Source organism: Collinsella aerofaciens, assembly GCF_032584215.1.
Taxonomy (GTDB): Bacteria; Actinomycetota; Coriobacteriia; order Coriobacteriales; family Coriobacteriaceae; genus Collinsella.
This window is the reverse complement of record NZ_JAWHPN010000018.1, coordinates 1-48,511: the sequence shown is the minus strand read 5'-3', so window position 1 is coordinate 48,511 and position 48,511 is coordinate 1. Positions and strand designations below refer to the sequence as shown.

Below are 48,511 nucleotides of genomic sequence, written 5' to 3'. Positions count from 1 at the left end.
CGGAGGGATTGTCGCCAAACAAAGATCCGGGTGGGCGCTCGGGCAAATTCTCTGTTTGGCTGGGAAGAGCATAGCATTCGGGGGCCTTGCGGTCCCCGAATCATCACCTGTTATCTAAACTGTTAGAATTAGCATTCATCGATGTTTCGTGACCAACAGCGAGCGGGCCGCAAGTGCCCCAGGTTGCCGTGAAAGAGGAGCGACGCGTACTTCGGTACGCGAGCGACGGTTTGAACGGCAAGATGGGGTGCTTGCGGCCCGCGCAGCGTCGAGTAGTTACGCGGTTTGGTAAAACCGCGTAACAAATTAGTCACGCGTCAGCTTGCGGTGAATACGATGCGGCTGGGCTGCGTCCTCGCCCAGGCGCTCGATACGATTGGCCTGATAGGCCTCAAAGTTGCCCTCAAACCAATACCAGTTGCCCGGGTTCTCGTCGGTGCCTTCCCACGCCAGGATGTGCGTGGCGACGCGGTCCAGAAACATACGGTCGTGACTAATGACCACCGAGCAGCCCGGGAACTCGAGCAGCGCCGCCTCGAGTGAGGACAGCGTCTCGACGTCGAGATCGTTCGTGGGCTCGTCGAGGAGCAGCAGGTTGCCGCCCTGCTTGAGCGTGAGCGCCAGGTTCAGACGATTGCGCTCACCACCGGAGAGTACGCCGGCGCGCTTCTGCTGGTCCTGGCCCTTAAAGCCAAAGCTCGCCACGTACGCGCGGCTGGGGACCTCGGTCTCGCCGACCATCATGTGGTCCAGGCCATCCGAGACGACCTCCCACAGGTTCTTGTCGGGATCGATGCCAGAACGGTTCTGATCGACATAGGAAATCTTGACGGTCTCGCCCACCTCGAGCTCGCCCGAAGTCAGCGGCTCCAGGCCCACGATGGTCTTGAAGAGCGTAGTCTTGCCCACACCGTTGGGGCCGATGACGCCCACGATGCCGTTACGCGGCAGGGTGAAAGAAAGGTCGTCGATGAGCACGCGACCATCGAATTCCTTGTGCAGGTGATGGGCCTCGAGCACCTTGTTACCCAAACGCGGTCCAACGGGAATGCGGATATCGGTCCAGTCGAGCTTCTGGCTTGCGCGGGCCTCGGCCTCCATCTCCTCATAGCGAGCCAGACGGGCCTTGTTCTTGGCCTGACGGGCCTTAGGGCTGGAGCGTACCCACTCGAGCTCGGCCTCCATGCGCTTGGCGAGTTTGGCGTCGCGGTTGCCCTGTGCCTCGATACGCGCGGCCTTGGTCTCCAGATACGTGGAGTAGTTGCCCTTGTAGGGATAGAGGTGGCCGCGGTCGACCTCGCAGATCCACTCGGCAACGTTGTCCAGGAAGTAGCGATCATGCGTGACAGCCAGAACGGCGCCCTGGTAGTTGTGCAGGAAGTGCTCGAGCCACAGGATCGACTCAGCGTCCAGGTGGTTCGTGGGCTCGTCGAGCAGCAGCAGGTCGGGAGCCTCGAGCAGCAGCTTGCACAGGGCCACGCGACGGCGCTCGCCGCCGGAAAGCACGTTGACCGGCATGTCGGAATCGGGCAGCTGCAGGGCGTCCATGGCCTGGCCGAGCTTGGAATCGATATCCCAGCCGTCGACGGCGTCAATCTCGTCCTGGAGCTTGCCCATCTCGGCCATGAGGGCGTCCATGTCGCAATCCGGGTCGCACATCTCCTCGCCGATCTTGTTGAAGCGATCGACCTTGGCGATCATGTCGCCAAATGCCATGCGCACGTTCTCGATGACGGTCTTGTCGTCGTCGAGCGGCGGCTCCTGCTGCAGGATGCCCACGGTGTAGCCGGGGGTAAGCCTAGCATCGCCGTTGGAGACCTCCTCGATGCCGGCCATGATCTTGAGCAGGGTCGACTTGCCCATACCGTTGGGGCCCACGACGCCGATCTTGGCACCGGGGTAGAAGCTCAGGGTCACGTCGTCAAGGATTACCTTGTCGCCATGGGCCTTGCGAGCCTGATACATCTGGTAGATAAACTCCGCCATTTGCCTGTTTTATCCTTTCTACCTGCTGTTTCCCTATTTTTGTTTCGCTTTAATGGAAACAAAATGAGGGAACCAGCTCTGAAACGTAACGAAAAAGGGGCATGGTTGCCCACACCCCCTAATACTACCTGGGAAAAGTCCCCCGGAACATACTATGAACTGCGTACGCTAGTTTTCCGCAACCTTAACGAGCGGCTCGCTGCGATTTGCGCCACAACAGATACGAGTAGAGGTAGACGGCTCCAACCGAACCAAACGCCAGAACCGCAATCACCGCGGCGACGACTTCACTCGAAAGCACGCTGCCTGCCACGCCCATCGCAATCAGGCCAACACCCAGCACCATAAAGCAGGCGCCGCCAAAACGCTGCGTACGGCGCCAGTTTTCGGGATCGGCAAGCGCCCAAGGTGTCTTGATACCGAGCGTATAGTTCTGCTTCACACGCGGCAAGTAGTTGCCTACGCCGATGAACAGCAAACCGACAACACCGGAAATCAGCACGTTGACCGAACCGACCGCCGGCACCACGCCCCAGACCGTAAGCTCTCCCAGCCAGCTTATGGCGCACATGAACAAGGTGAAGGCGATTACGAAGCCCTGATAGAACTTGCCCGAGGTTCGATATGCCTCACCTTTGGGGTCGATGCGCGGCACCACGCAGAACATTGCGAGAAGCGCCAGAGGCAGCACGCCGAGCGCGGAGGCCATCCAGCTAGGACCCCAACCGTCGACGGCGCCGTTCGCGCCCCAGTGCGTGGGAATCTGCGCAGGCAAGCTCGGCATCACCATGAGGTGCGCTACGACATTGGCGACGCACAGAGCGACCAGCGCAATCCACACGCGCGACGATACCCCCGTGGGGTGAATGCCCTTGTTTTCGTTATTCATCCTTATCACCTTCCGTGTTTGTAAAGCCCATAAACCAACCGATCAAGTCCTGCATGACGGTGGTGTTTAAGCTGTAAACGATGTTTTGGCCATGGCGCTCGTCGATCACCAACCCGGCGTTTTTGAGCGTCGCCAAGTGATGGCTCAGCGACGGCTTACTGATATCGAAATGCTCGGCAAGCTCCCCCGCCGTGCAATTGCCCTCGCGCAGCAACTCCAAAATGCGCCGTCGCGTTGGATCGGCAAGCGCCTTAAAACCCTCTCCCGGCATAAGACCTCCTCTCATCATCTCTCATGACGTGCACACTATACTCAATATTTAGATGTTTGTCTAACTATCTAATCGCAATGCTTCAAACCACATCAAAGCAAACGCCATCGCAACCTATGGGCGATTACCTATAATGGCGATAGCTAAAACACGACCTGCTTCCCCATCGGAGGATATTTATGACCGAAACCGCTGCCGCAGCCGCCATCGAGACACGCGACACCAAGCTCGAGATTATCATGGGCCGCGAGGCACTCGATAGGCTCGCCGATGCTACGGTGCTAGTGCTCGGCTGCGGAGGCGTGGGCTCCAACTGCTGCGAGGCACTCGCCCGCGGCGGCATCGGACATTTCGTCATTCTGGATAAGGACATCATCGCGCCCAGCAATATCAATCGCCAGGCCATCGCCTTTCACAGCACCGTCGGCAAGCGCAAGGTTGACGTGATGGAGGCCATGATCCACGATATCAATCCTGCCGCCACCGTCATCAAGCGAACTGAATACCTGTTGAGCGATAACATCGACGAGTTCTTTGCGAGCGTTTTGGAGCAGACGGACGGCAAGCTCGACTACGTCGTCGACGCCATCGACACCATCTCGGCCAAGCTCACCATTGCCAAATATGCTCAGGACCACGACATCCGTTTGGTTAGCTCCATGGGCGGGGCCAACAAGCTCCATCCCGAGTGTCTCCGCTTTGCCGACATTTTCGATACGGTACGTGACCCCATGAGCCGCATCATGCGCAAAGAATGCAAGAAGCGCGGAATCAAGAGCCTGCATGTACTGTTTAGCTGCGAGGAATCGGTTAAGACACAGCCCCGCGACCCTTCCAACATCCACGAGCGTACCGAACTGGGAACCGCCAGCTTTATGCCGCCCATCATGGGTCAGATGATTGCCGGCGAGGTTATCCGCCAGATCAGCGGGCGCGGCACCGAGCGCGTACGCGCCGATGGCCAGCGCTTGGACTAGCGGAGCGCGCCGAGATGGAGCCCCGGTTAATTGATGCACACTGCCATCTTGATTTGATGACTTACCCGAATGCTGTTGCCGACGAAACTGCTGCTAAAGGGCTGGTGGTCTTTGATTGCGGGGTCGACCCACGCGACTTCACGGCAGCAAAAAAGCGGGCCAGCCGCTACCCAAACATTATCGCGGGCGTCGGCCTCCACCCCTGGTGGATCGCCGATGGCCACTGTGGTTTTGCCGAAGTCAATCTGCTTTGCGAAGTTGCTGCCCAAGAGCGCTACATCGGCGAAGTCGGACTCGACTTTTCCGCGCGCTTTGCTGGAAGTAAGCCGCTACAAATACAGGCACTTAACCGGCTCTGCGATGCGCTCGTGCAGCATCCTCTTGCTGGGCGCGTGATATCAATTCACGCCGTCCGTTCGGCAGGAGCCGTACTGGACGTCCTCGAATCGCATGGACTACTCATCCCAAACCCCGACTCCCCCGCTATCATCTTCCACTGGTTTAGCGGTACTTCGGACGAACTCGTCCGCGCGCGTAATGCGGGCTGTTATTTTTCCGTCAACGAACGCATGCTCGCGTCCAAACGAGGACGCGAATACGCACGACAGATTCCACTCGACCGTTTACTGCTCGAGACCGATGCGCCGGCCGAGCCAAACACAGAAACAAGCGCGCAGTCGCTCATCAGATCGCTCACAAGGACCTCAGAACGCATTGCCTCACTCAAAAACTGCGACGCAGAGTGCATCGAGTCAGCAGTTTTAGCAAATGCGCGCTCTGTTTTTGACCTTCGCTAGCCCCGGTGGGCAAAAAATGCCAAATATGAGTACTGCCAGCGAAATAGATACATTACTTCGAGCTTTCCGACCACCAGAATAATCTACGATTGTCCATTAACTAACACTTTCACAGTCACTCATCCTGCATTTTCGCAATCTTAAACCCCTCCAAACGCTCAAATCACGTCTGAAGGGGTCGATTTTGCTGCGACTAAATTAGTCACAGTACTCATATTTGGCTTTTTTGACCACCGAGTCACGGGAAGGCACCAATACAGCTCCCCGGGACTGCTCACCTATTCGAAAATCGGCGCTCCGTGGCCCCAAGAGCCCTCCATACCGCACACGGTCGAGGCAAAACCCGCTGCAAAATCGAGCGCACACTCAATGGCCACAGGTCTGTCCTCGCCACGCTTGACAGAATCGAGATAGCACATCAAGAACGAAGTCAGGAACGAGTCGCCCGCACCCATGGTGTCCTTCATATCCGTTACCGGTTTAGCCAGTTGGCGGTAGTAACGCTCGCCGTCATAGGCAATGCAGCCCTCAGCGCCAGCCGTTGCCGATACGAAACGCGGACCTAGACCCCTCACCCATGCCAGACGCTCGCGAATCTCATCCTCGCTCGCGGCGTCTGCCGCGCTAAAGAATGCGAAGTCAACGTAGGGAGCAATCTGCTCGTAGTACTCGTCGGTCGAATCGTCCGAGAAGTCAAACGAAACCGTGATGCCCGCAGCGTTCAACTTGGGAAGTTCACGCTCGGTAAAGCAATAGTTGCCCGAGTGGACTACGTCGAACTGCTTCATGTACGCAAGGTCAAAGCGATCGAGCACATAGCGCGCATCACCACGGATGCCACCCTCATTGGAGCCAAGGAAAACACGGTCGCCGTTAACGACGGTCACGCGCGCAGCACCATTCTCACCGATGAGCTGCTTGCATTTGGCTAGTTCAACGTTCTCATCCTCAAGACTCGCAATCACGTGCTCGGCAGCAGCGTCATTACCAAAGATGCCCATATACGCGGAGCGCGCGGCTCCGCATTTCTTGGCATACACGGCAAAGTTCACCGCATTGCCACCCGGATACATTGTGTTGATATGCTCGTAGCGGTCGACGACGTTGTCGCCAAACCCAAGAGCGTTAACGTTGAATGTCATAGCGCCGTCCCTTTCTCGTCCTAACGAGATCGCCGTAATGGCCGCCGTGCCGCCCTGGCCCTACACAAGCTTCAGCAAATCGGGCAGCTGGTCGATAATCTTGTCCGCGGCATCCTGGCTAAAGCCAAAGCGTTCCTCGCGCTTGGCAATGACTGTCAGGCCGGCTCGCTTGCCGGCAGTGATGCCAGGCACCGAATCCTCAACGCAGCAGCAGCGATTCGCGGGCAGTTCCAGCAGGTCCAGCGCATGCAGGTAGATGTCGGGCTCGGGCTTGCTCTCCTTAAACTGCTCGCCGCTCACCACATACTCAAAGGCATCCGACAGCCCGCACGCATTGAGCACTTCATTGATGCTAACCATGGGAGACGAGCTGGCAAGCGCCACGCGAACGCCACGGCGCGGCAGCTCTCGAATCGTATCCACGGCGCCTGGGTTAATCAAAGCCTGATAGTCGCGCGGACGCTTATGCGCCCACTCGTCCCAACGGGCCAACGCTTCCTCGCCAGTGAAATGCCCCTTACCGGCGCGCTCAAACCAATCGACCAGCATATGCAGGAAGAACTGATGCGAAGTACCGACCTGCCCGTTCAATTCCTCTTGAGTCAGGTTCAACCCAAGCTCCTTGGCAAAAGCTGCGGTCTCGCCCAGGTAGTAATACTCGGTATCGACAATCACGCCGTCCATGTCAAAGATAACGGCGTCGAACGGAAATGCGGACACGGCACCCTCCCTAACAAAAGGGCGCCTGTAAGCAGGCGCCCGAACCATGCATTATCGGCGATTCTAACCCAGCAGCTTATCCAGCGCCACCGCAATACCGTCTTCGTTGTTATTGGCGGTCACCATCTGGGCTACAGCCTTAACCTCATCGACGGCATTGCCCATGGCAACACCAGTGCCGGCCCACTCAATCATGGACTTGTCGTTCTGGCCGTCGCCAAACGATACGACCTCGCTGGCATCGATGCCGAGCTTGGGCAGGGCGCCCTCGAGCGCACGAGCCTTGTCGATGCCGGGCGCCGTGTACTCAAAGTACCAGTCAGCCGTAAACATGCCCGAAAGCGTCTGCTTAAAGGGCGCATACATCTCCTCGTAATGCGCCTGCAGGTATGCCGGGTCGCCTGCCGTCAGCAGCTTGTCTACGGGATAAGTGTCCACGACCTCATGCAAGCTCTCGACCTCGCGGATCTTAAGGTCGCAGGCATCGCGCTCGTATTTGACGATGTTTTTCTGCGAGCCATCCGGCAGCGTAATCATGCAGTGATACGAGTCCTCGACATGCAAGTCGCGACCGAGCGAGATCATGGGAATCACATCATAGTTTTGCAGATGATCAATCAGACGGTGCAGCTCGTCGGCAGGCATAGCCTGATCGAACAGCACTTCGTCGGTCTGAGCGTCGACCACATGCGCGCCATTGAAAGCGACTAGCAGACCGTCATGGTTTTGAAGGTCGAGCTCCTGCGCCAAGGCGTGCAGCCCCCATGCGGGACGGCCCGAAGCCAAGATGAGCTTAATGCCCGACTCCTGCGCCGCGAGCAGCTTCTCGCGCGTACGCGGGCTAATCACTTTCTGGTCGTTGGTGAGCGTACCGTCGATATCCATTGCGATGGCTTTAATTGCCATATGTGCCTCCTTGCATCGTTTTTATCGCGCACTATCTTATCCGAGCCGGGGCACGTTCGCACAGCGCGCGTATGGCGGTTGCAAAACCACCCCATTTGAAACAAAGGCAAAAAAGTACTTGCAAAGACGCGTTCCGACATATAAGTTGAAAAAAGACCGCCGTTGCGGTTTTAAGTAGATCGAGCATATGAAGTTTGAGTTTTAGCGTGTAAGAGAAAGAAGATCGGCAAAGTACAACCCCAAACGCAATGACAACTTAATGAGGTAACTGCCACATGTGAGGCACCCAGGGCATTGCTGTCTCGATTTTGAGCACGATGTCTTCCGCCTTGCATGGGCCGTTCCATCCCGCCCCTGCAGCAACTGCCTCACGGGCTCATTGAAAACCGCATAGCACCCCAACGTCAGCACATCACCCACGGCAAGCACACCACTCACGACAACCAACACATCAACAAACAGCACGAACATCAACCGATTGGAGAAGCTATGACAAACCACCACGCTGAAGACGGCGATAAGAAAAGCATTCTGGATGCCCGCATTGAGCGAGCATATGCAAACGAATATGACGCCGCCTTTGCCGCCGCGACCATCAAGAACTACGCGTCGCTACCGCTCGCGACGATCTTGACCGACCACCCTCAACTGCTGAAGCGCTGCACAAAGATCATGGGCGACCCCGACATTCGCAAGCTGACAGACCCCTATGCCCCAAAACGCGACAACGATTCGTACGTTCTTACCGTAGGCTGCCTAGCCCATATGCTTACGGCGCTCGACACGAAACTCAAGCTCGAATGGGAACCCGACGAGCGTCATGAACTCGAAAGCAAGCGGAACGCCCTGCGCACCGCACTGTTCCTTCCGTTGGACGGCCTCAAGCGCTGCAACGTCGAGCTCAATACACAGGCGCGGCAAAAGCCCGGGACCACGGGGCAGAAAACTCCAAGACCCCATGCGGCCATCGTCGACCGCAACCGATATAACCGCATGACCGCGCACTTTTCCGCCGAGGGAGCAGCCATAAGGACGCTGATCGACCTGCTGTGCCTCTTGAGCATCAACGAGCTATTTGAGGGCTATCTCGCCCTTGTTCCCGCGACGGCACCCAAGTCGGTAGCAAAGATCATCGAGACCTGCAGACGCCAGTTTGAGCGTCATCGCAATGGCAGCGAGATGAACGCCAGCATCGCGCAGTACTACGCGGCTCATTACAAAAATGACGGATGTGCCCTTGTCGAGCATCAGCTGCGGCTCGCCTACACCACACCCGCCGCAACGCTCTATCGCTTTGGAGCCCTTGGCACTTGCGAGCCGCACGAACAGGCAGCCTGCCCCACAACCGAGCTCGATCTCAGGCTCGGACGAACCCTGTAGCCCGCCAGCCCCTCCGCGGGCAACAATCCTATTCCACAACACAACCAACAGAAAGGAGTCCTCATGGACACCAATCATTCCCCCATCATCAGCCCCCTCACCATGCGTGAATCCGCCCGAGGTATCACGCTCACCAGCATTTACGATGAGATGCTCGCCCGTCGCGAGCTCTCCGTCATGGGAAACATCGAAACCCCGATGGCCCACGACCTATGTCAGCAGATCCGCCTGCTCGATGCCACCGACCCCAGCCGCCCCATCACCATATTTGTCGCCAGCGCCGGCGGAAACGTGCGATCGGGTCTTGCGATCTATGACGCCATGCGCCTCGCATCGTGCCCCATCCGCACCGTCTGCCTGGAATTCGCCGCGTCCATGGGCGCCGTGATCTTTATGGGCGGCGACGATCGCCGTATGGCGCCCCATGCAGAGATCATGATTCACGACCCGCTGATCCCCCAGGGGGCAGGCGGCTCGGCACTTGCGCTGCAGGAAACCAGCCGGCGTCTCATGCAGACCCGCAAGACCCTCACGCAAATCCTCTCGGACCGCAGCGGCCTCACGCCCAAGCGCATCCAGTCCCTCACTGCAAAAGACACCTACCTTTCGGCCGAGCGCGCCGTCGAGCTCGGCTTTGCCCACGAAATCCTCTCGACCACCAATGAGGTCGCCCATGTCTAACCTCGCCAGCCGCCTCGCCGCATCTGAGTCCGCATCGTCCACCATCCTCGCCAAGGATCGAACGCTTTCCTGCGACACCCGCCAAACGGGACTCAACAACAACGCACTTGTGATCGGCCCCTCGGGAGCCGGCAAGACCCGAAACGTCCTCAAGCCCAACCTGCTGCAAATGAACGCAAGCTACATCGTGCTCGACACCAAAGGCACGCTCTGTCGCGAAGTGGGACCCGTGCTGGCAGTCCACGGTTACCGCGTGCAATGTCTCAACTTCGCCGACCTCAACACCGTCCCGGCCCTTGCGCCCGGCATCGAGCGCTGCGGCTACAACCCCCTGAGGCACATTCGCCGCAAGGCGGACGGCAGGCCCAACCAGCAGGACATTCTCTCAGTGGCAAAGGCCATCTGCCCCATCGAGGACAACAACCAGCCTTTTTGGGATCATGCGGCGGCAAACCTGCTGTCGTGTCTTATCGCCTACGTCACCGAACAGCTACCCGTCGACGAGCAGACGATCAGCTCGGTCATCAAGCTGATCGAGCACCTGCAGGACGGTGCCACGGGTCGATTGTTTGACGACCTGATCACGACCGACCCCCAAAGCTATGCCCTCTCGCTATGGCGGCGCTACGCCATTACGCAAAATGCCGAGCGCATGCACGCGAGCATCGTCGGCATCCTTGCCGAAAAGGTCATGTGTCTGGGATTCGACGGTGCGGCACAGCTCTATCGTGAATGCCATCAGGTGGACTTCGCTTCCATGGGACACACCCCCTGCGCCCTGTTTGTAACCGTAAGCGATATTGACCGCAATCTCGATCCACTGACCGGCCTCTTTATTACGCAGGCGTTTATGGGCCTCATTCGCGAAGCCGATAGGCAGCCCGACGGCAGCCTGCCCGTGCCCGTGCGCTTTATGCTCGATGACTTCGCAAATCTGCAAATCCCCCAGATCGACAACGTGCTCTCGATTATCCGAAGCCGCAACATCTGGGCAACGCTGCTATTGCAGTCGACCAATCAGCTCGATGCGCTCTATGGCGAGGCACGCGCACGCTCCATCATGGGCAACTGCGACACGCATCTGGTGCTGGCGTTCCAGGATCCCGAGAGTGCCCGGGTGTTTTCCGACCGCGCCGACGCGCTGCCCAGCACGCTCATGGCGACGCCGATTGATCGCTCGTGGCTCTTTGTACGCGGTCGCACCCCCGAACAGGTCGAGCGCTTTAGGCTCGAAGACCATCCGCTCTACGGGGAGCTGCCCGAGGCGCAGCGAGGCCATGCGGAGGCCGAGATCTAGGCGCAGGGCTCTCGCAGCGCGCGGCGCCCCGGCGATGTTCCACAAAGGCCGTGCGCCCCGGGACCACGGCAAAGCAAAGGGGCCCGCATCCGATAGGATACGGGCCCCTGACTATAAGGCGCGATGCGTTAACAGCAGCGACTACTTGCGATGCGCGCGATAGAACTCGATAAGCGCCTGGGTCGAAGCGTCCTGCTCGGCCTTGGCGGCATCGTCGTGGAAGGCCGGGGTGATCTGCTTGGCAAGCTGCTTGCCCAGCTCGACGCCCCACTGGTCGTAGGAGTCGATACCCCAGACCGTGCCCTCGACAAACGTAATGTGCTCGTACAGGGCGATGAGCTCGCCGAGCGCGAACGGAGTCAACGTGTCGCCGAAGATCGAGGTCGTCGGACGGTTGCCCTCAAAGCAGCGGGCCGGGACGATCTGCTCGGGCGTGCCCTCGGCGCGCACCTCATCGGCCGTCTTACCAAAGGCGAGTGCCTTGGTCTGGGCCAGGAAGTTGCCCAGGAACAGCTCGTGGACATCCTGGCCGCTGTCGGTTGCGGGGTTGGCGGTATTGGCGAAGGCAATGAAATCGGCCGGGACCACCACGGTGCCCTGATGCAGCAGCTGGTAGAAGGCGTGCTGACCATTGGTGCCGGGCTCGCCCCAGAAGATCTCACCGGTATCGGAGGTCACAGCGCTGCCGTCCCAGCGGACGTGCTTGCCGTTGGACTCCATGGTGAGCTGCTGCAGGTAGGCCGGGAAACGGTGCAGGTACTGGCAGTACGGAAGCACGGCGTGGCTCTTGGAACCGAAGAAGTTGACGTACCAGACGTTGAGCAGGCCCATCAGCGCGACGGCGTTGTTCTCGAGCGGCGTGTTGCAGAAGTACTCGTCGATGGCATGGAAGCCCTCGAGGAACTGCTGGAAGCGCTCGGGGCCGAGCACGACGATCAGCGACAGGCCCACGGCGGAGTCGACGGAGTAGCGGCCGCCGACCCAGTTCCAGAAGCCGAAAGCGTTAGCGGGGTCGATGCCGAAGGCCTCGACCTTCTCGAGTGCGGTGGAGACAGCGACGAAGTGCTTTGCCACGGCCTCAGCGTTCTGCTCATCGGAGCCATCGATGGCGCCCTGAGCCTTGAGCTGCTCGAGCATCCAGGCCTTGACCTCGCGAGCGTTGGTGAGGGTCTCAAGCGTGGTGAAGGTCTTGGAGACGATGATCACGAGCGTGGTCTCGGGATCCAGGCCGCGGAGCTTCTCGGCCTGATCGTTGGGGTCGATGTTGGAGATGTAGCGGCAGTCGATACCGGCGTCGGCGTAGGGACGCAGGGCCTCGTAGGCCATGACCGGGCCCAGATCGGAGCCACCGATGCCGATGGACACCAGGTGCTCGATCTTCTTGCCGGTAACGCCCTTCCACTCACCGGAGCGCACGCGCTCGGCGAAGGCGTACATGCGGTCGAGGACCTCGTGCACGTCGGCGACGACATCCTGGCCGTCAACGATGAGCTGGCCCTTCTCGCTTGCCGGACGGCGAAGCGCGGTGTGCAGGACGGCGCGGTCCTCGGTGGTGTTGATGTGCTCGCCGGAGAACATGGCGTCGCGGCGCTCCTCGAGCTTCACCTCGCGGGCAAGATTGCACAGCAGCTTGACGGTCTCATCGGTCACCAGGTTCTTGGACAGGTCGAAGTGCAGGTCACCGGCATCAAAGCTCAGCTTGTTCACGCGGTCAGCGTCAGCGGCGAACCAGGCCTTGAGGTCGATACCCTCGGCCTCGAGCTTCTCCTGATGGGCCTCGAGCGCCTTCCAAGCGGCGGTCGACGTAGCGTCGATAGGTGCGGCAACAGTTGCCATAAAGTCCTCCTCAGCATACGGGCACACACCTCCATGCGCCCGGATAATCAGATGCCCCTATTCTAGCGCAGGTCAAGACCGTAATCAGCGAGCGTTGCCAATCCGCCCCCAAACGGCGACCGACCAAAAAGGGACAGGTTTATTTTGGCAGGTCAAACGCTTTACCTACCAAAATTAACCTGTCCCTTCCTGGCAGGTACTAGGCCGCGGCGCATACGCTGCCGAGCAGCTCACGCAAGGGAGACCCAATGCCCTCAAGCAGTTCGGGAGCGATAATGGCAAAAACGGGAACCTCGCCGGCACCCACGACGGCAGGCACTTTTCCCTCGGAGACGATGCACCCGTAGGGAACAAAGCCGTCCTCGCCGGCATCGAGCACGGCCATGCGACGAGCGAGTTCGCGCGCAAAGCCCGCCGTATCGGCATCTCCGATCGCCAGGACAAAGTCCACGCCTTCGTCGGTCGCCAGGGCCACGGCTTCGTCGATCAGCTCGTCTCCCCCGTCGCTCTCAACCGAGTCGCAGCGAAAAAGCACGCGTTCGAGCAGGGCGCGATCGAGCGAGCCGAGTGCCGCCGAGACGAGCTCATCACGCGTATGCTTGTCACCGCCCAACACGACCAGCGCCTTGGTGCCACCGTAGTGAGCGACCAATCGTCCGCACCAGCGAGCCACGTCCCCATCCGCAACAAGGCGTGTCGGCATACCAAACCCATAATTGACCATCTTTCCCACAACCCTTCCGTGCGTATAGGCGGTATCAATCGTTAGGCTCATGCTAAGAAGCGAGGTTTTCCGAGCTGTTTCACGCTCTTTAGAGCTGCGTTAAAACCCGATCCAACCGCACGACCATACCTACCAAAACAAACCAGTCCCTTTTTGACAGGTTTTGACGATGTCCGGACGAGCGGGTATTATCGAACAGATATTCGATAAGAACATGTGTTTGATGAAAGGACACGGATGGCGCACGAGCAGCACACCTATATCTGCATCGACCTCAAGACGTTTTATGCCAGCGTCGAGTGCGTCGACCGTGGGCTCGATCCGCTCACCACCAACCTGGTCGTTGCCGACGAATCGCGCGGGCGCACGACCATCTGCCTCGCCATCACACAGGCTATGAAGGACTTAGGGATTCACAACCGCTGCCGCCTATTTGAGATTCCCGATGGCATCGACTACATCACGGCCGTACCGCGCATGCAGCATTACATGGAGGTGTCGGCGCAAATCTACGGCATCTATCTGGAATACGTGAGCCCGCAAGACATTCACGTCTATTCAATCGACGAATGCTTTATCGACGTGACGCCCTATCTAGACCTCTACCATACCAATGCCAAAGGCTTTGCCTGCATGTTGCGCGATGAGGTCCTCGCGCGCACCGGCATCACGGCGACGGTCGGCATCGGCCCCAACCTATTCCAGGCCAAGGTAGCGCTCGATATCACCGCCAAGCACGTACCCAGCCGCATCGGCATACTCGACGACGAGACCTTTCGCAAAGAGATCTGGCCCCATCGTCCCATCACCGATATCTGGGGCATCGGCCCCGGCGTGGCAGCACGACTCGAAAAGTATGGCGTCTACGACCTGATGGGTGTCGCCGCACTCGACGAGAACCTGCTCTACGACGAGCTCGGCGTCAATGCCGAATATCTCATCGACCACGCCTTTGGGCGCGAGCCGACAACCATCGCCGATATCCAAGCCTATCGCCCACAAGCAACTTCGACCACTACAGGACAGGTGCTCTCGAAGGGCTATGCCTACGAGCAGGCCTACACCGTCTTGCGCGAGATGGTCGACAGTGCCGTGCTGGACTTGGTCGATAAGCACGTGGTCTGCGACAGCATCTCGCTCTTTGTGGGCTACGCGAGCGAGCGCGCCGACATCCGCAGGCTTGATGCCAGCGGTACTGCACAATATGTGGACGGATGCGGACACCTGCGCTCGAGTACGTCGAGCATCGAACCCACCGCAACCGCCGGCCCCGAGCTCGCACCCCGTGCGCCCAAGCCCGTCCAGTGCGATGACGAAAGGCGTCGCCTGGTGCGCGAAGCGCAGGCAATCGATGGCATCTTTGCGGGAGAGCATGGCGGCAAACCGCGTGGTGGCTATGCCGCGCTCTTTGCGCACTCCAACGCCTCGCGCAAGCTGCCCGAGCGCACCAATTCGTTTAAGAAGATCATGGGCTATTTCGATGACCTTTGGGCGCAAACGGTCGACCCTAAACGACCGGTCAAGCGAATCAACCTGGGCTTTGGCAACCTCATGCCCGAGGAATTTGCCACTATCGATCTGTTTAGCGATGTCGAGGCCGATGAGCGCGAGCGCGACCTGGCGCGCGCCGTCCTGGCTGTGAAAGGCAAGTACGGCAAGAACGCGCTCGTCAAGGGATTAAGCTTTACCGCCGGCGCCACCGCGCGCGAACGCAACGACCAAGTTGGAGGACACCGTGCCTAAACCCAAACAACAGCCCGTGCGCCCGCCGACCGCCTTCGAGCGCCTGGCGGACCCCGAGGGCAGACGCCGCGCCGCCGACCCCAACCTCACAGCCAACGGTGCCGTGCGCGCCAACCGCGCCGCACAGTTTATGCCCTTTGCCGCCCTCACGGGATACTACGAACTCGTGCGCAAGCAGGAAATCACCGTCGAGCCAAAACGTGAACTCACGGAAGAAAAAGCCCTCGTGCTTTCTAAAAAGCTCGAGGGTCTCAAACGTGGCGACCTGGTCCGCGTCACCTATTACGATACGTACGGCTATCGCTCCCGCACCGGCATCCTTGACGAGGTACTCCCTGCCTTCAGGCTCCTCAAGCTCAAAGATATCGCCATCGACTTCGACGATATCCAAGACATCGAGCTGCGCGGACGAGCCTAGACAAGGAAATGCATCCAAGACGGCGCTTACAGCGTCATGACGTAGTAGCCTGCGTCTTTCACGGCCGTCTCGAGGACACCGCGATCAACCGGCTGCTTAGAGCGCACGTGTGCCGTGTGGTCCGCATACGTCACCGTTGCCCACACGCCATCCAGTGCATTGAGAGCATTGGCTACGTTCTGAGCGCAGCCGTCACAGCTCATGCCGCCGATGAGCAGCTCATCGCTATAGGGGTAGTGTGACGCATCGGTATCCACCACAACAACCTTTTTGGCCTTCTTACCGCTCGCGCCATCGCTGCAGCAACTCTTCCCGTGTGTCGAAGCGGCAATACGACGCAGTCCAAAAAACATGCCGACGGCAATGACGGCCAGCACGATGAGATTCGCAGGGTTGAGCAAGTCACTCATGCGTTCCCCTTTCAAGTAGCCCTATCTAGATACCCCCATGGGGTGTCCCCATCTTAACCCAAAATCATGTCCGTTCGGTCAATTAGTTTCCCGCTTCAAACTTTTTTGTTGACCATGGCTTACTTTCGTGTATAAGTTTTCCTAGGCTAACAAGTGAGGGCTCGAAAGGGGCAACGTGACTCGAACCATTGACATCCCAACATACCAAACGGCTGTCGTGCGCAACTGCTCCCCTACGCTCGCAGGTATCAAGCCGGCTTCGCTCTTTACCTATCCCGGCGTTTACGCCAACCAAAACGGAAAACTCGGCGTCGCTCAAATCGAAGAGCGACGCTCTCGCCTGCTCGCCGTCATAGCCCAATGCAACCGCGAGCTCCAGCCGCTCGGGATCCATATGAGCGTTTTGGTCTGGCGCCCCTGCGGAGCGCTCATCTATGTGTACCGCCCTGCGGACCTCATGCGATACCTCTCCGACCCCCGCGCCACGACGGCGCTTGTCGCCGAAGGTTACGATGTCCACAACCTGCCCGCATCCCTGGTGCATCTCGCCGCGCGCATCACGCTGGCAAGCAGCAATGCCGCAGAAAGCGCCTATGACGGCAGTGTCTGCGCACTCGCGCGAAATAGGCACTGCGATACGGGGTGCATGTGCGAGTTCCCCCACGAAATTGGCTATTTTTTGGGCTATCCCTACGAAGATGTCCATCAGTTTATCGTCCAGCACGGCGAAAACTATAAGGTCTTTGGCGCCTGGAAGGTATACACAAACGTCGAACAGGCGCTCACGACCTTCGATTCCTATCGTGCATGCACGCAATACCTTACCTACATCTATCAGCAGGGCTGCAGCTTGGCGCAACTTGCCCAGGCAACCCGATAGAACATAGAAGCCGCGGCAAGCTGCCGCACAACTGAAAGGACTCAACATGAGCAAGATCGCCGTCGTCTACTGGAGCGGCACGGGCAACACCGAGGCCATGGCAAACCTCGTCGCCGAAGGCGCCACGTCCGTGGGTGCCGAGGCAGAGGTCATCTCCTGCGCCGACTTCTCCGCAGACAAGGCCGAAGGCTATGACGCCATCGCCTTCGGCTGCCCCGCCATGGGCTCCGAGGAACTCGAGTACGATGAGTTCCAGCCGATGTGGGACGAGGTCAAGGAGACTCTCGGCGACAAGAAGGTCGTCCTCTTTGGCTCCTATTCATGGGCCGAGGGCGAGTGGATGGACAACTGGAAGGCCGACGCCGACGATGCCGGCGTCAACGTCGTGGACTCCACCATCTGCTACGACGCGCCCGACGACGAGGGCGAGACCGCTTGCAAGGCCCTCGGAGCCGAGCTCGCGTAACGAACCTAGGGCTTCCAAAAGAGCCTGCATCAAAGCACATCCCCATCCCTACAAAAGAGCGGGGGCTGGATTCAAGTCCAGCCCCCGCTCTTTTGTAACGGCAGTTACATCAACCGGCTACGAGATATTGCCCAAGAACGCCTTGGTGCGCTCGCTCTTAGGATGGTCGAAGACCTCGCTCGGCGTACCCTCTTCCACAATGACGCCACCGTCCATAAAGACGACGCGGTCGGCGACATCGCGGGCAAAGCCCATCTCGTGCGTCACGACGATCATGGTCATACCGTCGTGCGCCAGGTCGCGCATGACGCCCAGGACGTCGCGCACGAGCTCAGGGTCGAGCGCCGAGGTGGCCTCGTCAAAGAGCATGACGTGCGGGTTCATCGACAGGGCGCGGGCGATGGCAACGCGCTGCTGCTGGCCGCCCGAAAGCTGACTCGGCATAAAATCGATGCGCTCAGCAAGACCGACCTTGGTCAGCTCCTCGACGGCGATCTTCTCGGCCTCTTCCTTGCTGCGCTTGAGCACCTTTTGTTGCGCAAGCATGACGTTCTTTTTGACCGACAGGTGCGGGAACAAATTGAACTGCTGGAACACCATACCCAGATGCGTACGCACTTTGTTGAGGTCGACACCCTTGGCGCACACATCCACGCCCTCAACGATAATCGAGCCACTCGTGGGATGCTCCAGACGATTGATGCAGCGAAGCATCGTCGACTTGCCCGAGCCCGAGGGGCCCAAGACCACAACGACCTCACCCTTGTGCACATCCAGATCGATATCGCGCAGGACCACGTTGTCGCCAAAGGCCTTCTGGAGGTTCTTGATACTGACGACGACCTCGTTCGAGTTATTGGTTTCGCTCATGATAGGACCTCCTTACAGACCGGCGATGTGATCGGCAGGCGTCGCGACAACCTGTCCGGCGCTCTTGGCGGGACGCTTCTTCTTGGTCTCGGCCGTGCCCAAAAGCCTCGCCTCAAGACCGCTCACCAAGCGAGCGAGCGGCAGGGTGATGACCAGATAGAACAGGGCGGCAACCACATACGGCGTGATGGAGCCCGTCGTGGCCACGATGGTACGGGCGTTCATGACGATCTCGACCACACCCACGGCGGCAAGCAGCGACGTATCCTTGTAAAGCAAGATAAACTCGCTGGTCAGCGTAGGCAAAACATTGCGGAATGTCTGCGGAATCATAACGTAGAGCAGCGTCTGGAAGGCATTCATGCCCAGAGAGCGAGCAGCCTCGTTTTGGCCCTTGGGGATCGATTGAATACCGGCACGGAAGATCTCGCACAGGTACGCAGACGAGTTCATGGCCATGACGATAACGCCCAAGACATAGTCGTCCACTTTGACGCCGGCCAACGGCAGACCGAAGAACGCGATATAGATCTGCAGGAACGCCGGCGTACCGCGAATGATATTCACGTAGATGCCGGCGAGGCAACGCAGGATGCGCGACTTGGAGATGCGCATGAGCGACAGGGCAAAACCGAAGGGAATTGCCAGCGGAAACGCCACAAGCACGATCGAAAGCGACATAAGGAAGCCCTTAAAGACGATCGGCAGGCTTTGGACCAAAATGACCGGGTTCAAGAACAGGCGCAGGAACATATTGGAGTTCCAGGCCTCGACCCACGGCTGCTCCTTAAGATCGGCCAGGAAGTTATCGAATGCCGTCACGCCCTTAATCTCGACGGAAGGAATCTTGGAGATCTTCTTGGTCGAACCGTCGGCGAGCGTATAGGTGCCGCTAAAGGCCTCATCGCCGCCCTCAACGGGAAACGTCACGCCGTAAACCTCGACACGGAAAAAGCCGCCGGCAGGCGCCGTCTCGCCAAAGTCGATCTTGAGCGTCTGACCATCAGCCGTGCACGTGGGTTTCATGGGCGTACGATCCATGAGGTCCTCGCCCGAGAGCATCGTCAATCGCGTGTCATCGGTACCAAACGTCGTGCCGTCGACAAACGTCAAAGAAAGACCGCTCAGCTCCTCGTCGGCATCGGCCTGAACTTCCCAGGTAATGCGCGTCTCGGTGCCGCCGACCACATCGCTGCCCGAACCGGTGTTGGGTCGGGCGGTAATCTTTGCGGTCTCAAGCGCCTGGGCGGTCGTGGGCGCATATGCCCCCGCGCACACCAGCGCGAGCGCCACGGCCATGACGCAGACTAGCTTTTGGAGCAAGGCGGGCAGTGGAAAACGCTGCTCCGCGGCCCCTTTGTTCAGTCGAGACAAGGTGGCTCCTATCGTAGAAGTTGCCGACAAAACGAGACGGAAACGCTCTCCGTCAAGAGAAGCGCAAAGGCCCTCTCCGCAAAACGGAAAGGGCCCGCGCGCAATCAAGTAGTTATTTTACTTGATGTTGTACTTAGCCATGAGGGCGTCGACGGTACCGTCGTCGGTCAGGTCCTTGATGGCCTGGTTGATGTCATCCTTGAGCTTGGTGTTGCCCTGGTTGATGGCAATGGCGTACTCCTCGCCGGTGCTAATCTGCTTGATGGTCTGGCAGGTGTTGAACTGCTCGGCGGTCAGCTGGCTGGCAACGGAGCGGTTGGTGACTACAGCGTCGCCCTTATCGGACTGCAGGGCGCTGAAGCACTCGGTAGCGTCCTTGTAGGGGACAATCTTGGCCTTGGGGAAGTTCTCCTGGGCAAAGGCCTCGGCGGTCGAGCCAGACTGGACGATGATGGTAGTGTCAGCGTTGTTGAGCTTCTCGCTGTAGTTGTCGGCCGTGATGTCGGTGTTATCGACCTTGGTCACAATAGCCTGATCGTCCATGTAGTAGGAATCAGAGAAAGTGACTTCCTTCTCACGCTCGGGCGTGTCGGTGATAGCCGCAATGGAAACGTCATACTTGGCGCCCGAAGCGACACCCGGAACCAGCGTGTCAAAGTCATTGTTGACATACTCGACATCCAGGCCCAGCTTGTCGCCGATGGCCTTGATGAGCTCAAGGTCAAAGCCCTGATAATCGCCGTTGTCATCCTTATACTCAAACGGAGCGTACTCGGCAGAGGTGCCGACGGTCAGCGTACCGTCCTTGACGAGCGCGTACTCCTTGGAGCCGTCGACCTTCTCGACCTTAGCGTCGTCAGAGCTGCTGGAACCGGCATCAGAACCAGAGGTGGCGTTGGACGAGCCGCAGCCCGTCAGTGCGAGGGCGAGCGCCATGGCACCCGTGGCGGCAAATGCGCCAAGCTTCTTGAGCTTCATAATCAGTCTCCTTCCGGTGACCTCGTTTGATTCAGAGGCCTGCAAAAACTGTTGGCTATTATGCACCTGGAATTACGAATCTGCAATGAGAAAACTGATTGAAACAAACCCATAACGTGAATGGAATACTCTACTTTGTGACAGTCATTACTGCTGCAATGACCCTAATAATCTAATTTCAGCTGCATAACCTGCAAGTTCGTTCGGAGTCTCCAAAATAAACGGCAGCGAACACAAACGGCCATTCGATACAATATTCTGCATAACCTGCATACCGCCACCAAATTCCTCGCTGCCAAGGTATCCCTTGCCGATGCACTCGTGACGATCTTTATGGGCGCCGCAGGGGTTCTTCGAATCGTTGATGTGTACGGCATGCAAGCGATCGATACCCACCACGCGGTCGAACTCGTCGAGCACGCCGTCCAGATCATGGATGATGTCGTAGCCGGCATCGCTCACATGGCAGGTGTCCAAACAAACGCCCAGCTTATCGGACAGCTCTGGGCACTTGGCGGCAACGCCCTCGATAATGCACGCCAGTTCTTCAAAGCTACGGCCCACCTCGGTGCCCTTGCCGGCCATGGTCTCGAGCAATACCGTCGTCTGCTGTCCCTCGAACATCACCTGGCACAGCGTATCAACAATCATCTGAATGCCGACGTCTGCCCCCTGTCCTACATGCGCACCGGGATGAAAATTGTAGTAGTTGCCGGGCAGTGCTTCCATGCGCTGCAGATCCTCGGCCATGGCCTCCAGGGCAAACTCGCGCGCTCGCTCCTTAGCGGAGCAGGGGTTATAGGTATACGGGGCATGAGCCACGAGCGGGCCAAAGTCGTTTTGCTCCATAAGCTCGCGCAGGGCCGCCACATCATCCATGTCAAGGTCTTTCGCCTTGCCGCCGCGCGGGTTGCGCGTAAAGAACGCAAAGGTATTGGCGCCAATGGACAGCGCCGTCTCCCCCATCGCCCGATAGCCCTTCGTCGTCGAAAGATGACACCCGATCGTCAGCATCTCCAACTCCCCCTCATCAGTTGCGGTGAAATACGGTCTATTGGTGCCCTATTTTGGCGCAAACAGACCGTATTCCACCGCAAGTTATAAAAGGGGCATCAGGGGCGAAGGCCTCCAAGGCATTCCAGGCGCTGGCGCCATGCCCCCACGCCCTAAAGTTTCAAGCGAATCGCATCGATGATGTGTGCACAGCGCTGCGTGGCGGCAAGGGGCATGACGGGACTCTCGAGTTTCCCCGCCTGAATAAGCTGCGTCGCATGCTGGATTTCGCCGTAGAAATCATCGATCTCAAACGGGGCATTTATTTCTAGCGTTCGACCGTCGGAATACTTCACATGAGCGAGCTCGGGGCGATGGAGCCGCTCGATTTCCAACGAGCCCCGCTCACAGGCAATCGTTAAGCGGCTTTCATATGTTGCTTTGCCGTCGCACACCATATGAATGGGTATACCGCCGACGCTCATATGGATCTCGTCGGCCCAATCGACGCGGCCGCCCGATACGTCACGCCAGCGAACTTCACGGGAAGAAACCTCGCACGCGCCCGCGAGCAAATCCTCAAACCAACCGACTGCATAGCAGCCCATATCATATAGACAGCCGCCCTGCAACGGATCAAGCAGATAGCCCGAAGGAGGCTCGCCGTAATCGAGCTTTTGCACGCTTTCAATCGAGACAATACGGCCAAGCTCACCCGACGCAAGCAAGTCCTTCACGCGAGTGCGCATCGGGCAAAACCGATTCTTCATCGCCTCCATAAACAGCACGCCGCGCTCGCGAGAGGTGGAAGCAATCGAGAGAGCCTCTTCCTCACTCAAAACGGCCGGCTTTTCGCACAGCACGGCCTTTCCGGCGCGCAGCGCGCGACAGGCCCAACGCGTATGCATGCCATGCGGAAGAGCCAAGTAGATTGCGTCGACATCGGGGTCGGCAATCAGCGCGTCATAAGCCGCATCGCCGTTATCATCGGCCGAGGCATGGCTATGCGCAGCATCGATCGAAAACGCTCGGGAAAATTCCTCGACATGCGCAGGAGTGCGGCCGGCCGCAGCCACCAGCCGTGCCCCGTCGACCTTCTTGAGCGACGATGCAAATCGATGAGAAATGTGCCCAGCGCCCAAAATGCCCCAACGAACCTCACGCGAATCATTACGTAAACCTCGGTCACCCACGATAGCCTCCCATCAGTTGCGGCGAAATAGTTCCTGCTATCGCCCTATTCTGCCGCAAACAGGAACTATTCCATCACAAGATATAAAAGGGTCATGAGGAGCGTGTTTTGCCGAAGGCCTTAAGCACCGCCGTCACGGGACCAGGCTGGAAACGTCGGCGCACATCGTCGAGACACTCGGGAATATCGATGTGCTGTGGGCAGTGCCGCGCGCATTTGCCGCATTTGACGCAATTGCTCACCAACTTGGGCTCGCTTGTGCGCACCGCGCTCGCCGTAAAGTATTGAGACAGCCCCGTAAACCAGCTGTGCGCATAGCTTGCGTTGTAGGCGGCAAAACATCCAGGGATATTGATGCCTTTAGGGCACGGCATGCAATAGCCGCATCCCGTGCAGGGCACGCGATTCGATTTTTCAAACTCATCCAGCACGTGCGCGATCGTGTCGAGCTGGTTGGCAGTCATCGAATTCGGCAACGCGAGGTCTGCCAGTGACGAATTCTCATCCACCTGCGCGGTATCGGTCATACCCGAAAGCAGCATCGTCACCTGAGGATGATTCCACACCCACGAAAGACCCCAGGCGGCAGGAGTGAGCAAATGCGGGTCACGGGCACTATCGAGCACAGCGCGGGCCCGTGGCGGCAGCTTGCCCGCTAAACGCCCGCCCAGCAGCGGCTCCATCACAAACACCGCGAGGCCTCGCTCGGCGGCGGCCATGAGCCCCGCTGTTCCCGCCTGATATCGCTCTCCAGCGTAATTGTACTGGATCTGGCAAAAATCCCAGTCATATGCGTCAAGCATCGTCAGGAAATCCACCGCGCTGCCGTGGTACGAAAAACCAATCTGGCGAATGCGCCCCGCCGCCTTTTGACACGCGATCCAGTCCTCAATGCCCAACGCCACCACACGTTCCCACTGGGCGGGCGAGGTAATGTTATGCATGAGGTAATAGTCGATATGGTCGGTCCGCAGGCGGCGCAGTTGCTCGTCGAAGAACCGGTCGAAATCCTCCGCGCATTTGCACGAAGCATGCGGCAGCTTGGTTGCGAGCAAAACCTGGTCGCGCAAGCCCAGGCGCTCAAGCGACGCACCCACGCACGCCTCGTTGCCGGGATAGAGATAGGCCGTGTCCAGGTAGTTAATCCCCTGCTCCACCGCGCGGGAGATGATGGCATCGGCCGTCTTCGCATCGGGGTGTCCCGGCGCACCGGGAAACCTCATGCAGCCCAGACCCAGAGCGGATATTCGGTTACCACTTTTGGGGTCAACACGGTATTGCACGGCCCCTCCCTTCGCCATCAGCGCCCCGGCAAGGCGAAACACAATGGTCACGCAGCCGAAACATCGTGGAATCGCAATCGAGAACGTATCGTAACGCAGCAGAAATCGAGCCGTCACGGCACCGCTTTAACATCAGCAAAAAGCCCGATGAAAGGAGCCGGGCATGACCACGCGCATGTCTTTGCGGTCTGCCCTGCAGCGTAGCGTCCAGGCAAACGTTTCTTTTTTATAACAGCCGCCCCGCGCATCCACCAATCACCCTGGCAGCATACAATCCATCAGGCGCCCCTTACGCGGGCGCCTTTTACATGGGGAGATGATTCACATGCAGATCAACAAGGTCGCTTTTATCGGCAAGGGCGGCGTCGGCCTGCTCTACGGCAGCATGATTGCCAAGGCCCTCGGCAATGACGCCGTCGAATACGTTATGGATGACACCCGTTTTGAGCGTCACGCGGGCGATGCGCTCACTGTCAACGGCAAGCCCTGCGATCTCACGTCCGTCCGCGCCAGCGAGGCGACGCCCGCCGATCTGGTCATCCTGACAGTCAAGACCACCGGTCTCGACCAAGCACTCAAGACTATGGAGCGCGTCGTGGGACCCAACACGCTCATCGCCTCGCTATGCAACGGCATTACGAGCGAGCAAAAGATTGCCGAACGCTTTGGCTGGGAGCATACCGTTCTTGGTATCTGCCAGGGCATGGACGCCGTGTTCCTCAACGGCGCGCTCACCTTTACCAATGCGGGCGAGATCCGCTTTGGCGCGGCGGCCGGCACGGACCCCGCGACCGTCGCCGCTATCGACGGGCTCTACACGCGCTGCGGCATCGCCCATACCGTCGAGCGCGACATTGCGCACCGCATGTGGGCCAAACTCATGCTCAACGACGGCATCAACCAAACCTGCATGGCCTACGGCGGGACCTACGGAAGCGCCACGGAGCCGGGCTCCGAGCAGCGTCGCTGCTTTGTTTCCGCCATGCGCGAAACGCTTGCGGTCGCCAACGCCGAGGGCGTTGAGCTGACCGAGGCAGACCTGACGCAAATGGTGCACCTCATCGAGGGAATCGACCCCGCCGGTATGCCCTCGATGGCTCAAGACCGCATCGCAAGGCGCAAAACCGAGGTTGATGAGTTCGCGGGCACCATCTGCCGCCTCGCAGCCAAACACGATATCCAGGCACCGCAAAACGAATGGCTCTATCGACGCATTCGCGATATCGAGAAAAGCTGGTAGCGCCGACGCGCCGCATTCAACAGCCTTAACAGCAAAACCGCCGCAAGGGAACCTCCCCCCTGCGGCGGCCTTCATCTTCGTCTATGACCGGCGGCCGATCTCACAACAGTTAGCGTTGCGACCCCGACACCTCGTCCTCATCGTCGCGGCAAAGAACCACGCCCGCGCTTCCCAGCAGTGCGGCCGCGATCAGCGCGCCGACCACGATAGGAGCAGTCCCGCATGTCCCCTGCATGCCCGCGACGAGCACGACCGTGGGACCAAGGCAGCCGAGCATCAACGCGACGGCGGCAACGGCAATATCTCGAGCATTCACAAGACCACTTCTTCCAAGAGAAAGACCTTATTTCTCATGAACTAGTGTGCCCCGCATCCATACGCCCAGCGTACCGCCACGGTAAGGGCTCTGTTAACTCAAACGCGCATAAAGAACGGGCGGCTTTACGTTGCCTAAAAGCTCAGTAAAGACGTCCGCCCATCATGTGCCTATTTTGCTTATGGCAGATTACCAACCGGTGTAGTAGTCGGTGGTTCCGGCAGCGCAGCCGGAGTCATAGACCTTGCAATCACCCTTGGAGCCCGTAAAGGTCGAGCCCTGGGCCATATCGCCCGCGGCAACAACGTAATAGCCGTCGGAATCGCGCCAGAAGCCCTCAGAATCCTGAGTCCATTCGCCCGTGCGATAGTGATAAAGCACATTGCTGCTGTAATAGGTCTCGCGGCGCCCGTTGTAGTTATTGACACCCGCAGAGCGCGTCAGGCCCGATCCGTTCACGTAGGACGCGGCAGACGCGTAAGGCGGAGTGTAACCGGCGTTGTAGTACGAAGCCTGGGCGGCCTCGGCAGCCTCCGCCTCGGCGGCAGCCTCGAGCGCTTCGCACTTGGCATCCTCAAGCGCAGCGCGCAGCTCATCGAGCTCGGTCGACTTGGCGTCGACCTCCCCCATCGTCAACAGGCTACCCGCACCGTCGATGCAACCCTGCAGCACAGCGCGCTCGTCATCGGTGGCATAGTCGCCATACATATTCATGATGATCTGAGCGCGCATCTCCAGGGAATCGCGCTTGGCCTCCATCGAGGCGTTCCACTCCTGCATGGAACCATAACCATCGCCACGATAGTCAACGGGCTGCACCAGCGTCGTCTCGGACGGAGTAGATCCAACCGTATCGGACAGTGTTGCGGCGTGGGCATCAGTTGCACCGGCGCCCGCCAAAAGTGCCACGGTCAGAGCGGCGGAAAGGGCGGCGGTTTTCGGTTTTCGTGAATCAATCCTCATGTAGCTGGAAACCTCCGTAGTGCGTTTTTGCTGCGTTTGAGCTGCGTGTGATTCGATCGCGCTGCATAGTACCCCGAGCAAATCGCGACCTGCGGTTTTACTTAAAAGGCGCACGTCAATTGCGTAAAACTCACATCCTCTCAACAGGAGTTTTCCACAACTCGAATGCATAAAGCGTGTCAAAAACCCTGTTTTTGCACCCGCTCTATGCAAAAAAGGCGCCTGTGCAACCATTGTTCGCACAGGCGCCTTGAGCAGGCATTTTATGCAGTTATACCTATCGAGTCGCAAGGGGTCCTTGCACAAGTCGCCTTACTCGTCCAGCGCGGCGAAGGCCTGCTTCAGATCCCAAATGATATCCTCGGCGTTCTCGGTACCGATGGAAAGACGGATCGTGGAGGGCGTGATGCTCTGCTCGGCGAGCTCCTCGGCAGAGAGCTGGGAGTGCGTGGTGGTAGCCGGGTGCACGACGAGCGACTTGACGTCGGCCACGTTGGCGAGCAGCGAGAAGACCTGCAGATGATCGATGAACTTCCAAGCTGCCTCCTGGCCACCCTTAATCTCAAAGGTAAAGATCGAGGCACCGCCGTTGGGGAAGTACTTCTGATAGAGCTCGTGATCGGGGTGCTCAGACAGGCTCGGGTGGTTCACCTTGGCGACATGGCAATCACCAGCCAGGAACTCAACGACCTTCTTGGTGTTCTCGACATGACGGTCAACGCGCAGCGACAGAGTCTCGGTGCCCTGGAGCAGGATCCAAGCGTTGAACGGGCTGATGCAGGCGCCCTCGTCACGCAGCAGGATGGCGCGGACATAGGTTGCGAAGGCGGCGGGACCGGCAGCCTCGGCAAACGAGACGCCATGGTAGGAGGGGTTGGGCTCGGCGATCTGCGCATACTTGCCGCTCGCCTTCCAATCGAAGTTACCGCCGTCGACGATCACACCGCCCAGCGAGGTGCCGTGGCCGCCGATGAACTTGGTTGCGGAGTGGACGACGATGTTGGCACCATGCTCCAGCGGACGGAACAGATACGGGGTGCCGAAGGTGTTGTCGACGACAACCGGCAGACCGTGCTTCTTGGCGATCTCGGAGATGGCGTCGATATTGGGGATGTCAGAATTGGGGTTGCCGAGCGTCTCGAGGTAGATGACCGTGGTGTTGTCCTTGATGGCGCCCTCGACCTCGTCCAGGTTGTGGGCATCGACGAAGGTGGTCTCGACGCCAAACTGGGAGAGCGTGTGCTCCAGCAGGTTGTAGGAACCGCCGTAGATGGTCTTCTGAGCCACCACGTGGTCACCGGCCTGGGCAAGAGCCTGCAGGGTATAGGTGATGGCAGCAGCACCGGAGGCAACGGCAAGACCTGCCACACCACCCTCGAGTGCGGCGATACGGTCCTCGAAGACGCCCTGGGTGGAGTTGGTCAGACGGCCGTAGATGTTACCAGCATCGGCAAGACCAAAGCGGTCGGCGGCGTGCTGGGAGTTGCGGAACACATAGCTCGTGGTCTGGTAGATAGGCACGGCGCGGGAGTCGGATGCAGGATCGGCGCTCTCCTGGCCAACGTGAAGCTGCAGGGTATCGAAACCAAAGGTGTGCTCGGGGTTGTTGATGAACTGGCTCATGATGATCTCCTTGATCGAACAAAAGTAAATAAATTAGAGAGAAGTAAGTCGCTGTCTCCTGATCACGCCGACGGGCGCAAACAGGAGCCCGGCATTCGTCTTGGTAAGCAATTCATATGCGGGCCTCCTTTCGCATCCCGGTTCTGTGGTTGGTTTAATTACCTACCGCCTTTGTGTGTTTTGAATAGTACGAGCATTGTTTCGCTCGGTCAATCACTTAAAAGCGCTAACCTGTTATCGGTTTTATAGATAGCAATCGAAAGGATGGCGTCGATGACCCTTCAGCAGCTTCGTTTTCTGATTGCCGTGGCAGAGTCCGGCTCAATCAACGCCGCAGCTCAGCGCCTCTATACCGCTCAGTCCAACATCTCAAACGCCGTCAAAAGCCTGGAACAGGAGCTCCACCTGGAGATCTTTACGCGCTCCAGCCGCGGCGTCACGCTCACCAACGACGGCACCGAGCTTTTGGGCTATGCGCGCCAGGTCGTAGAGCAGGCCGACATGCTCGAGGCGCGCTACGAGGACGGCGGCACCCCGCAAGCCCGCCTCGCCATTTCCGCCCAGCACTACGCCTTTTCGGTCGAGGCCTTTGTCAACGTGGTCGAGCGCTGCCGCGACAGCAAGTTCGAGTTCATCATGCGCGAGACCACCACATCGCAGATCATCGATGACGTCCGCGCATTTCGCAGCGATATCGGCATCCTCTATCTGGACGACTTTAACGCCCGCGTTCTGCAGAGGGCCTTCGCCGATGCCCGCGCAAGCTTCCATCCCCTCTTCGACGCGACGGTCCACGTCTTCGTTAGCGAGCGCCACCCGCTTGCCCGCCGCCCGCAGCTGTCCCTTGCCGACCTTACACCCTATACGCGCTACAGCTTTGAGCAAGGCACCTCGAACTCCTTCTATTACGCCGAGGAACCTTTTAGCTATATCCCTTGCGACCGCAACATACGAATCTCGGACCGCGGAACACTTACTAACTTACTTATCACGTCGAACGGCTACACCCTGTCGACCGGTGTCCTCTCCAATGAAATGCAATGGGGTATGGCATCGATCCCGTTAGCAGACGCCCCAACGATGCACGTAGGCTATATCATGCACGACGAGCGCAAGCCCTCTCCCCTCTTGCAGCAATACCTCGACGAGCTCAACCGCATCATCCATGCCAACTAACTGTCGGAAGACGGGGTAGAAATCGTAGATTGCTAGCCCCCGGCGGGCATGGCGCTACAATGGTCACTCACACGAAACGTACCCAACGAAAGGAAGCCCGTGAAGGTCATCATCTATACCGACGGCTCGGCCCGATCAAATCCGGGACGCGGCGGCTACGGCGCCGTGCTCAAATACACCAACCCCGCCGGCAAGACCTTCACCTCCGAGCTTTCGCGCGGCTACGCCAAGACCACCAACAACCGCATGGAGCTCATGGCGGTCATCGTGGCGCTCGAGGCACTTAACCGCCCCTGCGAGGTCGAGGTCCATTCCGATTCGCAGTACGTCGTCAACGCCTTTAACAAGCACTGGATCGACGGCTGGAAAAAGCGCGGATGGAAAACCGCCAACAAGCAGCCCGTCAAGAACCGCGACCTGTGGGAGCGCCTACTCACCGCCAAAAGCAAGCACAAGGTTGAGTTCATCTGGGTTAAGGGTCACGCCGGCCACGAGCTCAACGAGCGCTGCGATGAGCTCGCCACCACGGCGGCCGACGGCAGCAACCTCGATATCGACACCGGCTTTAACGAGAGCGACCTGTAATAGCGTTTTCGCGCAGCTTTATATCCCCACGCGCTACACTCATCCTGTAGACCAAACAACGCAAGGGGGACGTATGCTGCGCATCGCGACCATCGGCACATCCATGATCACCGACGACTTTATCCAAGTCGTCAACGCCAACGACCAAGCCGCGTTTGTGGGCACGCTTTCGCGCGACGCCAATCGCGGTACTGCCTTTACCGCCGAACACGGCGGCGAGCGTAACTTCACCGCACTTGACGAGCTTGCGTCCGCCGTCGACGTCGACGCCGTCTATATCGGCAGCCCTAACGCACTTCACTACGAGCAGGCCCTTGCCTGCATCGCCGGTGGCAAGCACGTCATCGTCGAGAAACCCTTCTGCGCCACCGAAGCGCAGGCGCTGGAAGTCTTCCGCGCTGCCGAGGCAGCAGGTGTCGTGGCCCTCGAGGCCATGCGTCCCCTCCACGATCCCGCCTTCCACGTCATCGAGGACGCCCTGGGCGAGATCGCCCCCATCCGCCGCGCCTCATTGCGCTTTGGCAAGTATTCCTCGCGCTACAACGAGATTCTCGCGGGACGCGCCACCAATATCTTCGACTGCAATATGGCATCGGGTTCCCTCATGGACATTGGCGTCTACGCCGTCGAGCCCATGGTCGAGATTTTCGGCATGCCCTCCGGCCTTACGAGCATGACTACTCTGCTCGACCCCACCACGCGACAGCTCACGCACGGCCCCATCGACGGCTGCGGTTCCATCCTCGCCAGCTATGGCGGAGGCCGCATCTCCGTCGAGCTCGCGCACTCCAAAATTACGAATGACCTACTGCCCTCGCAGATCGAAGGCGAGCGTGGCACTATCCAGATTGACCATCTGTCAACGCCCCGCAACGTCCGCATCGACTATCGCGGCGACGTCGTACGCGGCTCGGCGACCGAGGCGCCGCGCGAACAGGGCGACAACGGCCGCGTGCTCGACCTGCCCAAATCGAGCAACACCATGGAATACGAACTCACAGACTTTATCACCGCCATCGGCGGCATCGATAACGTCAAGGAAGAGATTTGGGAGACCCCGGCAGGACGCCACGAGCTTGGCCACTACCGCGATGTCACGCTCGTCTCACTACGCATCATGGATGCCGTGCGTCAGCAGGCCGGCATAACCTTCCCGGCCGACGCAGGCAAGCAGGCATAGCGATGGGCCTCTTCGATACGTTCTTCTCCAGCGTCGCCGGCGGCAGTCGAGAGCCTCAAAAACCGTCAAACGTCGAGCTCGAGCTGCGCCGCAGGCTTACCGTGCTTGCAAGCGACGAGGCCACTCAAGACACTCCCCTGCGTTATTTCCTGCGCTGGGCGGGGCAAGTCCAAGGCGTTGGTTTTCGCTTTACCAACACCAACCTCGCGCAGGCACGCGCACTCACCGGCTGGGTGCGTAACATGGAAGACGGCTCAGTCGAGATGGAGATACAGGGAGCTCCGGCAGACATCCTATCTCATCTCGAGGCACTTCATGCCTCCTACGAGCGCATGGGAACGCGTTTTCGCCTTGTAGATGCCCAGGCCCGAGCCCCACTTGCCAATGAAGACGGTTTCAGTCCTCATTATTAGTATTGTGTGCTAAATACGGTATCATTTACCTACGACCGTTGATAGAAAAGAGGCGAGGCGCATGGCGGTGCAAAGAAGGAATACCAAGCAGCGAAAGCTGGTTCTTGACGCCGTGCGCCAAAGCTATAACCATCCCACCGCCGACGAAATCTACAACGTCGTGCGCGCGCAGGATGACAAAATCAGCCGCGGTACGGTCTACCGCAACCTCAATCTCTTGGCCGACGCCGGCGAGATCCTCTCCATCAAGACGCCGGGCGGCAGCCGCTTCGATCGCACGATCGAGCCGCACGCACATATCATCTGCACCTCATGCAGCCGCGTCATCGACGTACCGCTCCCCTTCGATGCCCAGCTCGACGCCAAAGCGTCCGAGCAAATCGGCTGGCACGTCACGTCGCACTACACCATCTTCGAGGGTCTCTGCCCCGACTGCCGGTAGATGTTTGGAACATGCCTTAAAATCCACCTTTCCGCACTTTGCAGCAAAAAGTAGATTCCTAGACATGTCCCAAATGTCTACTCAGCAAGTAGACGACGCAGCTCTTCTTCGACCGTGCGCACGTAGCGGACGCGGTCGTTAATGCCACGCATAGAGGGGTTGCAGCTCTCCATCAGATAGGGATGGCCCACGACGTTGAGCATGTCGCGATCGTTTTCGTTATCGCCAAACGCCATCATCTCATCGGGCGAAATACCCAGGGCACGACCGTAATCGGCAAGCGCGGAGCCCTTGCCCGAACCGAAACCGATAAAGTCCGTCCATTCGGTTCCCGACGTCATCACGTCAACACGGTCGCTAAAGAGGCGCTCAAAATACTCCAGGGCCGCCGGCTGATCCACCTCGGGCGTCTGGAAGGCAATCTTAATGACGTCCTCGTCGATGTCCTCGGGGCGGTCGACCACCGCCACATCGCAGTGGACCTCATAGCGCAAATGATCGACGAACGTATCGTTGCCGCTCATGGTGTAGAGGTGTCCCTCACACGAAAGGGTCACGTCGGCATGGGGATACGCAACCACGGCATTCGCGATATCCATAGCAAGGCTACGCTCCATGGAACGCTTGACAACAGCACGCCCCCCGCTCATCACCAGGGCACCGTTTTCGCATACATAGGCGAGCTCATCGGCCACCGGGGCAAACAGGTAGCGCAAGCTCGCATATTGACGGCCGCTCGCCGGCATAAACACGATACCGCGACGATGCAGTTCATCGATGAGTTCAAAGGCCTCGGAACGCGGCTCGCGCTCCCCCGGATGCAGCAACGTGCCGTCCAAATCGCATGCAATCAGCTTGATTCCTTCAAGACCCATATGCTTCCCCAAAGCCTCCTATCAACAGCAAGACGGACCTTGATTGGTCGCCCCTCAAAGCCCGCCTTGCGTATACACGCGCTTAGCCGCGCGTCTTTTTTACGATGGTAAAGTCGGGAGCCATGCTCACGACGGCCTCCGCCGCACTCGACGCAAAGCGCCGGTCCGAATCGAGTTCACGGGTAACCGTCGAGAGCCGAACGCCCTCGACGCCCCGGAGCATGCGGCCCAAAACAGGCTGCACCGGCGTATACATGCGCACGGTATACTCGTCCGAATCGCCTCGAAAAAGCGGCGCATGCATATTGCCGATCTCCCAGCACGCATGCGCGAGCGCAATCGGGTCCATGCGGTCAACTTCGACCAAATAAACCTCGGCGCTGCGCAGGCGCACGACAACCGCCACGGGCACCACGCCCGAACGGTCGACGGCGAGCACGTCGCCGTCGACAAAACGACCGCCGTCGGCAGTATCCAGCCGAACATCGACCGTGCGCCCCAGCTCCGTCACGCCCACAAACGCGCATACATCAGCCTGGTCCCAATCGAGCAGTAGCTCGTCAACTTCAAAGACGCCGCCCAGCTTCCGGCGAAGCAGAAGTTCATAGGACGGATCGTTGAGATTTCCCAAGCATGTCGTCGAAACCAAGCGCTCAGGCATGCTCTAACCCTCGACCTCGACGAGCTCGATATCAAAGTTGAGGTCCTTGCCGGCCAGCTCGTGGTTGGCATCGAGCGTCACGGCCTCGGGCGTCACGTCAATGACGACGGCGGGGACAGGCATGCCGCTCGGCGTGGACAGGAAGAGCTTCATGCCCTTCTCGATCTGCTCGATGTTGGGAACCTGCTCGGCCGGGAAGGTAATAACCATCTCGGGATTGTGCTCGCCGTAGGCATCGGCAGCAGGAATGTGCACGGTCTTCTTCTCGCCCACCTGCATGTCGACAACAGCGGCGTCGAAGCCCTTGATCATCTGACCGGCGCCGCAGGTGAACTCCAGCGGCTCGCCGCGATCGTAGGAGCTATCGAACTGCGTGCCGTCATCGAGCGTGCCGCGATAATGGGTCTTAACCTTCTTGCCCTGGTTGGACATGGTAACCTCCGTGATAAGGGCGGCGCACAACGCGGGCCGCCGTGAACATATGGCGCTAACTATACCCTAGTCATACAATTCAAGGACAGTTTGCAAAGAAACGCTGCAACCGGAGGAACCATGGCATATCCCGTATTTGACCTACACTGCGACACCGCCGACCGAATCGGCTGGGCCACGCTCGATCTCGACCTGCGCTTTACCGCCGGCACCGACGGTTATTTCCCCGGCGACGAAACGCATCCGCAAGATTTCGACCTCATCGAGGGTAACGCCTGTGCCATCTCGCTCGCAAAGATCGGCAACACGCCGTGGGCACAGTGCTTCGCCACGTTTGTCCCCGACGAGATTCCCACCGCCCACGCCGCGCGCTTCCAGGCGCAAATCATGGCGCATATGAGCGGCCAGGCAATGCTCAACCACGACCGCATGGTCAACGTGCGCAGCGCCACAGACATTCGCCCCGCGCTCAAGGACGGCAAGGTCGCTTGCATCCACACCATCGAAAACGCCACGTTCTTTGCCGAGGACCCCGCGCTGATCGAGGTGCTCAAGAGCTTGGGCGTACTCATGTCATCACTCAGCTGGAACGCGCAGGGACCGCTCGCGAGCGGCCACGACACCCACGCCGGCCTCACCGCCGCCGGCATCGAGGCGCTTACGCAGATGGAGCACGCCGGCATGGTGCTCGACGTCTCCCACCTCAACGATGAGTGCTTTGACGAGGTCGCCGCCCGCGCCACGCGTCCCTTCGTCGCCAGCCACTCCAACTCCCGTGCGGTTTGCGGCGCCAAACGCAACCTTACCGACGACCAGTTCCGCACCATCCGCGACATGGGTGGCATCGTCGGCCTCAACTACTGCAGCGAGTTCCTTTCCAACGACGCAACCGACAAGACCGCCGCAGACGTCACCTTCGACCAGCTGGCGGCACATATCGAGCACTGGCTCGACCTGGGCGGCGAGGACGTCATCGCGCTCGGCGGCGACTGGGACGGCGCCACGGTGCCCGCTTTCCTCTCCGATGCCAGCAAGATGCCCGAGTTCCAGAACATGCTTTCCAAGCATTTTGGCAAGACCGTGATGCAAAAGCTCTGCAGCGACAACGCGCTTGCCTTCTTTGAGCGTTATTAATTTCACATCCCTTAAGCGGGCCGGCATGCCGAACGGTCGACATGCCGGCCCGTCCCCAATCTGAAGGACCGCTTTTGACGCAGCAATTTACGATTACCGTATCCCGACCGGATGGCACATCCATCCCCGTCGTCGTTACCAAAAAGCGCGTCAAGAACTTCAACCTACGCGTCACATCGAGCGGTGAGGTCCACGCCAGCGCACCGCTCGGCGCCAGCCGCGAGCGTATCGAAGCGTTTGTGAAGCGCAACAGCGCCTGGATTATCAGCCGGCTTGCCCAGCGCGAGCAACGTCAGGCGACGGCGCGAGAGCCGCTCAGCCCCTCGTCCATCATTGCACTTTGGGGCAAGCCCATCACGGTACAAGATGCGCTCGATCACAACTTTAAGTCACCCGCACCGCGGCCCAAGCAGGCCACCTTCGCAAGTTTTATAGGTGCCGACAAATCGAACGAACGCCCACAGGCCAAGCGGCGCGCAACCCTCGACGGCCTGACGTCCGATGAGCTCCAGACCCGCATCGACCAACTCTATGCATCCGAGGTCACCACGGCGCTGCGCAATATGGTACGCGCGTACGAAATCGCAATGGGTGTCGCCGTTTCCCGCGTTTCCGTACGTAGCATGAAAACGCGTTGGGGCTCATGCACGCCCAAATCCGGTGCCGTTCGCATCGCACGCGAACTTGCCGCCTATCCCATCGAGTGTCTCGGCATGGTTGTCGCCCACGAGCTCGTCCACCTGCTCGAGCCAAGCCACAATCAGCGGTTTCACGCCCTGCTCGACACGTACTGTCCCAACAATAGAGCTCTATCGCAGCGGCTCAAGCAGCCGCCCATAGAGACGTATTAGAACCGGTTAGCGCACGCGCTCGATCTCGACGCCGCAGCTTGCCAGGGGAAGACCGACGGGAGCCCAAGGCTTATCGAGCTTAACACGCACGCCAAGCAGCAAGGGGTAACGACGCAGCAGCATCTGGGCCACACCCTCGGCTGCCGCCTCGATGAGTTTAAACGTATGCTCGCGCAGATAGCCATCGACATCGTGGCACACCGAGCCGTAGTCAATCGAAGCGTCCAGGTTATCGTGCTCCCCCGCTGCACGCAGGTCGGCATAGAGCACCAAGGACACGATGAACTTCTGGCCCAGCGCGTTCTCTTCGGGATACACGCCGTGGTTGGCAAAGACCTCGAGACCGTCGATAGTAATGCGGTCAGCATGGCGCAGATCGTCATAACTCACGTGGGGCACCGCCGTTGCGGTGGATATTTCGCCCCTTCCACGGCGGGCGAGCTCGGCGCCTTCAGTCTTGGTTGCATTCTCGGGCAGTTTCTTGTTGCTCATCGCGATCGTCCCCTTCGTTTAGAACCCCGACCGCGCAAACTAACTACACGCGAATCGACAGGTTCTTTTTATCATCGCTCCAGTTGCAAGCATTGCGCGCGGGGCATGCAAAGCAGGCGCGCGACGCTTTGTCGGCTGCATAGAGCAGACGCTCAAGCGGTTGGCTGTTCACACGCAGCTTTCGATGGCCCAGAATGGCCGTCTTAATGGCTGCGGCATCGGCCGGCTCAAACGCTACGTCATCGGGCATGCCGCCGAGAATCGCATCAGCGACGCGTTCGCTTGCAACATCATGGGATATACCCGATTCATACTGTTCATCTTTGCCGATATCGTGAAGAAGTGCCGTGGCGTAGATGACCTCACGGTCAAATTCGAGCTGTTCCTCGAGATTCTTGATCCACATAATGCGAGCGACATCGAGAAGATGGTCAATACCGTGGCGGCAGAAGATGCGCCCCGATTCCAACTGTGCAATGTTACCCAGGTGCCGCCGGAACAGCCCGTTGGCGCAAATGTAATCAATGCGAGGCATGGCACCAAAGGGAGCCAAGCCCGAAGCCATAAAGCCGCGACGCGACGTCCCCTCATCGGTCTTCGATGTAAAGTCGTTGACGACCCTCATGCTAACGGCCCAGCATCCTAAAGAACCGATCCTCGAGCGCGGGATCAGTCTCAAAGACGCCGCGGCGAGCGAGCGTCACGGTCTTGGTGCCGGGCTTTTGCACGCCGCGCATCGTCATGCACATGTGCTCGGCTTCCATCAGCACAATCGCTCCCTGGGGAGCGAGATATTCCATGAGGGCATCGGCAACCTGTGCACACAACTGCTCCTGCAGCTGCAGACGACGGGCGTAGACCTCAACCGTGCGGGCGAGCTTGGAAAGCCCGGCCACCCGACCGTTAGGGATATAACCAATGGCGGCCTTGCCATAAAACGGCAGCAGATGGTGCTCGCACAGCGAGTAAAACGTAATGTCGCGCTCAATAACCAAGTCGTTCGAAGCGACGGCAAAGGTTTTGGACAGGTGCTCCTCGGCACTCTGATCCATACCGCCGGCGATCTCACCATACATACGGGCAACGCGCGCCGGGGTCTCCAGCAGGCCCTCACGAGTTGGGTCCTCGCCTATGCCCTCAAGCAACAGCTTAATGGCGGCCTCGACTTTTTCCTGATCGACCATCTGGGCCTCACTTTTCCGATTTTGCGTTCGCGCTATGGTACCACGCCCTTTGGCATCGGCCACAAGCTACATAGTATGGGTCGAATAGACCGGATCGTCCCGCCAAAGCTCCACAGCGTCGCAAAGCGCAACGCCCTCGCGCACAGCACGGGCGCGCGTGGCGCTCATATCAATCACGCGCTGATTGCTCGAGCCCCTAAAGCGCAATGAGATATCGTACAGATCCTGAACAAACGGGCCGTCCACCAACATGTCGAGGCAGGCCAGGATACGGTTCGTCACCTCGGTATGATGACGGCCACCCGGCATAAGCTCCTCGAGCACGTCGCCGGTAAAGCACCAAATGGTCTTGCCCGACCCCGCGGGATAGGCCGCACGCACGCGTTCGATAAAGTCAACAAGCCCCACCTGATTCTCGGGCTCCATAGGCTCGCCGCCCAGAATCGTCAGGCCATCAATAAAGGGATGGTCGAGACTCTCGATAATCTTGTCCTCGACGGCACGGTCGAACGGCTCACCCGCAGCAAAGTCCCACGCGACAGAGTTAAAGCAGTTCTTGCACCCACGACGGCACCCGCTCACAAACAGAGAAGTACGAACGCCTTCCCCATCAGCAATGTCGAAATACTTAATGTTCGCGTAATTCATAGGTAACTCTCCCGGGAGGCCGGGACATATCATCCCGTCCTCAAACATTCTCGGCCTGCGGCCTGCGAAACTGCGGGCGGGACGATATGTCCCGGCCTCATGCAAAAGGCAACTCAATGAACGAAACGAACATCGAGTATAGGGTTCGAGGTCCAATAAAAACTTTGTTGCAGCTCAACCGTCATCGCAAGTAAATCGCTGCTGCAGCTCGAATTATTTCCGCTAAGAACTTCGAGGAGTGAGCAGACTGCGAGCTGCATCTCCGCTACGTCAACTTGGCCACCCCGTAGCGAGGCCCCGGACCTTTGCTCGATATGAGTTCCGCACGAACAGGAGGCGCCAGTGGCGCCTCCGTCGTGAGCCAGGACTGTCCGAAATAGCGAGTAAAGGTCCAGGGCCTCGCTACGGGGCGGCCTGGGATGGTTATTAGAGATGCAGCACGCGGTCGCGGATCTCCTCGGTTCGACCCTGGTTCCAGAATTGGGTACCGATGTAGCCGCACGTACGACGGGCGACGTTCATCTTCTCCTGATCGCGGTTGCCGCAGTTGGGGCACTCCCACACCAGCTTGCCGTCATCCTCGACAATCTTGATCTCACCGTCGTAGCCGCACACCTGGCAGTAGTCGCTCTTGGTGTTGAGCTCGGCGTACATGATGTTGTCGTAGATGTACTGCATCACGCGAATGACAGCCTTGAGGTTGTCCTGCATGTTGGGAACCTCGACGTAGGAGATGGCACCGCCCGGCGAAAGCTGCTGGAACATGCCCTCAAACTTAAGCTTATCGAATGCGTCGATCTCCTCGGACACGTGGACGTGGTAGCTGTTGGTGATGTAGCCCTTGTCCGTCACGCCCGGAATGATGCCAAAACGACGCTGCAGGCACTTGGCGAACTTGTAGGTCGTCGACTCCAACGGCGTGCCGTACAGCGAGAAATCGATGTCGCTCGCAGCCTTCCACTCGGCGCACTTGTCGTTCATGCGCTGCATGACGGCCATGGCAAAGGGCGTGCCTTCCTTCTCGGTGTGACTGTGGCCCGTCATGTACTTGACGCACTCATACAGGCCGGCATAACCCAGACTAATGGTGGAGTAACCGCCCACGAGCAGCTTGTCGATCGTCTCGCCCTTCTTCAGACGGGCGAGGGCACCGTACTGCCAAAGAATCGGTGCGGCGTCAGAAAGCGTACCCATCAGACGCTCATGACGGCACAGCAAGGCGCGGTGGCACAGCTCAAGGCGCTCGTCGAAGATCTTCCAGAACTTGTCCATGTCCTGGTGCGAGCTCAGCGCGACATCAGGCAGGTTAATGGTCACAACGCCCTGGTTAAAGCGGCCATAGTACTTAGGCTTGGTCGGGTCATAGTTCAGCGCGTTGGCGACATTGTTAAAGCCGTTGCCCGAACGGTCGGGCGTCAGGAAACTACGGCAACCCATGCAGGTGTAGCAATCGCCATTGCCGGCGGTCTCGCCCTTCGACAGCTTCAGCTCGCGCATCTTCTTCTCGGAGATGTAGTCGGGCACCATGCGCTTGGCGGTGCACTTCGCAGCCAGCTGAGTCAGGTAGAAGTACGGGGAATCCTCGTAAACGTTATCGTCCTCGAGCACATAGATAAGCTTGGGGAACGCCGGGGTGATCCACACGCCGGCCTCGTTCTTAACGCCCTCATAGCGCTGACGGAGCGTCTCCTCCACGATCATGGCAAGGTCATGCTTCTCCTGGGGCGTACGGGCCTCATTGAGATACATAAAGACCGTCACGAACGGCGCCTGGCCGTTGGTAGTCATAAGGGTCACGACCTGATACTGAATCGTCTGAACGCCGCGACGGATCTCGTCACGCAGACGGTCCTCAACAACCTCGCGGACCTTTTCGGGAGATGCGGAAACGCCGAGCTCCTCAAGCTCGCGAGCGACCTCGCCGCGAATCTTTTGACGGCTCACTTCAACGAACGGGGCGAGATGGGTCAGCGAAATAGACTGGCCGCCGTACTGGGAGGAAGCAACCTGGGCGATGATCTGCGTCGCGATGTTGCAGGCGGTCGAGAAGCTGTGCGGCTTCTCGATCAGCGTGCCCGAGATAACCGTGCCGTTCTGGAGCATGTCCTCCAGGTTCACCAGATCGCAGTTGTGCATGTGCTGGGCAAAGTAATCCGAATCGTGGAAATGGATCAGGCCCTCATTATGGGCATCCACAATCTCCTGGGGCAGCAGCACGCGCTGGGTCAGGTCCTTGGAAATCTCGCCGGCCATATAATCGCGCTGAACGGAGTTGACAGTCGGGTTCTTGTTGGAGTTCTCCTGCTTGACCTCTTCGTTATTGCACTCGATGAGCGACAGGATCTTGTCATCGGTCGTGTTCTTCTGGCGCTTCAGGCTCTGAACATAGCGATAGATGATGTAGTGGCGGGCAACCTCGTAGCAGTCGAGACGCATGATCTCGTCCTCGACCAAATCCTGGATCTCCTCGACCGAAACGGTGTGGCCCGCGTTCTCGCATGCCTCGGCGACGTTTTGCGCCGCATAAACCACCTGGCGGTCGGTTAGACGAGAGCTCTCCTCGACCTCCAAGTTGGCGGCGCGGATGGCATTGACGATCTTATCGATGTCAAAGACAACCTCGGTGCCGCTGCGCTTGATGATCTTCATCCTCTTGCCTCTTTCGCGTCGTAGCCTCATTGCGCTTCAGAGCCAAACGATGCCCGGCAGGGCTTGCCCCTGTCTTGCGGCACCGTCGCGCAATCTGTGTTCTCGATAAACCATAAGTCCTCATGCGGACAATCCTCGCGGCCGATCAAGCGGCTCAAAGGCGTGTCCAAATGGGACGAATAAGGTCTTCGTTCTCTGTCCGCCATCTATCATACGACAAAGACGCATCTATATCCTGTATTCTTTTTTTAGTTCAAACACAACATATAGTGTTTCAGCAGGTCAAAGCAATTAGTCATTTTGCAGACGCATTAATTATGAGGGGTTCTTGGCAAGTCGGTAAAACGTTACCAACACGGCTACCTGCATGGCAGTTATAAAACCCCCTTAGTCAAGCCGCTGACAAATCCTACCAAAACCAAGCCGCTCACGCCAAAAGAATCCAAAAGATTGTGCTTGACCAACATGTTGCGGTCACGATCGGCCAGGACGTATGCAATCTGCCGGCACCCCTACGGGATGCGAAGACCATCGCGTACAGACCTTGGATCAATATTTGGTGGTTATTTGGCGGCGTGCTTGGCGGCATAAAACAAAACAGCCCAGAGACATAACCTCTGAGCTGCGAACATTTGGTGGGCGTTAGAAGATTTGAACTTCTGACCTCTTCCGTGTCAGGGAAGCGCTCTCCCCCTGAGCTAAACGCCCAAATGGAGCGGACAACGGGGCTCGAACCCGCGACCCCAACCTTGGCAAGGTTGTGCTCTACCAACTGAGCCATGTCCGCCTGCGAGGATTTAATATACGGGATGATCCACCCAAATGCAAGAACTTTTTTTAAAAAGTTTTGCGACGCTCTCGCGAGGGCATCAGTCGTCACGAAAGGCACGGACAAACGCAGGCTCGCAGCGAGATGCCCCTACATCTCACCGAGCATGATCCAGGCAGAGCTGTCCTGCGTGAGCCTGCCGTCTGCAAGCGGTGATGAGGTGAGCAGGACCCTGCCCGCCGGCAGCTCCACGGGTGCTGCACCGAAGTTCGTCACACACGTCCAGCCGTTATCGCGGCGATAGGCGATGACGCCGCCCTCAGCGCCCTCGGCACCATCCGCAAGACCGGTGCGCCCGTCAAGATCGAGCCACGCAAGATCGTTGGCGCACCCGCGCAGCTTGCGCCGCAGCCAGAGGGCGTCACGATAGAGCGCAAGCATCGATGTCGGGTCCACTTCTTCCCTATCGGCAGCATAATCGGAAAACCATGCAGGCTGCGGCAGATGGGGCGCCGCATCGGCGTCTGCCGGCGAAAACCCAAACGATCCGCCATGCGCGGGATCGTCCGCCGCCACCCACGGCAGGGGCACACGACAGCCGTCGCGCCCCTTCTCACGCTTCGGTCCGTGCGTATTGGTCGCAGTAGGGTCTTCGAGTGCAGCCCACGGGATATCAGCCACCTCAAAAAGGCCGAGCTCCTCGCCCTGATACACGTATGCCGAGCCCGGAAGCGCCAGTTCAAGCAAAAGGGCCGCCCGCGCGCGGCGCTCGCCGAGTTCACGGTCCTCGTCATAAGACGACCCGTCACGTAAGAGCCAGTCGAGCGCAATCTGGTGGTAGCGCGTCGCCTTGATTTGCGGCAGGGCATAGCGTGTCGCCACGCGCGGCACGTCGTGGTTGGAGAGTACCCAGGTCGAGGCGGAATCGGATTCGACGGCTGCCTTCAAGCCCTTCTCGATTGCAGTGTGCATGTCATCATAGGTCCAAGTGGCCTTGGCAAACTCAAAGTTGAATGTCTGGCCAAGCTCGCTGGGACGCGCGTAGAGATACTGGCGCTCGGGCAGCACCCACGCCTCGGCAACGGCGCTGCGTGGCGGATTATAGCGGTCGAACACGCGGCGCCACTCTCGATAGATCTCGTGGACCTCGTTGCGGTCCCACAGCGGATGGGTGCCGTCGTCAACCATGTCATCGCCCTCGGCGAGATGCCACCGGTCGAGGTCATCGCGGTCGAGATCCTTGGCGAGACCCTGCGCCACATCAATGCGAAAGCCGTCGACGCCTCGATCGCCCCAAAACGCCAGGACGTCGCAAAAGAGCGCGTGAACCTCAGGGCATGACCAGTCAAAGTCCGGCTGCTCGGGCGTAAACATGTGCAGATACCACTGACCGTCCGCAACACGCGTCCATGCGGGGCCGCCAAAGTTGGCATTCCAATTGGTGGGAGGCAGCTCGCCATGCTCGCCGCGACCATCGCGGAAGATATAACGGGCGCGCTCGGGCGATCCGGGGCCGGCGGCAAGAGCGGCTTTGAACCAGGGGTGCTGGCTGGATGAATGGTTGGGCACGATGTCGACGATGACCTTGATGCCGCGCGCGTGAGCCGCAGCGATCATATCATCGAAGTCGTCAAGCGAGCCGAGACGTGGATCGACATCGCAGTAGTCCGCCACATCATAGCCACCATCGACAAGAGGCGATGGGTAAAACGGGCTCAGCCAGATGGCCTCGATACCCAGCCGCTCAAGATAGTCCATCTTCTGGGTAATGCCCGCGATATCGCCCAGACCCGAACCAGTCGAATCCTTAAACGAGCGCGGGTAGATCTGATAGATCGCGGCATCGGACATCCATGAGCGCGAAGAGGACTTTTCTGTAGCCATGGGATAAGTCTCCCTTGCAACGAGGTTTTGCGAGATGCCCACGATGATACGCCCAAAGCTGACGTTCGCGACAAACAACGCCACAGCCACGACCCAAAACGCTCGCTCCCTCTCGGGTTCGAACCTCCCGGGACGAATCGACCGATTAGTGAAAAGAACGGAAGACCCACTCCCCCGGCCACGACAGCGAGCGGGCTCCGGGTGCCCCAGGTTGCCGCGAAAGAGGAGGGAAGCGTACTTTATGTACGCGACCGACGATTGAGGGGCAAGATGGGGTGCCCGGGGCTCGCGCAGCGTCAACAAAAAACGCGGTTCGTTAGAACCGCGTAAGATAGTTGGAGCGGACAACGGGGCTCGAACCCGCGACCCCAACCTTGGCAAGGTTGTGCTCTACCAACTGAGCCATGTCCGCATATGTAAAACAAAACGGGCGCCGGAGCGCCCGGATGTTGCCTGGAGGCGAAGCCCGGATTCGAACCGGGGGTAAAGGCTTTGCAGGCCTCTGCCTTACCACTTGGCCACTTCGCCGAAAAAGGACCGCCTAAATGGTCCGGAAATGCAATGGAGCGGACAACGGGGCTCGAACCCGCGACCCCAACCTTGGCAAGGTTGTGCTCTACCAACTGAGCCATGTCCGCTTGCGGGTTATTAATTTACGCGAGTTGTCCAAAAGACGCAAGTACTTTTTTCAAAAAACTTGTCTGCCGCATGTTCTTAGTAGCTAAACGCGCTAAAGCGATTGGCTAGGCACACGATTCCAGTGCTCCGCTAAACAGCTTCACCATCTGCACGCGCGTGCCGGCGCCGTCCGTACGACGAGCAACCTCCACGTTATCGACGAGCATACGCATAAGCTTGATGCCACGGCCGCGTTCCTCGGATGCGACCGGTTCGCTCGTTTCATCGATAGAATAGCCGGCACCTCGATCAAGCACCTCAACCACAACGCGATCGCCATAGGCCTGAACCGTCAGGACGCACCCGATACCGCCCGCATGGTCATAGGCATTACCCAGCGCCTCCCCCGACGCCAATGCGACATCGTAGCGCTCGTCACGGCGCAACGGGAGCGATTCAAGGAGTTCGGCGATGCGATGTCGGTAGTATGGAAGATTCTCGATACCCTGACGGACCTCGACGCTCTTACTCCAGCGAGGCAGCTCCCCCACCGGAATGGCGGGAATAGACTCCCGTGCCGGCCCCGCGACATGAAGGATATCGACAAGACGAGCAATCTCCAAAAAGCGAACAACTTCACCTGATGCATTGACGAGCGAAAGCAGGCCTTCTCGCCTCATGAGCTCACGAGCGCGCGTAAGCAGGAATGCCAAGCCCGTCGAATCGATAAAGCTAACAGCCTGACAGTTGATGACGACACGACGCACGCCGCGGCCAATCAAAGCATCCAACCGCCGACGCAGCGCAGGCACCGTGGCGATGTCGATATCGCCTGGTGGCGTCAAAACCGCTATGTCATTCCACTCATTCATACGACCATGGTTCCCCAAAAGAGCTTGTTCGATGCATGCGTTTCCGCAACCGTGCGGATTCGACGCGCCCAGCGTCGCTGTTTAGGACCGGCCCCGTAAAAACTCAAGGGACACCAATGCAATGTCATCGTCCAGCGCCGATTCGGTAAATCGGTCAAGCTCGCCCAAGACCTTGCCGCAAATGCCCGACACGCCCTCCCCCGAAACAGAAAGCAGAAGATCGCGCAAGCGCTGCTCGCCAAAGAACGCTCCGGTGCGGTCGCGGGCCTCAATCGTTCCATCCGTATACATGAAGAGCATGTCGCCAGGAGCGAACGTAAACACGCCTGTCTCGTACACCATGCTCTCAAAGGCACCGATTACACCCGATTGGCATCCAAGTAGCTCGACCTCTCCCCCACGTGCCTCGCCGCCACCCAGCGGCATCGACTCTGGCCTGATGACCATGGTCGGAGGATGGCCCGCCGAACAATACGTTGCGCGTCCGGCCTTAAGGTCAATCTTGGCGATAAAGGCCGTCACGAACGTCTCGACCCTCGAAAAGCCCATGAGCATGCTGTTAAGGGAGCGTGCCATGCGGGCCGGTCCAGCACCCTCCCAGGCATATGCCGTCAGGGCCGTCTTGACGAGCGCGGACATCGATGCGGCCTCAATGCCTTTGCCAGACACATCACCCAGAATCATGACGGCGCAGTCGTCGGGAAGACGGATGAGCGTATAGAAATCGCCGCCGACCAACGCCGAGTTCGTGGCCGACAGGTACACCGAATCGGTTGCGATACCCGGAACATCCCCCAGGGAATTTCTCATGCCGATCTGAAGGGTCTGAGCGATATGGCGCTCCTCGCGCTTTTGAGATTCGCCTTCGTAGATCAGTTCAAAGTCATGCGCCAAGTGCACCAAGTAGTCATATTCAAGGTCATCAATCGGCTCTTGGCTACCATCACGAAGCAGCAGCGCGCGCGTCGTCGGGCTCTTCGCAACAGAAGCAGGAACAATCGCGTCGTTACTGTGCTTGCCATCACCCTCAGAGCGCGGGCGCCCCGCCTCGATGCCGGAGTCGACGTAGAGACCTTGACAAGGCAGACCATGCGCCCTAAGCCAGCCTCCCATAGGCATCGATTCGTCAACGCGAGTTATACGGACGTGTTTAAGGTCCTCGGCACTCGTGCCGCCCAAAACAGATGCCTCAAAGCCATCAGGGCCAGCCCCCAGACGTGCCGCCGGCGCCGTCGTGGAAAAGAAAAGCTTCTCGGGATCGTCCGGCAAAGCAACGCGACTGCCGCCTTCAAAATCTATGACGTAGGAATCCAGACTAGCGTCATACTCAACAGGGCAAAAATGGCAGTTAAGCATATTGCAGATCTCGGACGATACCGCCTGGGTAGCCGCGGCGGAATCGTCTAGAAAGGTAAACAACTCATCACGCAAGACATTGAGCGAGCGGCCAAGCTCGGCCGTGCGACGGGAGCGAAGGCTCGATGCCATGCCGACCAGCTGGATAGATAGGTAATCGCAAATGACCTCGAGCACATTAACGTCATAGGCGAGCGGTGCCTGGGGGCGTTTCCAACCAACTTCCAGCACGCCAAGAATCTGCGTACCGTAAAAAACGGGAAGACAGATCTCGCTGCGGTACGGAGGCATATCCTGCATGCGCAACAGGTGCTTAGAACGATTGTCCAAGTCCATAAACATACCGGAGGCGGCCTTATCACCCTTAAGGTCCTGTTGAATCGACAAGCGACAGGCACGCGACTCACGAAGAACATACGTCGGAATGCCAGCGCCATACGGCAAAAACTCAGGCAGGTAGCTGTCGTACAGCTCCTTGGAAACACCGCGAAGTTTAAAACCGCCGCTCTCAGAAAAATAGATAGCGGCACCCGAAGCATCGAGCGTTCCTACAAGCTGGTTCAAAACGGTATCAAGTAGGCTGGGCAGCTCATCGGAGCCCACGGTACTCATAATGACCGAGAGCGTGCCAGAGAGGCGCTTGTTAGCCACTCTAAGCTCCGATAACGCACGCTTGAGTTGACGGTCGTGAGAATACTGTTCTTCGATGCTATGGAGCGCCACCAGGACACGTGGCGCACGGCGCCCAAAGATGCGTGGAGGCGTTACGGAGCCCGCACGAACCAAGACGGGGATAAAGGAGCCGTCACTCAGCTTGAGCATCAGTTCGTTCTCGGAGCCATCAGTTTCAAATGGCAGACGATGTTCCGTCGCACGTTCAAAAGCGGACGAGTACAGGACGTCTTTAACATCTCCACCGATGACGTCGGCGCGTTCCTCGCACATCAAACCAAGTAAGCGATTATTAACATGCAGAATGGTTCCGTCGAGCTCGCAGATGATGACAGCATCGCTCGTGATCTCGACTAGTTGGGCAACGTCTGCCCACTCGTTGCGTTCAAGCGTTTCCATCGTGGACCCCACCGTCTATCGGTAACAAAAAAGCCTCCGAAGAGGCTTCTCAAATGCGATGGTGTCGGAGGCGGGACTTGAACCCGCATGACCAAAAAGCGGTCACTAGCACCTCAAGCTAGCGCGTCTGCCAATTCCGCCACTCCGACATGCTATGTTGTTGATTCACGGTTCGTTTTGTTGGACCCGCGCGTTCAACGAGGAAGATAATAACCTATGATTCGAGAACTGTGCAAGCATTTTTTTCAAAAAAGTTTACGAATTTGTAAATGCGCAGTAGATCCGTATGTCCGGGTCGGAACGGGGGCAACTTCCCAACGCGTCCTCGGGCATGCGGTACATTTTGATTCGCGCTTCGCGCTACAAAATGTACCGCCCCCTGCGGAATGCGTTGGGAAGTTGCCCCCATTCCGACCCTGCGTTAACGCACTTCAAGCACAGTTCTCAAACATGTTCTGGGGCTGATAAGAATTTAGTGGCTCGGCTTTGCCGAGCCCTTATACTTTGCCGAGCCCTTATATAAGGAGGCCGGAGCCAAAGCTCCGGCCTCACTCAATTTCTTATTAAATTAAGTGAGCGATCAGGAAATCGCACTCCCCCTGCCGAGTTACCGCAGGGCCCGCCCTGAAGTTACTTTTCAGAACACTCCGCACTGATATCTTCTGTATTGAAGACGTCGATGATGCACCCGTATACCATTGACGTCGACACCATCAGATGCGGACCGCGCGGTGACCCCACATTCCGCTGGCGCCCACAGGGCTGCCCTCGTTTCCTGACATGTCCCGCGCGGGCCGCGGCGAGCCGAGACCGCCGCATGACCTAATAGGAGCATGGAGCGATACCGCGGACCCGAACAACCGC

At 58.7% G+C, this 48,511-nt stretch carries 46 protein-coding genes and 6 tRNA genes; 17 read left to right on the top strand and 35 right to left on the bottom strand.

Annotated elements, in window-relative coordinates; translation table 11 throughout:
• Positions 1 to 306: 306 nt before the first annotated feature.
• From ettA to RX395_RS06590, 3 genes are all read right to left on the bottom strand, one after another.
• On the bottom strand, positions 307 to 1,986 hold the full coding sequence (gene ettA, locus RX395_RS06600; RefSeq protein ID WP_316366388.1) for an energy-dependent translational throttle protein EttA: 1,680 nt from the start codon (positions 1,984 to 1,986) through the stop codon (positions 307 to 309).
• 184 nt (positions 1,987 to 2,170) lie between these two features.
• On the bottom strand, positions 2,171 to 2,875 hold the full coding sequence (locus RX395_RS06595) for an SdpI family protein (protein ID WP_316366387.1): 705 nt from the start codon (positions 2,873 to 2,875) through the stop codon (positions 2,171 to 2,173).
• Complete coding sequence (locus tag RX395_RS06590; protein WP_147333359.1) at positions 2,868 to 3,146, bottom strand: autorepressor SdpR family transcription factor; 279 nt, start codon at positions 3,144 to 3,146, stop codon at positions 2,868 to 2,870. The genes RX395_RS06595 and RX395_RS06590 overlap by 8 nt, the downstream gene beginning before the upstream one ends.
• Positions 3,147 to 3,325: 179 nt before the next feature.
• Here RX395_RS06590 and RX395_RS06585 point away from each other — a divergent pair, with 179 nt between their 5' ends.
• On the top strand, positions 3,326 to 4,123 hold the full coding sequence (locus RX395_RS06585; protein ID WP_316366384.1) for a tRNA threonylcarbamoyladenosine dehydratase: 798 nt from the start codon (positions 3,326 to 3,328) through the stop codon (positions 4,121 to 4,123).
• A 14-nt stretch (positions 4,124 to 4,137) separates the two neighbouring features.
• Complete coding sequence (locus RX395_RS06580) at positions 4,138 to 4,920, top strand: TatD family hydrolase (protein ID WP_316366382.1); 783 nt, start codon at positions 4,138 to 4,140, stop codon at positions 4,918 to 4,920.
• Positions 4,921 to 5,198: 278 nt separating this feature from the next.
• Here RX395_RS06580 and RX395_RS06575 read toward each other — a convergent pair whose 3' ends face one another.
• The 3 genes from RX395_RS06575 to RX395_RS06565 all read right to left on the bottom strand — a co-directional run bounded on the left by RX395_RS06575 (position 5,199) and on the right by RX395_RS06565 (position 7,688).
• Positions 5,199 to 6,062: a PfkB family carbohydrate kinase gene (locus tag RX395_RS06575; RefSeq protein ID WP_316366380.1), complete on the bottom strand. Its 864-nt coding sequence runs from the start codon at positions 6,060 to 6,062 to the stop codon at positions 5,199 to 5,201.
• A 60-nt stretch (positions 6,063 to 6,122) separates the two neighbouring features.
• Positions 6,123 to 6,782 (bottom strand): HAD family hydrolase, encoded by a 660-nt coding sequence (locus RX395_RS06570; protein WP_316366379.1) that lies wholly within the window; start codon positions 6,780 to 6,782, stop codon positions 6,123 to 6,125.
• Between the two features lie 63 nt (positions 6,783 to 6,845).
• Positions 6,846 to 7,688 carry a Cof-type HAD-IIB family hydrolase gene (locus RX395_RS06565; protein ID WP_040358373.1) on the bottom strand — a complete coding sequence of 281 codons (843 nt, stop codon included), beginning with the start codon at positions 7,686 to 7,688 and terminating at the stop codon, positions 6,846 to 6,848.
• Positions 7,689 to 8,177: 489 nt separating this feature from the next.
• Here RX395_RS06565 and RX395_RS06560 point away from each other — a divergent pair, with 489 nt between their 5' ends.
• The 3 genes from RX395_RS06560 to RX395_RS06550 all read left to right on the top strand — a co-directional run bounded on the left by RX395_RS06560 (position 8,178) and on the right by RX395_RS06550 (position 11,046).
• Complete coding sequence (locus RX395_RS06560; protein ID WP_316366376.1) at positions 8,178 to 9,068, top strand: hypothetical protein; 891 nt, start codon at positions 8,178 to 8,180, stop codon at positions 9,066 to 9,068.
• A gap of 63 nt (positions 9,069 to 9,131) precedes the next feature.
• Positions 9,132 to 9,749 carry an ATP-dependent Clp protease proteolytic subunit gene (locus tag RX395_RS06555; RefSeq protein ID WP_316366374.1) on the top strand — a complete coding sequence of 206 codons (618 nt, stop codon included), beginning with the start codon at positions 9,132 to 9,134 and terminating at the stop codon, positions 9,747 to 9,749.
• Positions 9,742 to 11,046, top strand: coding sequence for a VirD4-like conjugal transfer protein, CD1115 family (locus tag RX395_RS06550; RefSeq protein WP_316366372.1), 1,305 nt, complete (start codon positions 9,742 to 9,744; stop codon positions 11,044 to 11,046). Before RX395_RS06555 ends, RX395_RS06550 begins: the two co-directional genes overlap by 8 nt.
• A gap of 141 nt (positions 11,047 to 11,187) precedes the next feature.
• On the opposite strand, the gene pgi is transcribed toward RX395_RS06550, so the two are convergent.
• A complete protein-coding gene (pgi, locus tag RX395_RS06545; protein ID WP_316366371.1) occupies positions 11,188 to 12,882 on the bottom strand; it encodes a glucose-6-phosphate isomerase in 1,695 nt (564 codons plus the stop codon).
• A 199-nt stretch (positions 12,883 to 13,081) separates the two neighbouring features.
• On the bottom strand, positions 13,082 to 13,585 hold the full coding sequence (locus tag RX395_RS06540; RefSeq protein WP_316366369.1) for an iron-containing alcohol dehydrogenase: 504 nt from the start codon (positions 13,583 to 13,585) through the stop codon (positions 13,082 to 13,084).
• A 258-nt stretch (positions 13,586 to 13,843) separates the two neighbouring features.
• Here RX395_RS06540 and RX395_RS06535 point away from each other — a divergent pair, with 258 nt between their 5' ends.
• The gene (locus RX395_RS06535) at positions 13,844 to 15,349 is read left to right on the top strand and encodes a Y-family DNA polymerase (RefSeq protein ID WP_316366368.1); all 1,506 of its coding nucleotides are present in this window, start codon (positions 13,844 to 13,846) and stop codon (positions 15,347 to 15,349) included.
• Positions 15,342 to 15,767 carry a hypothetical protein gene (locus RX395_RS06530; RefSeq protein WP_316366367.1) on the top strand — a complete coding sequence of 142 codons (426 nt, stop codon included), beginning with the start codon at positions 15,342 to 15,344 and terminating at the stop codon, positions 15,765 to 15,767. Before RX395_RS06535 ends, RX395_RS06530 begins: the two co-directional genes overlap by 8 nt.
• A 26-nt stretch (positions 15,768 to 15,793) precedes the next feature.
• Here RX395_RS06530 and RX395_RS06525 read toward each other — a convergent pair whose 3' ends face one another.
• Complete coding sequence (locus RX395_RS06525; protein ID WP_316366366.1) at positions 15,794 to 16,177, bottom strand: heavy-metal-associated domain-containing protein; 384 nt, start codon at positions 16,175 to 16,177, stop codon at positions 15,794 to 15,796.
• A 175-nt stretch (positions 16,178 to 16,352) separates the two neighbouring features.
• Here RX395_RS06525 and RX395_RS06520 point away from each other — a divergent pair, with 175 nt between their 5' ends.
• Positions 16,353 to 17,057, top strand: coding sequence for a DUF3793 family protein (locus RX395_RS06520; RefSeq protein WP_316366364.1), 705 nt, complete (start codon positions 16,353 to 16,355; stop codon positions 17,055 to 17,057).
• A 46-nt stretch (positions 17,058 to 17,103) separates the two neighbouring features.
• Positions 17,104 to 17,523, top strand: coding sequence for a flavodoxin (locus RX395_RS06515; protein WP_316366362.1), 420 nt, complete (start codon positions 17,104 to 17,106; stop codon positions 17,521 to 17,523).
• Positions 17,524 to 17,640: 117 nt separating this feature from the next.
• Here RX395_RS06515 and RX395_RS06510 read toward each other — a convergent pair whose 3' ends face one another.
• The 6 genes from RX395_RS06510 to RX395_RS06485 all read right to left on the bottom strand — a co-directional run bounded on the left by RX395_RS06510 (position 17,641) and on the right by RX395_RS06485 (position 24,213).
• Positions 17,641 to 18,393 (bottom strand): amino acid ABC transporter ATP-binding protein, encoded by a 753-nt coding sequence (locus RX395_RS06510; RefSeq protein WP_117770154.1) that lies wholly within the window; start codon positions 18,391 to 18,393, stop codon positions 17,641 to 17,643.
• Between the two features lie 12 nt (positions 18,394 to 18,405).
• Positions 18,406 to 19,767, bottom strand: coding sequence for an ABC transporter permease subunit (locus RX395_RS06505; RefSeq protein ID WP_316366359.1), 1,362 nt, complete (start codon positions 19,765 to 19,767; stop codon positions 18,406 to 18,408).
• 117 nt (positions 19,768 to 19,884) lie between these two features.
• Positions 19,885 to 20,745 (bottom strand): ABC transporter substrate-binding protein, encoded by an 861-nt coding sequence (locus RX395_RS06500; RefSeq protein WP_316366357.1) that lies wholly within the window; start codon positions 20,743 to 20,745, stop codon positions 19,885 to 19,887.
• Between the two features lie 147 nt (positions 20,746 to 20,892).
• Positions 20,893 to 21,759 carry a deoxyribonuclease IV gene (locus tag RX395_RS06495; protein ID WP_316366355.1) on the bottom strand — a complete coding sequence of 289 codons (867 nt, stop codon included), beginning with the start codon at positions 21,757 to 21,759 and terminating at the stop codon, positions 20,893 to 20,895.
• A gap of 152 nt (positions 21,760 to 21,911) precedes the next feature.
• Complete coding sequence (locus RX395_RS06490; RefSeq protein ID WP_316366354.1) at positions 21,912 to 22,931, bottom strand: Gfo/Idh/MocA family protein; 1,020 nt, start codon at positions 22,929 to 22,931, stop codon at positions 21,912 to 21,914.
• Between the two features lie 91 nt (positions 22,932 to 23,022).
• Positions 23,023 to 24,213 (bottom strand): aldo/keto reductase, encoded by a 1,191-nt coding sequence (locus RX395_RS06485; protein WP_195503329.1) that lies wholly within the window; start codon positions 24,211 to 24,213, stop codon positions 23,023 to 23,025.
• A 325-nt stretch (positions 24,214 to 24,538) separates the two neighbouring features.
• Between RX395_RS06485 and RX395_RS06480 the strand changes: the two genes are divergently transcribed.
• Positions 24,539 to 25,453: a ketopantoate reductase family protein gene (locus RX395_RS06480; RefSeq protein WP_316366352.1), complete on the top strand. Its 915-nt coding sequence runs from the start codon at positions 24,539 to 24,541 to the stop codon at positions 25,451 to 25,453.
• 109 nt (positions 25,454 to 25,562) lie between these two features.
• Here the strand turns inward: RX395_RS06480 and RX395_RS06475 are convergent, their stop codons facing one another.
• The 3 genes from RX395_RS06475 to RX395_RS06465 all read right to left on the bottom strand — a co-directional run bounded on the left by RX395_RS06475 (position 25,563) and on the right by RX395_RS06465 (position 28,355).
• Positions 25,563 to 25,769, bottom strand: coding sequence for a hypothetical protein (locus tag RX395_RS06475; protein ID WP_316366350.1), 207 nt, complete (start codon positions 25,767 to 25,769; stop codon positions 25,563 to 25,565).
• Positions 25,770 to 25,958: 189 nt separating this feature from the next.
• Complete coding sequence (locus RX395_RS06470; RefSeq protein WP_316366348.1) at positions 25,959 to 26,732, bottom strand: hypothetical protein; 774 nt, start codon at positions 26,730 to 26,732, stop codon at positions 25,959 to 25,961.
• Between the two features lie 312 nt (positions 26,733 to 27,044).
• On the bottom strand, positions 27,045 to 28,355 hold the full coding sequence (locus tag RX395_RS06465) for an O-acetylhomoserine aminocarboxypropyltransferase/cysteine synthase family protein (protein ID WP_316366346.1): 1,311 nt from the start codon (positions 28,353 to 28,355) through the stop codon (positions 27,045 to 27,047).
• 273 nt (positions 28,356 to 28,628) lie between these two features.
• On the opposite strand from RX395_RS06465, the gene RX395_RS06460 reads away from it, so the two are divergent.
• The 5 genes from RX395_RS06460 to RX395_RS06440 all read left to right on the top strand — a co-directional run bounded on the left by RX395_RS06460 (position 28,629) and on the right by RX395_RS06440 (position 32,151).
• Positions 28,629 to 29,531 (top strand): LysR family transcriptional regulator, encoded by a 903-nt coding sequence (locus tag RX395_RS06460; protein ID WP_316366344.1) that lies wholly within the window; start codon positions 28,629 to 28,631, stop codon positions 29,529 to 29,531.
• A gap of 48 nt (positions 29,532 to 29,579) precedes the next feature.
• Positions 29,580 to 30,116 (top strand): ribonuclease HI, encoded by a 537-nt coding sequence (gene rnhA, locus RX395_RS06455; protein ID WP_117637459.1) that lies wholly within the window; start codon positions 29,580 to 29,582, stop codon positions 30,114 to 30,116.
• 73 nt (positions 30,117 to 30,189) lie between these two features.
• A complete protein-coding gene (locus RX395_RS06450; protein WP_316366342.1) occupies positions 30,190 to 31,296 on the top strand; it encodes a Gfo/Idh/MocA family protein in 1,107 nt (368 codons plus the stop codon).
• 2 nt (positions 31,297 to 31,298) lie between these two features.
• On the top strand, positions 31,299 to 31,709 hold the full coding sequence (locus tag RX395_RS06445) for an acylphosphatase (protein WP_316366341.1): 411 nt from the start codon (positions 31,299 to 31,301) through the stop codon (positions 31,707 to 31,709).
• Positions 31,710 to 31,770: 61 nt separating this feature from the next.
• Positions 31,771 to 32,151, top strand: a complete 381-nt coding sequence (locus RX395_RS06440) for a Fur family transcriptional regulator (protein ID WP_099431458.1) — start codon at positions 31,771 to 31,773, stop codon at positions 32,149 to 32,151.
• Between the two features lie 77 nt (positions 32,152 to 32,228).
• On the opposite strand, the gene RX395_RS06435 is transcribed toward RX395_RS06440, so the two are convergent.
• The 3 genes from RX395_RS06435 to RX395_RS06425 all read right to left on the bottom strand — a co-directional run bounded on the left by RX395_RS06435 (position 32,229) and on the right by RX395_RS06425 (position 34,119).
• Positions 32,229 to 33,026, bottom strand: coding sequence for an HAD family hydrolase (locus tag RX395_RS06435; protein ID WP_316366338.1), 798 nt, complete (start codon positions 33,024 to 33,026; stop codon positions 32,229 to 32,231).
• Positions 33,027 to 33,108: 82 nt separating this feature from the next.
• Positions 33,109 to 33,687: an urease accessory protein UreE gene (locus RX395_RS06430; RefSeq protein ID WP_316366336.1), complete on the bottom strand. Its 579-nt coding sequence runs from the start codon at positions 33,685 to 33,687 to the stop codon at positions 33,109 to 33,111.
• A gap of 3 nt (positions 33,688 to 33,690) precedes the next feature.
• Positions 33,691 to 34,119 (bottom strand): FKBP-type peptidyl-prolyl cis-trans isomerase, encoded by a 429-nt coding sequence (locus tag RX395_RS06425; RefSeq protein ID WP_055286916.1) that lies wholly within the window; start codon positions 34,117 to 34,119, stop codon positions 33,691 to 33,693.
• Between the two features lie 120 nt (positions 34,120 to 34,239).
• On the opposite strand from RX395_RS06425, the gene RX395_RS06420 reads away from it, so the two are divergent.
• Together RX395_RS06420 and RX395_RS06415 are read left to right on the top strand one after the other, a co-directional pair.
• A complete protein-coding gene (locus RX395_RS06420; RefSeq protein WP_316366333.1) occupies positions 34,240 to 35,253 on the top strand; it encodes a dipeptidase in 1,014 nt (337 codons plus the stop codon).
• Between the two features lie 74 nt (positions 35,254 to 35,327).
• A complete protein-coding gene (locus tag RX395_RS06415; RefSeq protein WP_316366332.1) occupies positions 35,328 to 36,104 on the top strand; it encodes a M48 family metallopeptidase in 777 nt (258 codons plus the stop codon).
• A gap of 6 nt (positions 36,105 to 36,110) precedes the next feature.
• On the opposite strand, the gene folB is transcribed toward RX395_RS06415, so the two are convergent.
• The 14 genes from folB to RX395_RS06345 all read right to left on the bottom strand — a co-directional run bounded on the left by folB (position 36,111) and on the right by RX395_RS06345 (position 47,796).
• On the bottom strand, positions 36,111 to 36,596 hold the full coding sequence (folB, locus tag RX395_RS06410) for a dihydroneopterin aldolase (protein WP_118226560.1): 486 nt from the start codon (positions 36,594 to 36,596) through the stop codon (positions 36,111 to 36,113).
• Positions 36,597 to 36,639: 43 nt separating this feature from the next.
• Positions 36,640 to 37,221 carry an HD domain-containing protein gene (locus RX395_RS06405; RefSeq protein WP_171021502.1) on the bottom strand — a complete coding sequence of 194 codons (582 nt, stop codon included), beginning with the start codon at positions 37,219 to 37,221 and terminating at the stop codon, positions 36,640 to 36,642.
• Position 37,222: 1 nt separating this feature from the next.
• On the bottom strand, positions 37,223 to 37,780 hold the full coding sequence (gene folE / locus RX395_RS06400) for a GTP cyclohydrolase I FolE (protein ID WP_316366328.1): 558 nt from the start codon (positions 37,778 to 37,780) through the stop codon (positions 37,223 to 37,225).
• 66 nt (positions 37,781 to 37,846) lie between these two features.
• Complete coding sequence (gene nrdG / locus RX395_RS06395; protein WP_316366326.1) at positions 37,847 to 38,428, bottom strand: anaerobic ribonucleoside-triphosphate reductase activating protein; 582 nt, start codon at positions 38,426 to 38,428, stop codon at positions 37,847 to 37,849.
• 426 nt (positions 38,429 to 38,854) lie between these two features.
• A complete protein-coding gene (gene nrdD, locus RX395_RS06390; protein ID WP_217749990.1) occupies positions 38,855 to 41,077 on the bottom strand; it encodes an anaerobic ribonucleoside-triphosphate reductase in 2,223 nt (740 codons plus the stop codon).
• A 633-nt stretch (positions 41,078 to 41,710) separates the two neighbouring features.
• Positions 41,711 to 41,785 (bottom strand) — tRNA-Val (locus tag RX395_RS06385).
• A gap of 3 nt (positions 41,786 to 41,788) precedes the next feature.
• Positions 41,789 to 41,864 (bottom strand) — tRNA-Gly (locus RX395_RS06380).
• Positions 41,865 to 41,996: 132 nt separating this feature from the next.
• Entirely contained in the window at positions 41,997 to 43,730 is a 1,734-nt protein-coding gene (locus RX395_RS06375; protein ID WP_316366324.1) for a glycoside hydrolase family 13 protein, read from the bottom strand.
• A gap of 336 nt (positions 43,731 to 44,066) precedes the next feature.
• Positions 44,067 to 44,142 (bottom strand) — tRNA-Gly (locus tag RX395_RS06370).
• A 42-nt stretch (positions 44,143 to 44,184) separates the two neighbouring features.
• A tRNA-Cys gene (locus RX395_RS06365) sits at positions 44,185 to 44,258 on the bottom strand.
• A gap of 34 nt (positions 44,259 to 44,292) precedes the next feature.
• Positions 44,293 to 44,368: transfer RNA gene (locus RX395_RS06360), tRNA-Gly, on the bottom strand.
• A 105-nt stretch (positions 44,369 to 44,473) separates the two neighbouring features.
• Positions 44,474 to 45,220 carry an anti-sigma factor antagonist gene (locus tag RX395_RS06355; protein ID WP_055286928.1) on the bottom strand — a complete coding sequence of 249 codons (747 nt, stop codon included), beginning with the start codon at positions 45,218 to 45,220 and terminating at the stop codon, positions 44,474 to 44,476.
• A gap of 81 nt (positions 45,221 to 45,301) precedes the next feature.
• Entirely contained in the window at positions 45,302 to 47,647 is a 2,346-nt protein-coding gene (locus tag RX395_RS06350) for a GAF domain-containing SpoIIE family protein phosphatase (RefSeq protein ID WP_316366321.1), read from the bottom strand.
• Between the two features lie 59 nt (positions 47,648 to 47,706).
• Positions 47,707 to 47,796 (bottom strand) — tRNA-Leu (locus RX395_RS06345).
• Between the last annotated feature and the right edge of the window lie 715 nt (positions 47,797 to 48,511).

Excerpts from the sequence above, each read along its gene's own strand:
- ettA (WP_316366388.1), bottom strand. The coding sequence starts at position 1,986 with ATGGCGGAGTTTATCTACCAGATGTATCAGGCTCGCAAGGCCCATGGC.
- RX395_RS06595 (WP_316366387.1), bottom strand. The coding sequence starts at position 2,875 with ATGAATAACGAAAACAAGGGCATTCACCCCACGGGGGTATCGTCGCGC.
- RX395_RS06590 (WP_147333359.1), bottom strand. The coding sequence starts at position 3,146 with ATGCCGGGAGAGGGTTTTAAGGCGCTTGCCGATCCAACGCGACGGCGC.
- RX395_RS06585 (WP_316366384.1), top strand. The coding sequence starts at position 3,326 with ATGACCGAAACCGCTGCCGCAGCCGCCATCGAGACACGCGACACCAAG.
- RX395_RS06580 (WP_316366382.1), top strand. The coding sequence starts at position 4,138 with ATGGAGCCCCGGTTAATTGATGCACACTGCCATCTTGATTTGATGACT.
- RX395_RS06575 (WP_316366380.1), bottom strand. The coding sequence starts at position 6,062 with ATGACATTCAACGTTAACGCTCTTGGGTTTGGCGACAACGTCGTCGAC.
- RX395_RS06565 (WP_040358373.1), bottom strand. The coding sequence starts at position 7,688 with ATGGCAATTAAAGCCATCGCAATGGATATCGACGGTACGCTCACCAAC.
- RX395_RS06560 (WP_316366376.1), top strand. The coding sequence starts at position 8,178 with ATGACAAACCACCACGCTGAAGACGGCGATAAGAAAAGCATTCTGGAT.
- RX395_RS06555 (WP_316366374.1), top strand. The coding sequence starts at position 9,132 with ATGGACACCAATCATTCCCCCATCATCAGCCCCCTCACCATGCGTGAA.
- RX395_RS06550 (WP_316366372.1), top strand. The coding sequence starts at position 9,742 with ATGTCTAACCTCGCCAGCCGCCTCGCCGCATCTGAGTCCGCATCGTCC.
- pgi (WP_316366371.1), bottom strand. The coding sequence starts at position 12,882 with ATGGCAACTGTTGCCGCACCTATCGACGCTACGTCGACCGCCGCTTGG.
- RX395_RS06540 (WP_316366369.1), bottom strand. The coding sequence starts at position 13,585 with ATGCCGACACGCCTTGTTGCGGATGGGGACGTGGCTCGCTGGTGCGGA.
- RX395_RS06535 (WP_316366368.1), top strand. The coding sequence starts at position 13,844 with ATGGCGCACGAGCAGCACACCTATATCTGCATCGACCTCAAGACGTTT.
- RX395_RS06525 (WP_316366366.1), bottom strand. The coding sequence starts at position 16,177 with ATGAGTGACTTGCTCAACCCTGCGAATCTCATCGTGCTGGCCGTCATT.
- RX395_RS06515 (WP_316366362.1), top strand. The coding sequence starts at position 17,104 with ATGAGCAAGATCGCCGTCGTCTACTGGAGCGGCACGGGCAACACCGAG.
- RX395_RS06510 (WP_117770154.1), bottom strand. The coding sequence starts at position 18,393 with ATGAGCGAAACCAATAACTCGAACGAGGTCGTCGTCAGTATCAAGAAC.
- RX395_RS06500 (WP_316366357.1), bottom strand. The coding sequence starts at position 20,745 with ATGAAGCTCAAGAAGCTTGGCGCATTTGCCGCCACGGGTGCCATGGCG.
- RX395_RS06495 (WP_316366355.1), bottom strand. The coding sequence starts at position 21,759 with ATGCTGACGATCGGGTGTCATCTTTCGACGACGAAGGGCTATCGGGCG.
- RX395_RS06480 (WP_316366352.1), top strand. The coding sequence starts at position 24,539 with ATGCAGATCAACAAGGTCGCTTTTATCGGCAAGGGCGGCGTCGGCCTG.
- RX395_RS06470 (WP_316366348.1), bottom strand. The coding sequence starts at position 26,732 with ATGAGGATTGATTCACGAAAACCGAAAACCGCCGCCCTTTCCGCCGCT.
- RX395_RS06465 (WP_316366346.1), bottom strand. The coding sequence starts at position 28,355 with ATGAGCCAGTTCATCAACAACCCCGAGCACACCTTTGGTTTCGATACC.
- RX395_RS06460 (WP_316366344.1), top strand. The coding sequence starts at position 28,629 with ATGACCCTTCAGCAGCTTCGTTTTCTGATTGCCGTGGCAGAGTCCGGC.
- rnhA (WP_117637459.1), top strand. The coding sequence starts at position 29,580 with ATGGCGCTACAATGGTCACTCACACGAAACGTACCCAACGAAAGGAAG.
- RX395_RS06450 (WP_316366342.1), top strand. The coding sequence starts at position 30,190 with ATGCTGCGCATCGCGACCATCGGCACATCCATGATCACCGACGACTTT.
- RX395_RS06445 (WP_316366341.1), top strand. The coding sequence starts at position 31,299 with ATGGGCCTCTTCGATACGTTCTTCTCCAGCGTCGCCGGCGGCAGTCGA.
- RX395_RS06440 (WP_099431458.1), top strand. The coding sequence starts at position 31,771 with ATGGCGGTGCAAAGAAGGAATACCAAGCAGCGAAAGCTGGTTCTTGAC.
- RX395_RS06435 (WP_316366338.1), bottom strand. The coding sequence starts at position 33,026 with ATGGGTCTTGAAGGAATCAAGCTGATTGCATGCGATTTGGACGGCACG.
- RX395_RS06430 (WP_316366336.1), bottom strand. The coding sequence starts at position 33,687 with ATGCCTGAGCGCTTGGTTTCGACGACATGCTTGGGAAATCTCAACGAT.
- RX395_RS06425 (WP_055286916.1), bottom strand. The coding sequence starts at position 34,119 with ATGTCCAACCAGGGCAAGAAGGTTAAGACCCATTATCGCGGCACGCTC.
- RX395_RS06420 (WP_316366333.1), top strand. The coding sequence starts at position 34,240 with ATGGCATATCCCGTATTTGACCTACACTGCGACACCGCCGACCGAATC.
- folB (WP_118226560.1), bottom strand. The coding sequence starts at position 36,596 with ATGAGCAACAAGAAACTGCCCGAGAATGCAACCAAGACTGAAGGCGCC.
- RX395_RS06405 (WP_171021502.1), bottom strand. The coding sequence starts at position 37,221 with ATGAGGGTCGTCAACGACTTTACATCGAAGACCGATGAGGGGACGTCG.
- folE (WP_316366328.1), bottom strand. The coding sequence starts at position 37,780 with ATGGTCGATCAGGAAAAAGTCGAGGCCGCCATTAAGCTGTTGCTTGAG.
- nrdG (WP_316366326.1), bottom strand. The coding sequence starts at position 38,428 with ATGAATTACGCGAACATTAAGTATTTCGACATTGCTGATGGGGAAGGC.
- nrdD (WP_217749990.1), bottom strand. The coding sequence starts at position 41,077 with ATGAAGATCATCAAGCGCAGCGGCACCGAGGTTGTCTTTGACATCGAT.
- RX395_RS06375 (WP_316366324.1), bottom strand. The coding sequence starts at position 43,730 with ATGGCTACAGAAAAGTCCTCTTCGCGCTCATGGATGTCCGATGCCGCG.
- RX395_RS06355 (WP_055286928.1), bottom strand. The coding sequence starts at position 45,220 with ATGAATGAGTGGAATGACATAGCGGTTTTGACGCCACCAGGCGATATC.
- RX395_RS06350 (WP_316366321.1), bottom strand. The coding sequence starts at position 47,647 with ATGGAAACGCTTGAACGCAACGAGTGGGCAGACGTTGCCCAACTAGTC.